The following is a 57,671-nucleotide window of genomic DNA, read 5'->3' as shown; positions in this document are numbered from 1 at the left end:
GATTCCGTCAGACCAGCCGTACAGCTGGGCCGATGCTCAAGAGTATTGCAAATCTTTAGAACTGGCAGGAAGTGGTCAATGGCGGACACCTACCCTGAAAGAACTTTTTTCCATCAGCGATTTTATCACCGGATGGCCTTACCTCAACACTGAGTATTTTCAGTTAGCTTCCGCACCTGACCTGAAACAGCAACAGTACTGGTCAAGCAATTATTACCACCTCGGCACGACTCACGACGGTGCACCTTCCACCTTCGGGGTAAACCATGGAACCGGCCATATCAAGGCCTACCCGGACGGCAGTGACGGCGCCTCGGTGGCAGCAAAATACGTACGCTGCGTTCAAGGTAAAGAATATGGCCTCAATATATTTCATGATAACCGGGACGGTACCGTAACCGATAAAGCGACAGGCCTGATGTGGATGCAGGAAGACAGCCTTATCGATCTCAATTGGCAGGAGGCTCTGGCCTATGCGGATTTGAAGAACACAGAAAAATTTTCAGGCTATGGAGACTGGCGTGTTCCAAATGTCAAAGAGCTGCAAAGCATCGTTGATTATACAGGTGTTTATCCTGCAATCGATGTACGTTTTTTTAGTATGACTGATCCGGATGCATATTTCTGGACGAGTACTTCCGCTTATTTTAGCCCGCAGAATCCTGGATATGTTTATGCCTGGTATGTAGCCTTTGGATATGCCGTTGATGCTTCCGGTGCAGACATCCACGGAGCGGGTGCCGTTCGTTTTGCCACCAAGGTCATGGGTGGTCCGGCAAGTGAGGAATCAGAACGTATCTATAATTACGTTCGCCTGGTTCGCGATACTGCCGAACCTAAAAGATAAGCTGCAAAACCACGTCAACAAAAACGCCAGGTTTCCCGGTTCCCCCCCTCTCCTCCCCCACGCAAGGGTACCGGGAGGCCTGGTTTTTTTTGAGGCCAGAGAAGCACGGGCGATAATACCCCCTTTAACCGGACCTTATTGCAATGCACCAAACGTAACTTCCATATTTCTTCCATATTTCGTCCTCAATTCAATATTAATTATACCGGTAACCCCACGTACCGCAGACCAAGAACTGAGGCTGGCTGCGGTATATTACTACTATTAAACGGTCACCTGACCACAATGGAGATAACACATGAAGAGATTTCACCCACTGAAGGCTGCTTTACTCATGGCAATACTGGTCCTGTTCCCGATCGCCGGTTGTGCGGCGGGCGACGATGCCAACAATAACCGACGCCAGGGCCCGCCGCCCGAGGCAATTTCCGCGTGTGCAGGCAAGCAGGCAGGAGACAGTGTTGAATTCACCGGGCGCCGCGGGGAAACAGTCAAGGCAACCTGCAGGGAAATGAACGGCCAACTGGCTGCAGTTCCTGCGGGAGGACCGCCTGAAGGTAATTGCAACTAGCCGGACACCTGTCAGCGTAGCTTTGTCCTATCACTAATCTCCCGTCGTTGGCGGGAGTACAGGGTGTAAAAGTATATGAAAATATGGAAACGATATGGATATCAAGATTGCAAGCCAACAAAAACAGCCGGAACAGAAGCCGTGCCAACAGCCATTGACCGGTGCCAATGACATGCCATGTGGACTAGCGGAAAACATCACCATGCGGCAAAGGCATGGTGAAAATCCCAAACAGGGATCACCTCGACCTTCAAGCGGCAAAATTCTTGTTGTTGATGACAGTAACGAAAACAGGGATATCCTGGAGATTTTTCTGGGTGTATACGGTTACGACGTTATCTCGACATGTAATGGCGACGAAGCCTGGTATTTATTTCTAAAAGAAAAATTTGATCTGGTTTTGACTGACATCTGTATGCCGGGACTGGATGGCAATGCATTGGCCAGCCGCATAAAAAACCGAAGCAAGGGATTACCGATTATTGCAATCACCGGATCAACCTGGCTGGCAGAAGAATGTTTCGACGAAATCATGACCAAACCTGTCTGGCTGCATGCTCTTCTGAATTCGATCACATTTCATCTCAACAAAGCATCTACCCGCGCCGGAACTGAAGCAGTAGTTCGATAATGACATTGAGGCAATCTCCCAATATTTATAATATTTATAATTGAGAAGTGGTATGACGATAAAACTTATAAGCGGCTGCATCGGTTGCGGGACATGCGTAGCAAGCTGTCCTACCGATGTTTTGCGTCTGGATCCTAAGACCAAAAAGGCGATAATCAAATACCCTGCGGATTGCCAGATATGTCATTTATGTCGAATGTATTGTCCGGTTGATGCCATCACCATAACCCCGGATAAATCTATTCCGGTCATTGTATCCTGGGGGTAATGATGCATAGCCAGACAAACAGACGAGGTCTCTTGCCGGCGATCTTGCTTTTTACAGGTCTGCCGATCTTCATCTATGCAACAGGTGATTTTCCGAGACGCACCTTACTAAAAGAATCCATTTCGCTCCTCACCATCATTGGCTTCTGCATGATGCTGGCCCAGTTTTTTCTGACTCGCAGCGGCAATTCCCTGCTGCTTGGGTCAAACATGGCCAAGGTCATCAAAATTCACAAGATTATTGGCTATGTATTCGTATGTATCATACTGGTTCACCCGTTTTTAATTGTCCTTCCGCGATATTTTGAGGCAGGCCTCGACCCCGCAGCGTGTCTCATTACAATTTTGCGTACATACAGTAATTCTGGAATTTTGATCGGTATTTTTGCCTGGTGCCTGATGTCCATTCTTCTGGTCACCGCGATTTTTCGCAAAAAAATTCCACTTCCATATAAAACGTGGGTGCAATTCCACAAGTGGCTGTCGATTGCCTGCATGATTTTTGCCTGCTGGCATGCCCTAGACCTTGGGCGTCATACGGATCGGGTTTTGTCCGCTTATATCATCTTGTTAGCTTTTTGCGGCATACTTTTGCCCTTAAAAAATTCTAAATCACCAACTGTTTTACAATCAGAGATCTCACGCCCCGGGAAAGGCGAAATAAGCCGGGACTCTTTTTAGTTCTCGCTTGACGGGTATGCTTTACAATCCCCCTCGAGGGGGATAAGTGCCTTGGTGGTCAAGTTTAAGCGTATAATTGCAAAGGAATCTCCTGATTCCCGGTTATTGACGAAATACTATGAGGAATAAGACACGAAATGACATCTTTATCGAAAGACCCGACGCTTCTTTCTCGGCGCCATTTTATGGCGTTAGCCGGTGGCATTGCCGGCATGGCAACGCTCTCTGCCCTGGGAGTTCCATCCGGCTGGGCTGCCAATACAGCAAAAGTTGATGTCGATACGGTAAACCGCAAAGAACATACAAGCGATGTTTTAGTCATCGGCGGAGGAATGGCCGGACTCTTTGCCACCGTCAAGGCACACGATGCAGGTTCTAAAGTAATACTTGTCTCGAAAGGACGTCTGGGCTCCTCGGGTCAGACACCCTTTGCCAAAGGCATTTTCACCTACGATGCAGCGACTGCCCCCATCAGCCTCGATGCGTTTGTCGACAAGGTTTCCCGTTCGGCAATGGGCACCAATAATCCAGTCTATACCCGACAAATGGCCGAACATTCAAGGGCCCGTGTCGATGAGTTGCGCCAGTGGGGATTCTTTGACTCGCCGCTTTATAACACATGTTTCAGCAAGCCAATCAAAGAACGAAATATTCCGGTGCTGGAGCGAATCGTTATCACCCACCTGATTAAGGAGAACGGACACATCGCAGGGGCAGCGGGTTTTAGTATGGATTCCGAAAAAATCCAGATATTCAGGGCAAAAAGTGTCATTCTCTGTACCGGCGCCGGAGGATTTAAACCAAATGGGTTTCCAATCTGCGACCTCACCCACGACGGCACGATCATGGCCTATACTATTGGCGCAAAGGTGACCGGCAAGGAGTGGAATGACGGGCATCCCGGTCAGGCGACAAATGCCGCAGCCTGTTTTGATGGCTGGCATGGGATGTTCGAGAGAAAACCGGATACGGTAGGGGTTGAAGTACATCACGATTTAGGGGTGGATTTGAATTATATCGCCTACGTCAATGGAGGACCGGTTGCAATGGGGCCTCCGGGGAGTGGGAACACTACAAGTAAAGGAGGACCGCTCACGCCTGCCGAATTTGCCCGCCCCCCCGGTGGCCCACCGCCTGGCGGTGGAAAAGCGCCGGGCAATGGTGGACCACCTTCTGGAAAGGGCGGAGGGCCTCCGGGAATGGCCGGGATACCTGTCGGCGGCTCCTCTGCCGGGATGTCTATTCATAAATCGGAAGGACTGGTGCCAATTAACGACAGATGTGCCTCAAACATCCCTGGTCTATACGCCGCAGGCGATGCTCTGGGGTCGTATATGGCGGGGGCTATTTACACCCAGATCGGATCCTCATTGGCCGGCTCGGCCGTACAGGGTGCTGTAGCCGGTACGGCAGCAGCCGATTACTGCAAGGCGGTTGATTTCCAGGACGTTTCGACAGCGAAACTAGACGATATACACCAGGAGATACTTGCTCCCCTGCAAAGAAAAGCAGGCTATAGCCCTGCCTGGGTAACGCAAACCCTGCAAGGCATCATGATCCCCAATTTTGTTCTGTACATCAAAAAGGAAAAGTTACTCCAGGCAGCTCTGGCATACGTGGAAGAGCTGAGAGATCATCATATGCCGATGTTGCGAGCTGCAGACTTTCATGAGCTCAGACTGGCCCACGAGACCGCCAACATGATCATCAGTGCGGAAATGAAACTGAAGGCCTCGATCATGCGTAAAGAGAGTCGTTGCAGCCATTATCGACTTGATTATCCGGAGATGGATACGACAAACTGGCAGGCGTGGATAAATATCTACAAAGGTGCAGACGGCTCCATGCAGTTTGAGAAACAGCCCTTTGCCGCCTGGCCGGCATGATTTCGGCGGATAAAGATTTCTTTTAGCAGCGCCCGGGTCGAAAACAGCTACGCAATATCATTGTTGAAAAGGAAATTGACGATCACTCGGAGTTGATTACAATATGTCTGGATGTAAAGAAAGAATCATAGAGAAGGAGGAAGCAATGCAAAAAAAGGTTCTGGTACCACTCGCCGATGGCTTTGAAATGCTTGAAGCACTCAGTATCGTAGATGTTTTTCGCCGGGCCGGGGCACATGTCGACTTGGCCGCTATCGGCGACACACTGCAGGTTACGTCATCGCATAGCGTACCGGTCATCGCCGACAGGAAACTTTTTGATTGTGCCAAGGAAGCATATGACCTGATTGTCCTTCCCGGTGGGATTCCAGGTGCGGAAAACTTGAAAAATTCATCCGTTCTGGCAGAGCTCTTAAAAAAACAGAACAGCGAGAATAAACTGTACGGAGCTATCTGCGCCTCTCCGGCCGTTGTCCTTGAACACCATGGGCTGCTCGACGGCAAGAAAGCCACGTGTCATCCCTCTTTTATCGAGCAACTGAAAACCCGGACGAACGTCGGGGAACGTGTCGTTTTCGACAAAAACTGCGTAACCAGCAGAGGCGCCGGAACCTCCATTGAATTTGGCCTCGAACTCGTCGGTATCTTGCTGGGAGAAGATAAAAAGAAAGAGGTGGCCAAAGGTATGGCCATTGATTGTCCGTGAACGGTTGAACGGATCCACCTGCGTGGGGAGTTGTCGGAACCCATCCCCCCGGTGGAACCGAGCATAAACCGGAATTTTTGACCATACCCTTTGCGGGGGCGCAGGACTCTGCCCTTTCAACAATCTTTTATTTTCTGCAAATGCTGCAGGAGCTCAATCGTTTTAATCTGCAGGTTCTTGACGGCCAGGTGGAAGTTTTGGAGAAACTGCGTTTCAGTTGGCGCACCCTCGTCTACCAGATCGGTGATTGCTTTAACGGCAATCATCGGCACCGAAAGACTGCGACAGACCCAGGCGATCGCCGCGGCCTCCATATCCTTGATAACCGCCTGGTTTTCCAGAATGAGCTGCAGATCTTTGCCCTGCAGGTCCAGGGAGTTGCCGGTTGAAATAATCCCGGTTTTCAGATGCAGCTCGGCGGCAAGAGAAGACGTATCATAACACGAATAGCGCCCGATTCCGTAGCGGTCAAAGCCCGGCAGAGGAATGCGCCTGTCATGAAAACAGAAGGTGCCGGAGCCAAGATAGACATCACCAATCTCGCATCCCCGGCCACCGAATCCACCTGCCGTGCCGGCATTAAGCACCAGGTCCGGATTGCATTTTTCAATGGCCAGATAGGTCATCAGGGCTGCCGGAACCGTCGCCACATTGTCGACGTGGAACTCCGGGTCGGTGCCGCTTACTACGACTGAAAGCTGGGCTTTTGCGAACCTGCCTTGAAATAGTTCAAACGGGACACCAGAACGAAACGGTTGCTTTTGTTGCCGTAAATCAAGAGATTGCAGCAATGTCCTTGCTTCATTTTTCATGGCCATTAAAATCGCAATTCGTACCATATGCCAAATTCCCATAAAATGGATAATGCAGCCGGGTAATTGATCCAGCCCAGAGATTACGTCCACTCTATTTACCGGGATGTACCGCAATGATCAACTGCCAACGGGAATTTTTTCCTTCTGCAGGCCGGTGTTGCACTTTCATGTTGCCAAAAAATACATTACAACTACAGTTGGTTACAAAATCATTAAAGGCAACGATGAGGTTATGGCGGAAAATTTTTACAGTACACGCAACAATTGCTATCCTGGACATTCTCTTTTTCCTGTTACGGCACAAATGGTACTGATGGTACTCATGGTCACTCTCCTGTGCGGCTGCACCCCCAGGGAAAAGCGAATTCTTGCGCCAATGGATCTTCCGGCACATTTTTCCAGGCCGGGGAAAGTCCCTTTCCAGGCCAGCTGGTGGCTTGATTTTCACGACGCGAACCTGGTTCTTCTTATCGACCAGGCATTGGCGGAAAATTTTTCTCTGCATCTTGCCCGCGAGAAAATACAAGAGGCCCGGGCCGTCGCCAGACAGGCAGGGGCATCACTTTTTCCGACTCTTGACGGGCAGGGGGCAATTACATCGACCAGAAATATTACGGAGAATTCAAGCAGTGATAATTTCTTACTGGGCCTCGCCGCCTCGTATGAAATAGATCTCTGGGGCAGACTACGCAACCAGAGAGATGCGGCAAGCCTTGATGCACAGGCGACAGAAGCCGATTACCACACTGCTGCCGTATCCCTTGCAGCAGAGGTTGCAATCATCTGGTATCAACTGGTGGAATCGGACCTGCAGCAGGATTTGCTCGTTCAGCAGATAGAAACAAACGCGAAGATTCTAGAGCTGATCTCCGTACAGTTCCGGGCAGGGCAGAACGGTATTGCCGATGTTTTGCAGCAGCGCCAGCTGGTAGAGAGCAATCTCGGGGATATGGCCATACTTCGTGCCGACATACAGGTGTTAAAGCATCAACTGGCTATCCTGACCGGTGTCCCGCCGGGAACCCTCAAGCTGCCGGAGCGGGTCCCATTGCCCACCGTGCCGCCGCTGCCCGAGACGGGTATCCCTGTCGATGTTTTGCGCGAAAGGCCCGACATTGAGAGCAGTTTTCTCAGGCTGCACGCCGCAGACAGCCGGGTGGCCGCAGCTGTTGCCAACCAGCTGCCGAAGCTTTCCATCTCCGCCGAGCTGTCTACCTCGGGGGATCGATCCAGAGACCTTTTCAACAACTGGTTCTCTTCTCTAGGCGCCAATCTTTTCGGACCGATTTTCGACGGAGGACTGCTGCAGGCGGAGGTTGACAGAAACGAAGCCGTCGCCAGACAATTATTTTACGCGCATGGTCAACTGCTTCTCGAAGCAATCGGCGAAGTGGAAAACAGCCTGGCCCGGGAAAAAGAACAACAGATCAACCTGCGCAGCCTTGAGACACAGCTGCAGTATGCCAGCCAAACCATCGATCATGTGGCAAACCGCTACCGACAGGGAGCTGAAGACTATCAACGGGTGTTGCTGGCCCTGCTGTCGCAACAGGGTCTACAGCGCAATATTCTCACCGGCAGACGCCAGTTGATTAATTACCGCATCTCGCTCTACCGCGCACTCAGTGGCCGCCTTCCTCTTCTTGAACCAACAAAAGCGCCCTCATCCAACGCCAAACCAGCAAGAGGCAGTAATCAATGAAATCAGCTGAATTTTCTGATCCGGAAGAAACCCCAGGAAAGAAAAGGGGTGTCTCCGTGTACCTGCAAATAGTCCTGTCCATCCTCATTCTCGGCTGCGGAGTGGCGCTGGCTGCCTACTATCTGAAAACCGGGCCCGAAGCAAAACCGAAGAAACGCCAGGCCAGCCCGCCGCTCGTCAAGGTCACAGGAATTCATTTTGGCCGCCATCAACTGACGGTGACTGGCATGGGCGCAGTCCTTGCTGCCAAAGAGATCAATCTCACCCCCGGCGTCGGCGGCGAGATCATCGCCATGAGCGACAACATGGTTCCGGGCGGTTTTTTTAAAGAAAATGAAACGCTGGTGCGCATTGACCCGGTCGATTACCAATTGACCATCAAACGCCTGCAAAGTGAAATTGCCAAGGCGCAGAACGATATCGAGCTGGAAATGGGCAATCAGCGCATTGCCAGAAAAGAATTCGAAATCCTCGGCGAGGCAGTCACCCCGACTGAAAAAAAACTCATGCTCCGAGATCCGCAGCTCGGTATAAAAAAAGCAACTCTGCAGGGAATACGAGCAACGCTTGCCCAGGCTGAGCTAGATCTCAAGCGCACCAGAGTCCATGCCCCATTTAATGGGGTCGTTCTGTCCAGATCAGTCAACCTCGGCAGCAGAATCAGTCAGTCAACCGTTCTGGCCAGGTTGGCCGGGACCGATCAATTCTGGCTGAAACTGGCTGTTCCGGCCGACCAATTGGCATGGATCAACTTCCCGGCTGACGACAGGAAGGGCTCCGAGGTACGAATTTTTCTTCAGGAAAAAAAACGCGGCGGTCCTTTTCGCACCGGCCGGGTCTTACGGCCGACGGCCGATGTCGAAGAGCAAGGACGAATGGCCACTGTTTATGTGGCAATCGAAGATCCACTGTGCCTTCAGCCCGGAAACCAACAAAAGCCGAGACTTCTTCTCGGTTCTTTTGTCCAGGCGGAAATCGCGGGAGTTGAACTGCCCTCCGTCGTTGCCATAGATCGGAATCATCTTCGCGAAGATGACACTATCTGGCTGCTCAGGGGTGACAACACCCTGGAAATCAGAAAGGTACGAATTGTCGCCAGAACCCTGGACCAGGTTTTTGTCGCATCAGGCCTCACAGAAGATGAACAGCTGATCGTCTCCGCCCTTTCGTCTCCAATGCCCGGCACTCCACTGCAACGCATGCCGGATGACAACGAGCAGCCGACCGAGGCCGGCAAGGGAGCAATAAGCCAGTGAATCACTCTCCACAAACAGGACAAACCGGTGTTATTGCCTGGATGATCAGCAACCGCGTCACCCCGAACCTGCTGATGATCCTGCTTATCCTTGGCGGGCTGTTCATGAGTACCAAGATTAAGCGGGAAGTGTTTCCGGAATTCGAGTTGAACACCGTGAGCATCAGTGTCGCGTACCCGGGTTCGAGTCCTGAGGAGGTTGAACAGGGCATCGTCCTGGCGGTTGAGGAAAGTATTCGCGGCATTGACGGCATCAAGGAAATTTACGCGACCGCCGACGAAGGCAGCGCCCAGGTCCGCGCCGAGCTCCGTGACGACGCCGACTCGCAAAAGGTATTCCAGGATATTAAGCAGGAAGTTGACAGAATAACGACCTTCCCCGTTGACGCCGAAGATCCGGTCATCTCTTTAGATGTAATAAAACGTCAGGTCCTGCAACTCATCCTCTATGGCAATGTTTCCGAACGAAGCTTGCGGGAAGTGGTGGAACAGGTGCGGGACAGACTCCTGCAGGCCAAAGGCATCACCCAGGTTGAGCTGAATAATGGCCGGGACTATGAAATCGAAGTGGCGGTGCCACTGGAGAATCTGCGGAGATACCAGCTGACCCTTGCCGGGATTGCCAGGATAATCGACGATGCCTCCCTCGAACTTCCCGGCGGAAAGCTGGAAACCGCTGCCGGAGAAATTCTGCTGCGGGTGAAAGACCGGCGCAGCTGGGCAAAAGAATTTTCTCAGATCCCGATAATCACTACCGAAAGCGGCGCCATTGTGCACCTGGCAGATATTGCCGAAGTGCACGAAAGCTTTGAGGACGCCACCCGTTTTGACACCTTTAACAGGAAGCCTTCCATGCAATTGCTGGTCTACCGGGTTGGCGATGAAACTCCCATCGGGATATCCGAGGCAACACGGCAGGCAATGCAGGACATTGCGGTGGATTTGCCGCCGGCAGTCAGTTGGGCTATCTCCGGGGATCGATCGGAGATTTACCAGCAGCGTCTTGAGCTCCTCCTGAAAAATGCCTTTTTCGGCCTGACCCTCGTTCTTATCCTCTTAGGTATTTTCCTGGAACTGAAGCTGGCCTTCTGGGTAACAATGGGCATTCCCATCTCCTTTCTGGGCGGCCTGCTGTTTCTGCCTTTTTTCGATGTCTCCATCAACATGATCTCGATGTTTGCCTTCATCATCGCCCTCGGCATTGTGGTTGATGACGCCATTATCGCCGGTGAAAATATTTATGAATACCGGCAGCAGGGCTTGAATCGTGTCGATGCGGCTATCCAGGGCGCAAAGGATGTAGCAACCCCGATCGCCTTCAGCATCCTGACCAACATCGTCGCTTTTTTCCCTCTGGCCCTGGTGCCGGGGGTGATGGGCAAAGTCTGGCGGGTCATCCCGGTGGTGGTGATCGTCGTATTTCTTATCTCCTGGCTCGAATCGCTGCTCATTCTGCCGTCACATCTGGCGCACAGCCGAAAAAACGGCGGCAACAGGCTCACCGCATATATCGGTGGGCTGCAGCAGGCATTTGGTGGAAAAGTACTCTATTTCATCCGTAATATCTATGGACCACAGCTCGCATTTATTTTACGCTTTCGATATCTTACCGTCGCCCTGCTGCTCGCGGTTCTGATCATTACCGCAAGCTATGTCAAAAGTGGACGAATACGCATGATCCTTTCCCCCCGGGTTGAATCGGACCGGGCGGTTGTCACCGCAACGCTGCCTTATGGCAGTCCAACCGCCGAAATGACACGGGTCCGTGATCAGTTGATCGACGGACTGGAAAAGATGGCCGAAAAGAATGGCCAGGAGCAGCTGCTGGAATCCGTGTATGCTATCGTTAACGGCAATACCGTCGAAATTAACGCCAACCTCACCCCACCAGATGTTCGGCCGCTCAGCACCGAAGCGGTCACAACCCTCTGGCGGCAGACGACCGGGCCGGTCATCGGCCTGCAGTCTCTGCGCTATGAATCGGATCGCGGCGGGCCGGGCAGTGGCGCATCCATCGCCGTGGAACTGAGCCACCGGGATATAGCCGTCCTGGACCAGGCAAGTAATGCCCTGGCTGCCAGGCTGGAAGATTTTGCGCAGGTTAAAGATGTCGATGACGGCTATACGCCGGGCAAGATCCAGGTCAATTTCAAGGTGAACCGCTGGGGAGAGAGCCTGGGTCTTACGACAATTGAGATTGGCAGGCAGTTGCGCAACGCGTATCAGGGGGCAGTTGCCCTGCGGCAGCAGCGTGGCAACAATGAAGTGACCGTCAGGGTTCGGCTGCCGGAAAACCAGCGCAGCAGCGAGTTTCATATAGAATCCCTGCTCATTACCACCCCCGCCGGAAACTTTGTCCCGCTGCAAGAAATTGCGACGGTTGAACGGGGGCGGGCTTATACCAGTATCAATAGACGAGACGGCCGCAGGACGGTCACCGTTTCGGCCAATGTTGCCCCCATCGGTGATTCGCCGATCATTTTCGCTGCGCTGAACAAATCCATACTCCCCGAGCTTGCCAAGACCTATTCCGGCCTGAGCTACAGCTACACCGGTCGACAGGCCGATCGTAAGGAGGGCGTGGCCGGCCTGCTCAGTGGATTTTTGTTTGCCTTAGGCTGCATCTATTTTCTGCTGGCCATTCCCTTTCGCAGTTACCTGCAACCCGTTGTGGTCATGATCGCCATCCCTTTCGGCATAATTGGCGCGGTATTCGGCCATATGATCATGGACTACCACCTGAGCCTGATGAGCATGATGGGCATGGTTGCCTTGTCCGGAGTCGTCGTCAACGACTCCCTGGTACTGGTCGATTACGCCAATAAGCAGAAACGAAAGGGAACACCGCCGACCCAGGCCATAAGAGATGCGGGCATCCGCCGTTTCCGGCCGGTGCTGCTCACCACCTTAACCACCTTCGGCGGGCTGGCGCCGATGATTTTCGAGACGTCCCGACAGGCCCGATTCATGATCCCCATGGCGTTGTCACTGGGGTTCGGCATAGTCTTTGCGACCGTCGTCACCCTGGTGCTGGTGCCCTGCCTGTACCTGATCATTGAGGATGTGCAGCGAGTTTGGACGCGCGCTCTTTAAGAATTGTGACTGCCTTGAAATTTACTCACCGAGAAGAGGAGCAAGACCAGTCTGATCGTCTTTTACATGCAGGGCTTCAACAAGAGCTTCAAGTCCGCTGTCAAGTTTGCTGAGCTGGCTTGGCGAGAGCTGCGATAACGCACTACTCAGTTTGCCCTGGGTCGGCTGGGGTGCCTTGACAAGATGGCGACGCCCTTCTTCGGTGACATAAAGATGAACGCTCCTTTGATCTGTTTTACTGCGGTCACGGCAGATGAGTTGCTTCTCTTCCAGTTTATCAAGCATATTACTGCAAGTCGAAGGATGGATAGAAAGCGCCGTAGCCAGCTGCGAAACTTTGACGCCCGGACTACTGTCGATTTCGTGGAGCATCCACAGCTTGGCACTGCTTAAGCCGCATATTTTTTCCACTTTTTTGGAATGCGCCTGCACTCCCTTGAAAACAATCCGCAATTTCTGGATGACGACATGTATCTGCTGATTTTTTCCACCCATCATTCCCTCCTGAAGGATAATTGTAATTCTCAGCTGAGTACTCTTTTTTTATTGTCCGATCCAGAGGTTTTTACGGCATGCATTGATATTATGGAAAAATTAAAAACCCCCGAGGACACATAAAAGATCCTCCGGGGTCTACATATCAACAACCAGTCCGGACTATTTCGCTGCCATACGCGCTGCTGACAGCCAGCCATTCCATTTTTCCTGATTTTTGGCAATCCATTCATCGGCATGGCGGGCGATATCTTTTTCACTCTTCTCCCCCCCATTCATGCGCGTGTTCTGCTCATTGATATCGGCCAGCGGCAAAGTAAACACCTCAAAAAATTTCTTTGCGGCCGGATTGTTGCCGACAAATTTTTTATTGGCGACAATCTGGATATCTGCGACAATAAAACCAAGCTTCACAGGATCTGAAACAGCACCTTGAATGCCACGTACCGTCATCCGATCCACCGCTTTGCTTTGCGCATTTGTTGGCATTATTTGAGGCACATTTATCCAGACTACGTCCTGTCCCGGCTTCACTTTAAAGATTGTCCAGTTTGGCGACCATGTGTAGAAGAAGAGTGGTTTGCCGTTTTTATACCCAGCCAACGCCGAAGCCATTCCAGCTTCATAAGAGGCTGTTATTGGATTGATGTGATCTTTAAGGTTATACACATCCATATGATGGCTAATAACCTTTTCACATCCCCAGCCTGGCGGGCAGGCTGTCAGATCGGCTTTCCCGTCATTGTTGGTATCAAATGCTTTCTTCACCTCATCTCGCTTAAAATCTTCCAGGGAGGTAATATGATATTTATCTGCCTCTCTCTTCGACACCAGATACCCCTGTAAGCCACCCGCTTTGACGACGTAGCCAAGCTTTTCAGCTTTTTTATCGAAATTCTTAGGGAGTTGATCATTATGTATGGGAAACCAGCCATTGGTCCAGTAATCAACATCTCCGAGGGTAACAGCCTTATAAAAAATAGGATTGGTAAGATCTTTAGGTTTTTTCACAACATAACCAAGTGCTTCCAACCCCCGTCTGACCAGTGCTTCCTGAAAAAATCCGGTATTCCATGTTGCCCGTGCAGGCTTTACGGTTATCCCTTTTCCCGGCAGGGCGGCATCAGCCGACGCGGTCACCGGCAACGTTGCCATCATCACGGCTAACGCTGCGCCAAGTATTACATTTTTAATCATCTGTTATTCTCCTTTGTTCTATTTATTCCCATTGATTGGGTAATTCTATCTAAAATTATTGCCAACAGGACAATTGCCAGTCCACCAACGGTGGCCAGTCCGATATCCAGTGTATTCAGACCGAGAACGACCGGGGCTCCGAGACCGCCTGCCCCGATAAGAGCGGCGATCACGACCATGGAAAGTGCCATCATGATGGTCTGGTTAAGTCCGGCCATGATGGTTGGTAGCGCAAGCGGTATCTGAACCTTGAGTAAAACCTGCCAGCCAGTTGCCCCAAAAGCCAGGGCGGCCTCGACCAATTCAGGGTGCACCTGCCTGATGCCAAGACTTGTCAGCCTGATCAGCGGCGGCAGGGCAAAGACAATGGTGGCCAATACTCCGGCAACATTGCCAATAGAAAACAGCATAACTATCGGCACCAGATAGACGAAAGCGGGGGTGGTCTGCATCGCATCCAGAACGGGACGCAGGAGTTTATCAAAACGATCGCTGCGCCCTGCCCATATGCCGAGGGGCACGCCAACAACGGCACAAAACACGACTGAAGAAAAGACCATAGCCAGCGTTATCATCGTTTCCGGCCAAAACCCAAGCAAACCGATCAGAACCAGGGAAAAGACGCTAAATCCGGCCAGTTTGAACCCTGAGACCCGCCAGGCGAGAAAAGCGAAGATCGAGATCACCAGTAATGGCGGCACTGCCAGAAGACCCTGTTCTACTCCGGACAGGGTGTACTCCACCGGCCATTTAAGGGCCTGAAAGAACCAACGATATCCTTCAACCAGCCAATCGATGAAACCGGTGATCCAGGTATCCAGCGGTATAACTTTTTCTTCAAAACTCAACATGCACCACAACTCCTTCAATTATCTATATGATTGCCATTAAAGTTCAGCTCAGATGGTCCAGAGGGATATGAGGTGACCTTTTGACGGATGTTCTGCAGCCTGGATGGCTGCGGCCAAGCCCCCAGGGATGGGTTTATGGCATTCCGTGAAAAGGTCACCTCATATCCCCATATAGCCGAACTTCAGTGGTAATCTGAATTTTATTAAACCCGGTAAACTTAGTGAAAGGCGGGACTTTTTAAACACTTACTTGTCGGATGCTCAACTGCCTGCTGCTCGAAATGTGCACCGTTTTCAGCCCGGTACAAGGTGCGTAGGAAGCGGTTTTTTGAAACAACACCGCGATAGACATTCTGGGCATCGACAACAGGAATAGGCCAGGCATGTGAGGCCACCTGCGGCAGAATATCCTGAAGACTCTCAGATTCCAGAACTGATATGGCGTCAGACAGAAAGGCATGTTCAAGTTTACTCTTACCATTTCCTTTATCGATTGCATCACGGAGCGAGTCAACGGAAACGACACCATTGAAACGACGTTCAGAATCAAGAACATAGGCAAATTCTCGATCTCGATTATTGAGCATTTCAAGTGTTGCCCGCGGACCACCTTGCTTGGTATGCCAGATCACAGTGGGCTGGGTATCACGGACAATATCGCCGGCGGAAATAACTCCGGTTGGATCCACTCCTCGAAAGAAGGCCCGGACATAATCATCAGCAGGATTCTGCAGAATCTCCTCCGGGGAACCGACTTGTACCACACGGCCTCCTTCCATAATGGCGATTCGGTCACCGATGCGCAGAGCCTCATCGAGATCATGGGAGATGAAAATAATGGTTCGCTCATGTCGATCCTGCAGTTTCAAAAGTTCATCCTGCATCTCTGTTCTGATAAGGGGATCAAGAGCCGAAAAGGCTTCATCCATCAACAGGATATCCGGATCAACGGCCAAGCCTCTGGCCAGGCCGACACGCTGCTGCATGCCGCCACTTAATTCATCAGGATAAGCATTTTCCCAGCCTTCCAGCCCAACCTGCTTCAAAGCATCCATGGCCCTTGCTTCCCGGTCTGGCCGTTCCATTCCATCAAGCTCAAGACCAAAGGCCGCATTTTCCAGCACATTCTGATGCGGCATAAGTGCAAAAGACTGAAAGACCATGCTGGTTTTACTTCTACGAAACTTCACCAACTCTGACTTGCTCATTTTGAGAACATCTGCACCATCCACCAGCACCTCGCCAGATGTTGGCTCAATCAACCTGTTCAGCATACGCACAAGAGTCGATTTTCCTGACCCGGACAGACCCATAACGACAAAAATTTCACCTTTATTGACGGTAAAACTGGCCCCCTGTACACCAACAGTAAGTCCTGTCTGTTCATAAATTTCATTTTTACTCTTTCCCTCTCGCAGTAATTCCATCCCTTTTTCAGGGTTGGAACCGAAAACCTTAAAGAGGTTTTTAATGGCTATTTTTTCCATAGTTATTACATCAGCGGCCTTTCGGCTGTTTATTTTGCATTCTTGATTAGGTCACGAAAGTTTCTTCCAATAATATTTTGGCAATATTGTTTTGTGGGAAACTATATTCTCCAAAACAATTAGTCAAGGTATTCTTTGCGGGCGAGAAAGACAACACGGTGGACTGCAGAATTAACTACTTGATTTTATATGAATAAAACCTGACAGGTTTTATTCATTTAAACGATGCGAATAAAAAGGAGAGATATTGAGAATGGCACAAAACAGACAATCAACCCTTTGCGGCAGGTCTGTTTGCTTTCCACTCTATTTTGATGTTGGCGGCAGATTCGGCTCCAGCCATTTTCTACAAACTACCATGTAGATACAAACAGAACTCAGAATAAGGTAGCCAAAGAGCTGGACACTTTTCGTCTTCAGGATAAAGGCGATAGCGATGACCATGGCTGCACTCGCCAGAATAAACAGCGGTCGGGGAATCTGCTTTAAGACAACGCGGCCGAAATGGGAAAAACGGATATGACTCACCATCAGGCCAACCGACAATGCCGCAATTACCCATAATACCTGGGGCGGAAAAACCAGGGCCGCACCAAGAACAACCAGGGCACCCGCGGGACTGGGCAGGCCGTTGAAGATGCCATCGGGCAGGTCTGTTCGTTTTTTATCCACGGTAACAAACCGGATGAGCCGATAGGCAACCCCGCTAAAGAAAATCAAGGCGAAGAACCAGCCAAACGAGCCGCCCGATCTGACGATGATATAGGCGGGCGAGAGTCCAAAACTGACAAAATCGGCAATGTCATCGAGATACGGTCCGTATTTGGTACCGCCATGTTTTTCGGCCATTCGGCCATCAAACAGGTCGAACAGCTGGCCGATGATGATAATGATAATAGCCCAGGCAAACCGCCCATTATAGGTCAAATAGAGACTGGTGACGCCGCAAAAAAAATTGAGTGTCGAAAGGATGTCGGCATACAATCTGTTGGGAATGAATTTGAAGATGAGCGAGGCTGACGAGAGGACAATGCAGGCGGTCAGCACCTCATCACCCATATTGATCACCTTGGGATTTTCTTCCAGCAATGCACAAAAGATGACCAGGGCAAAGCAGATAATTGCCTTTATTTTGCCAAAATTGTTTGCTGCCACGGAAAAACTGAGCAGAGAAAGAATTTTTCTGGCAAAAAACTGCCCGAACAATTCAACCGCCACCAGAATCCAGATCAGTTTCGTCGAGAGAATTCCCGCGTAGGCAAAGCCGATCAAGGGAGGCAGATAGGTCAACTTATCACACAACGGGTCCAGCCACTCGCCCCATTCAGTGACCATATCACAATTCCTCGCGACTATGCCGTCTACCCCGTCAAGTATTGCCGCGAAGGTAAAAATTACTATGCCAAGCTCCTGATAGCTGGAAAAGAAATAAAAGATCAGCGCGACCACTGCCATTGCTGACCGCCAATAACAAATTGCATTGGGATGCATCAACCACAGATTTGACAGGATAAAATCCTGCATGGATTTCCTGTGAATCATCGAGGAGAACCAGTAATAAAAGCCTGTCCCAATCAAGCCAGCAGACGCAATAACAAGTAATCTTTCCATATTCTTCTTTTGCTGAAGGGAATAAATTTTGGCTAATATCACGTGTTGCCTAAAAGCCTGTTCATTTCCGGCCTATTTAGTACCTTACTCCTAGAACTCTGTCAAAAAAAAACAAGAGAGCTGCAGATACTCTCAACATCAATAACTGGAATGTACCGCCAAGGAACGAACCCCGGTTATTTCACGTTTTACGGAGTTAGCATCTTCTCCGTGAAAAGTTTATTTCGAAACGATGGGAGGAAAATCCTGCAGAAGGCAGAAACAAGAAAACCGGCCGACTTTGGCGAAGGCTACCGGAGATGTTGTGCTGATCTTTTGTGGCGAGCCGCCTGGATGATGGAATAATCACGTAAAGGATGTTGAGACCGTCTGCCGTTATAAGCGTTGAGCCTGCCAGTATCTCTTCTGCCAGTACTCATTATTCAGGCTGGAAATAGTGACGCCCTTTGAGCCGGAAGCATGAATAAAAAGGTCGTCCTCCAGATATATACCGACATGTTTCTGGAAAATTCCCGTCTTAAAAAAAATCAGATCTCCTGCCTGCAATGAATCTTTTGCGATTATTTTGCCTTTTTTTACCTGCTCCCTGACTGTCCTTGGCAGATTCTTGCCGAAGAGTTCCTTATATGTAATCAATGTGAGTCCGGAACAATCCACACCGTCGTGGGAAAGTCCACCATAACGATACCGGGTCCCCTGCCAGCGGGTGAAATATTCTTTCAGGGCCTCAGCTATCTCCTCATTTTCATCCTGGTCCGTTCTCGACTGACTTATTCCGTCTCTGGAGTTGCAAGCATCATTGGGGGTATACATGACGGTACTTTTTGTCGAACATCCGCTTACACAGCAAAAAGAGAGCATTACCATCAACAAAAAGCTGAGACGAAGTGCGCGCGGCGGCCTCATTTTTACCGGTATGTCATTCATGCAGTCTGTCTCCGTTCCATGGACATTTAACGTATTGTTACGCAAATAGACGTTCCCCTAACGTTTACCTCCACCAATAATATAGAAAAGATGCTATAAATTCAAGCAAACAGAACATTTTATCCAAAAATAGATTGCACGGTTAGCCGAACATTCTATTTTGTGACTACCACTAAACTTCAGCTACATGGGGAGATGAGGTGCCCTTTGCACGGGTGTTCCGCAGCCTGGATGGCTGCGGTCAAGCCCCCAGGGATTGGTTTATGGCGTCCCGTGAAAAGGGCGCCTCATATCCCTCTGGACCTTCGAAGCTGATGTTTAGTGGTAATCGCATTCTATTTTGTTCCGCTGCACTCTGGAAAATTTTTCAGGGGGCGGCCCCATGTTGCCGACAACCAAACAACAATCGGAGACGATATTATGAAAGCAGTTTTTCTGGATGCGGAAGGCCTTCATACCTTTAGCCTCACCAAACTCGAGCAGGAATGCAGCTCTCTGCAGATTTTTCGCGCCACCAGTCCGGAACAGATAGCAGAGCGCATTATCGGAGCTGATATTATCATCCTCAATAAAATTAACATAACCCGTCAACATCTTGAAGCGGCACCATCTGTACGGCTCATCTGTATAGTTGCCACCGGCACTGATGTCGTGGATGTCAACGGAGCGGCCGAGCTGGGAGTTACCGTGTGCAACTGCCAGGCCTATGGCACCGACTCGGTCGTGCAGCATGTTTTTGCACTCATGCTCGCCCTGCATACCAACCTGCTTTCCTATCACACTGCGGTTCTGGCCGGACGCTGGCAGACAGCGCCCCAGTTCTGTTTTCTCGATTACCCGATCGTTGAATTAAAAGGCAGAACACTGGGAATCGTCGGTTATGGAACCCTTGGTCGCGGGATCGCTGCAATCGCCCGGGCTTTTGGTATGACGGTGGTAATTGCCCGGAGACCGGGAAATCCCCCGGACGATCGGCCTCCGCTGGCAGAGATGCTCACTGACATCGATGTCCTGAGCCTGCATTGCCCGCTTACCGAGCAGACGAGGAACCTGATAGATGAGCAGGCCCTCGGACTGATGAAGCCGACGTCATTTTTGATCAACTGTGCCCGCGGCGGCATTGTCGATGAGCGAGCACTGGTTCAAGCCCTGCAGACCAAAACAATCGCCGGCGCGGCGGTCGATGTCCTGAGCGTTGAACCGCCCAGAGCCTCCAATCCGCTCCTTGAGGCAAAACTCCCCAACCTGATCATCACGCCCCATATTGCCTGGGCCAGTAAACAGGCTCGTCAGAATATTATCGATCAGACCGTGGAAAATATCCGGGCCTTCAAGGCCGGTACACCAATGCGGAAGGTGTAGTTCACTGCCGTCCTGACAGGTTATGCCAAATCTTCACAACTGTCGGATGCACTGCAGTTGGTGGTGAGGACGATCTTTTTCAGGCAGCAAGAGTCTCTTTGATCGCTACACCAATTTGACTTATGGTATACGGTTTTTTAACGAAGCGGCCAGCTCCGAGCCTTTGAGCCTCTTTTACTTCAGTGTCCGCAGAGAAGCCACTGACGATTATTGCTTTCAGGTCGGGAAGCGTTTTCTTTACTCTGGCATAGGTTTGCCGACCGTTCATTCCCTTTCCCAAAATCATATCGAGTATCAATAAATCAGCAGTATGCATCTTGAGATATTCGAGCGCTTCCTCTCCTGAAGCGACAACATTGACGTCATAGCCAAGGGATTTCAGTATCTGACTGCAGATTACCTGTTGCTGGGCATCATCGTCAACCACGAGAAGCCGTTCTCCATTGCCATAAAGATCTTTCAGCTGCCCGGTCACTGGCTGCATCTCAATATTTGCGCGCGTTGCAGGGAAATAAAGACAAAAGGTTGTCCCGGTTGTGTTGTTTTCGACGAAGACAGCACCTTCATGATCCTGGACAGTGTTCCAGACAATGGTGAGCCCCAGACCGGAACCGCTGGTTGGGCCCATTTTCTTCCTGCTGAAAAATGGGTCAAAGATATGCTGCAGGTCTTCATCAGAGATACCGGGACCTGAATCAGATACACGCACCACCACATATTCGCCCGCTTTAAGGTTCTGCTTCCCATTACCGGGAGTATCAATGTGTTCATTACTGGTGGCAACGACGATTTTGCCAACATCCCCAATCGCCTCTGCAGCGTTGGAGATTAAATTCATCATACTTTTCCTCGCGTGGATTGGCGAGCAGTGCATATTCCACAAATCGGCCTGAAGTTCTGTTTCTATTGTTACCCCTGGATGCTTTTGCGCAATTCTCAGGTGCTCCGGTGAACAAATATATTCCTGGATAAGATGGTTGAGATTGACAAGCTCCCGCACACTGGCTGCACCTCTGGCTATCGTCAACACATCGGAGACCACCTCTGATGCCCGTATCCCGGAATTTTTTATCATCTCGAGCGGTGCCCGCAGCGGACTTTCCTGCGGAAGATCTACCAGTAATAATTCGGGATACCCAACGATCCCGGTGAGAATATTATTCAGATCATGGGCAACTCCGCCGGCGATCAAACCGATTGACTCCATTTTCTGTGCCTGCTGCAGCCGGGTTTCGAGTAATTTACGATCATTTATATTGCGAACAGACGTCACCAGGAGCTGGCTGTCATGGTCTTCCAGAACCCGACTGCGCATTTCAATATGTATTTGTATGCCATCCTTTCGCACCCCGACGGTTTCTATAAAGTTATTGCTGACAATATCGGTATCTTTGGGAAGGCGAAGTGTATCGGCGAGAGTTTTTCCTCGCAGATCTTCAGCCAGATAACCGAATATCTTGCTGAAAGTTTCGTTTACATCGATGATGCCATGCTGATTGTGGAAAACAATTCCATCAATAGTGACCTCCGAAAACCGCTTGTAGCGCTCGTCACTCTCCCGCAGGGCATTTTCTGTTTCCTGATGTTCTTCGATCTCTTCCAAAAGTCTGATATTGGTCCTTCTCAGCTCCGTTGTACGCGCCCATACGGTTTTTTCCAGGTGTGCTTTGTGCTCCTGTAAATCCTTTTCTATCTCCTTTCGTGCGGATAACTCCTGTTCCAGAGTATGGGCCATTAAATTGAAAGATGTCGACAACTTTCCAATTTCATCTACCGATGTAGCAGCAATTCTATGCGAAAGATTCCCTCGGGCAATTTCGTTGGTACCCTGCACCAGATTGTCCAGTGGTCGCGTCAGCAATCCGGCAAGGATTCCACCAAGAATGGTCGACACAACAACCATTATCGCGCCGATCCCCATCGCCTCACGAATGCGCGAGGCGGCTTCCTGTTCGATGCTCTTCAGCGAAATCTCGATCTTTAAGAGATATACAACCTTTCCTAAAGCGGTAATGGGAGTGACAAGTTCTAAAAATTTATGGCCACTTACCTCAACCTGACGATAATCCAAAACCTTATTGTTGATAATATTCTGGTAAAAGGGGGTATTCGTCGATATCTTGGCCTGCTCCTTCTGCGTGGTCAGCCAGGGTTTGCCATCCACATCGAGAATGGTGACCTGGCGGATGTCACTATTGTTGATTAATTCATCGGTATTATCGATGATAGTGACATAATCCCAGTCGAAGATATAGGGAGTGACCATCTGACTGAAAGTTTTGGACACTTCGATGCCCCGCTTTTCTATTTCGTGGTGCATTGTCTTGATGATACGAAGATAGGAAGTGACCGCAAAGACGCTGCCCATCAGAATTATCAGCACCAGAAATGAAAAAATGATCTTTTTTCGTATACTCAGAAAGGGTATCAAGAGAGCCTCAAGTTTGTTATGCAGAAAGAGAATGTTGCTACAGATTTGTCATCGACTTGATTCCCCGCAGCCGTTTAATGACATCACGAACATTATCGTAGTCACTGTCTTTCCCCACCTTAAAGCCTTTGGTTGACAGTTCCTTAAAGATCTCATCACTTTTTGGCGATGCACTGATCTGCAACATTGCCTGCTGGATCTTAGTGAACTGTTCTTCAGGGAGATCCTTTCGGGCGACCCACAAGCCGCGATAAATCGGTTCTGATTGCCAGAGAATCCGCATCTCCGCCATATTGACATCTATTTTATTAAAGGACGTGATAGAGGTCGCTCCGGCATCGACATGTCCTTTATATACAGCCAGCAAGGAGTTTACATGCCGCTTCAAAAACCTGACTTCCGAGAAATCTTCTTGAGAAATCCCCGATGCGATCAACCGGGCCAGAGGAAAGAGATAGCCTGACGTTGAGTCAGGGTCAGTAAATGAAAAACTCTTCCCTTTCAGATCCTGCAGGCGCTGTATGCCGGAATCTTTTCGAGTGACGATTATGCTGTGATAAAACTCCTCCTTACCTTCACTTATGGTCCGGCAAAGGATTTTAACGCCGAAACTATCCTGAGCCGTCACATAGGAAAACGGACCAACATAGCCAATATCCACCTCCCCGGTATGCAGTTTATTGATGACATCATCATAGGTTTTGCTTCCAAGCCATGTGAACCTTATCCCGGTTTCTTTCACCAGTTCACTAAAAAATGCACTGTACGCCTGTTCATTCCCCAGATTGGAACGATGTGGAATAATGGCTATTTTCAATACGGTTTGCGGGGATTGGCAATATCCAGCCACAGGGGATGCGCAAAGCGGCAGGATGAGGGACAAGATGAAAAGACAGATGTTTTTCATTACTGACTGGTGATAAAGCATGATGGCCCCCATTTTAGACTCACTGACATCGGTATGTAAGTTGACCGAAAGGCGAAACGAAATGTGATTACCACTAAAGTTCAGCCTGGAAGGTCCAGCGGGTTATGAGGTGCCCTTTGCACGGGTGTTCCGCAGCCTGGATGGCTGCGGTCAAGCCCCCAGGGATGGGTTTATGGCGTCCCGTGAAAAGGGCACCTCATATCCCCATATAGCTGAGGTTTAGTGGTAATCACAAAACGAGAATTTTATTACTCTATTATTGCAGAAAATGAAAGCGGCGCCTCTTCCCAGGCTCTGATTTACGCAGATATAACGATGTGAACAGGTTTTGTTTACTAAACGGAAGAACAACCAGGCAACCTCATTTTACGCAGCAGCTTTTGAAAAATTACCACCCGATTATCCTTGACCTCGAATCACAGGGTGACCACATTGTAATCGTTGTGATGAAATGGCGGAGAACGGATGAAATACACAGCCGAACATAGAGTGCAATTCACTCAGCTACCACCGCCAAGCCCTTCACAACACCGGCCAAGCAACAATAATCCAGTTATTTCAAGGAGCGAACCATGACCAAGATTCTGATAGTATATTACAGCATGTACACGCATATCCACAAGATGGCGGAATCTATTGCAGAAGGTGTTCGCAGCGTTTCAGGTTGCGAAGCTCTCCTCAAAAGAGTTCCTGAGACTTTATCGGAAGATGTCCTGCGCGCGATGGGGGCACTCGATGCACAAAAAAGCATGGCGAACGTTCCGGTTGCAACTGTTGATGATTTGGCGGCGGCCGATGCAATTATTTTTGGTACACCGACACGGTTCGGTAATATGTGCGGACAGATGCGTCAGTTCCTCGACGCAACGGGACAACTCTGGATGCAGGGAGCCCTGGTCGGAAAGGCGGGAAGTGTTTTCACCAGCACCGGAACGCAGCACGGCGGGCAGGAATCGACCATTCTCAGCTTCCACACTACCCTTCTTCACCAGGGCATGGTTATTGTCGGTCTCCCTTATGCCTTTGCCGGCCAGATGGATAACAGCGAAATTACCGGAGGATCCCCCTATGGTGCCTCAACAATCGCCGGTACGAAAGGAGAACGGGTGCCAACGGCTAATGACCTGGCAGGAGCACGTTTCCAGGGGGCCCATGTTGCCGATATCGCGAAACGACTCTGCAGACAGAGCTGAGCAGCGAAAAACGAACTGGCGGCAGATGACCGATAACGCGCAATAGTGCCAAGCCAAGGCCGTACGCTCTATTTGCCCGCAACTTTCGATGGCGTTCTCTCTTTTTTATTGACAGATAAGGAATGCGGGCTATATTAATCGTTAAATGGCGATATGTGAATAAACGAGATTTGCAAATGAAAACATTTATTCGAGTTATGAAAGCTCTGTCCGACCCGAACAGGGTGCGAGTGGTAAAACTCCTCCAGGCAAAGGAACTCTGTGTCTGTGAAATCCAGGAGGTTCTGGGACTTGCGCAGTCTACGGTTTCCAAGCATCTGAAAATCCTGGAAGATGCCGGGTTGGTGGAAAGGCAGCGCCAGGGCACCTGGATTATTTACAGCCTGGCAGACGGCAGCGAGTCGATATTTGCCAAAACGATGCTGGATGCGCTGGGTGGTTGGCTGGATGATGATGGCGAACTGGCTGGAATGCGGAAGGCTCTTCCAGTGGCAGCCATGAAACGTTATTGCGCACCAAAGAATTAAAGGACAGATTCATGAAAGCAATCCAACCTGTTGACAACGATTGTGGGTGTGACAGTCCAAAGACAACCGTCGAACAAACACCAGCAACACCAAAGAGCAGCATGATCAAGGCGATTCTCATTGGATTGCTTGGGTTTGCCTTCTGGTATGCAGTGTACAAGCAACTTGAACCGTTTTCCTACTTTTTCACCTACTCTCTGGTCGGCCTGGAAAAAGGAAGTCATATTGGGGACGCCATCCAGTTTTTTATCTATGACACCCCGAAAGTTATGATGCTGCTGACGCTCATTGTTTTTGTAATTGGCATGATTCGATCCTTTTTTACCCAGGAGCGAACCCGTAAGTATCTCGCGGGAAAACGTGAGACAGCCGGCAACGTGATGGCCGCTCTGCTCGGTATCGTCACTCCATTCTGTTCCTGCTCCGCGGTGCCGCTCTTTATCGGTTTTGTTCAGGCCGGGGTACCACTAGGGGTAACCTTCTCCTTTCTCATTGCCGCGCCAATGGTCAACGAGATCGCCGTGGTTCTGCTCTATGGGTTGCTGGGCTGGAAGGTCGCTGCCATCTATCTCGTGACGGGTCTCCTGATCGCTATAATTTCCGGCTGGGTCATTGGCCGCTTCAAGCTGGAACACTGGATTGAAGACTGGGTACAGGCACTGCGGGCCGGCGAAGCGGTGGTCGTAGACGAAAAGTTAAGCTGGGCCGACCGCATTGGTCGAGGTAAAGAAGCGGTGCGAGATATCGTTGGCAAGGTCTGGATCTATGTCATCGCTGGAATTGGTGTCGGTGCAGCCATTCATGGCTATGTGCCCGAGACCTTTATGGCCTCGATCATGGGCAAGGATGCCTGGTGGTCAGTGCCCGCTGCGGTATTAGTTGGCATCCCGATGTACTCCAATGCCGCCGGTATTGTCCCGGTGGTGGAAGCGCTTCTTGGCAAAGGGGCCGCCCTGGGCACCGTCCTGGCTTTTATGATGAGTGTCATCGCCTTGTCCCTGCCGGAAATGGTCATCCTTCGCAAGGTCCTCAAACCAAAATTGATAGCCGTCTTTATCGGGGTTGTCGGCTGCGGGATTTTATTTACCGGTTTTTTATTTAACATGATTATCTGATTACGCCTAATGTTCAGCTACTGAACCAGGATGTGAGCTGTTCGTTTCCCGGGACGCCGTAAACCCATCCCTGGGGGCTTCGCTGCAGCCGTCCATGGCTGCAGAGACCCGAAAAACGACCAGCTCACACCCTTCCATTCGAGCAGGCTGCGCTTCAGGGGCCATCAGATATGATTATCTGATTCTCTTCTTTTTTGTAAATGTTTACAACGGAACTGAATTGCAACACGAGAACTGAGGAACAATATGGAAATCAAGGTATGTGGTCCGGGATGCGCTTCCTGCGAAAAGGCCCAGAAAACAGTTGAGGCTGCAGTAGCTGCAAAAGGCATTGAGGCTGTCATTGTGAAGGTAACTGATTTTCAGGAAATAGCCCAACTGGGTATTTTTTCCACCCCGGCCGTAGTCATTGACGGCCAGGTTAAATGTGTTGGCCGTGCCCCAAAGCAAAGTGAAGTTGAAGAGTGGATAAGTTAATTGCAATATAGATTCCCGAGATCCGGACAGTCATTCCGGATCTCATCCCTCGCCCACCGGGAATTGCACAAGCTGGAGTCGCATGAATTTTTCGCATGACCCCGATTGCTCACCCGTTTACAACAAACACTGCATCGTAGCTTGTTTGCCGTAGTCGCCTGTGATATGATTATTTTGTGCAGTTCGAAAAGTCATATTGCCAAAAAGGTCCTTTCCCTGAAAAGAGAGTCTCTCTGCTTCATTTTACGCAGGCCATTCACTTACAAGCCAATTGTTTACCCATGCCCCATAGCTCACCCTCCCGCCTGGAAGAACGCCCCCTGAGCCCATCGAAGCTGAAGGACTGTCATGACATCCTGATGAATGCTCCGATCGGCATCTTTGTCTCCTCACGTGAGGGACGCTTCATTGACGCCAACCTCGCCCTGGCCCGTTTATATGGCTACGATTCAACCACTGAGTTGATTGAATCAATCACCAACATTGCCACCCAGACGTATGTTGATCCGCTCGACAGAGAAACATTTAAGCAGCAGCTCGAAGAACATGGCGAACTGATCAGCCATGAATGCCGCCAGCGCCGCAAGGATGGATCCATATTCTGGGCCTCCGAGTCGGCACGGGCAATTCGTGATCACAATGGCACTATCACCCATTACAATGGGTTCACCGCAGATATCACCGACCGGAAGCAGGCGGAGAAAAAAGTTCGCGAGAACGAAAGCCAGATCAAAAGTATATTCCGAAGCGCACCCATTGGCATTGGAGTGGTGGTGAATCGCGACATCAAGCAGGTCAACCTGCGATTGAGCCAGATCACCGGATACTCTACTGAAGAGCTGTTGGGCCAGAGCGCCAGGATGTTTTATCAAAGTGATGCAGACTACTCTTTCGTTGGGCAGGAAAAATACAACCAGATACACGACCACCTCACCGGCACGGTTGAGACCCAGTGGCTACGCAAAGACGGAGCAGTCATCGACGTGCTGCTCAGCTCGACGCCCATTAACCCCACCGACTTGTCCAAGGGGGTTACCTTCACCGCACTGGATATCACCGACCGGAAGCGATCCGAGAGAGCGCTGCAGAAAAGCGAAGAAAAACTTGCCAATTACGCCAACCAGATGGAGCAGTTCAGCCTCTCCGCAGCATCAATGATCTCCCTCAAAGACGACAATCGCATTTTCGCCAGGATCAGTAAAGCCATCGTCGATTATTCTGATTTCAAACGGGTGCTTATTTCCCTCTTTAAAGACGAAGCCCCCTACCGCGACCTCATTGGCTATGCCGGCATCCCTACGGATATTGTCGACAGGCTCCGTCAGATTTCCCTGCCAAAGAGCTGGTATGATAAAGTTTTCTCTCAAGGCCTCCACCTGGGCCAGTGCAGTTATTATATCCCGCACACAATGAAGGATATTCTCAACCAGGAGGCCACGGTTTACGGGGAAAGCGCTCTTCCCGAGGTTGAGTCGGCCTGGCATCCGGAGGATAATCTCTTTGTCCGGCTCAACGGTGAAAATGGCGAGTTCATCGGAGTCATTTCCGTAGACGATGCAAAATCCGGCCAGAAACCGACTCTCGAAACTGTTAGACCTTTGGAAATATACGCCGGCATGATCGCCCAGATCATTATCCTCAAAAGGGAACAGGCCAAACGAGAGAAACTGGAAAGCCAGCTCCGCCAGGCCATGAAAATGGAATCTGTCGGGCGCCTGGCAGGTGGCGTGGCCCACGATTTCAACAATATGCTGGCAGTGATCCTGGGGCATGCGGAGATGGCTATCGACCAGATAGACCCAACCCAGCCAATCTGGGCCGACTTACAACAAATCCGACAGGCAGCGACTCATTCTGCGGATATCACCCGCCAGCTGCTTGCCTTTGCCCGTAAACAAACCATCGTGCCCAAGGTGCTGGACCTGAGTGAAACCGTGGCGGGCATGCTTAAAATGCTGCACCGCCTTATCGGTGAAAATATCGATCTTGCCTGGCTTCCGGGATATGGTCTGTGGCCGACCAAAATAGATCCGTCACAAATCGACCAGATCCTGGTCAATCTGTGCATTAACGCCCGGGACGCCATTGCAAACAATGGCAAAATCACCGTCGAGATGGGAAACTCCATCCTCGACAGGAAGTATTGTGACAATCACCCTGGGTCGGTCCCAGGAGAATACGTGCGAATCACCGTGAACGATAACGGCTCCGGTATGGAAAAAGAGGCGATAGCACACATCTTTGAACCCTTTTTTACCACGAAGGACGTCGGGGAAGGCACCGGCCTCGGCCTGGCCACAGTTTACGGAATTGTTAAGCAAAACAAAGGTTTTATCAATGTCGACAGTACAGCGGGCCAGGGTACAACTTTTACCATCTACCTCCCCAGGTACCTGGGCACAACCGAACAAAAGGGGCCGAAAACGTCGGTGGAACCCGACCTGCGTGGTGATGAAACGCTTTTGCTGGTGGAGAACGAACCGACCATCCTTAATATGACCAGGACTATGCTGCAAAACCTGGGCTACACCGTGCTGGCGGCAGGCACCCCCGACGAGGCGAGCCAAATCGCGGAAAAATATCCCAGCAACATCGACCTCCTCCTCACTGATGTAATCATGCCTAAAATGGACGGACGGACCCTGGCGGAAAAACTCGAAAAATATCGGCCGGACATGAAATGTCTCTATATGTCCGGCTACACTTCCGACGTAATATCCCACCATGCGGTGTTGGATGATGGCGTTTCTTTCATCCAGAAGCCCTTCACAAAAAAGCAATTGGCCGACAAAATCCGTGAGGTGCTCAAGTAGAAATACCGTTTTCTCACGACTCGCTTACCCCGGCAATCTCAATGCCATCTGGATCAATTACGACAAGCCTTTGCTTGTAGAGAGCACCGACTGCCTTTTTGAAGACCTTTTTACTTACTCCGAACAAAGCGTAGACATCTTCAGGAGGGCTTTTATCGGTGACGGCAACTCTACCGCCGCGATCTTTGATGATATCCAGAATTACCTGGGAAATATCATCCACCCTCCCATACCCTGTCTGCTGCAAGCGTAAATCGATTTTGCCGTCTTCCCGTACCTTTTTCACGAAGCCGCGCAGCCGCTGACCAATGACAATAGCCTGAAAAACTTCATTCTTATAGATCATGCCCGCATGCGCACTATTGACGACCGCACTGTAGCCCAAGGCTGTCTCAGCATAGACAAGAAGATCAACTTCTTCTCCCTCCGGGTATTTGGGGGGGGCGGGATCAAAAAATTTATCGAGCTTAGAAGAAGCGGTGATGCGATTGTTTTTATCATACAGAAAAATAAACACCACGTAAGATGTCCCTTCCCTCATGGCCTCCTGCTGTTCACTTCTCGGGACAAACAGATCGCTGTCGAGACCCCAGTTCATAAAGGAGCCGGCCGCACTGTTCGCCACTACCTGCAGGGTGGCGAATTCGCCAACCATACCATAAGGTTTCTGGGAAGTTGCCAGCAGTCGCTGCTCTCTATCGACATAAACAAAAACCTCAATTTCATCACCCGGCTGGTACTTTTCAGCAGAACATTTCCCTTTCAGAAGAATATCTCCCGACCTGCCGCCATCCAGATGGATGATATTGCCCCATTTTTGTTTTACAAAAAGCCTGTTTATTTTGCCAATCCGGATCATTTTCATTTACCAAACAGACCTTTGAGCAACCCTTTGGCCTGTTCGAGATCTTCCTTTAATTTTTCTTTGCGCTCGGTAGGAATTTTTCCTGTCTTGATAATTTCACCAAGTTCCTCTTGCGTGGGCAACTGATCTTTAACGAGCGATTCAAGATCGGGAGTAAATTTTGGCGCTTTGAATGTGCCGCCGACAAGAACCGGAACAGAAAGACCGGCCCGTTTCTCTTCATCACCCTGGCCTTTTATGGTACCGACGAGCGTCGGCTTGATTTTCATATCGAGCGCCTCGCTGACCAGGTTGGCGTCACCCGCAGCGGATACTCTGATAAAAGGTGACCGCAGGGTCGTTTCCGGGGTGCTAATCAGGCCGTTGGTTACGGTAAACGGGGCGTGCAGTTCGGCAAAATCGGTTTTCGGCTTTTCTCCCTGTTGCTGTTCCAGGGTAAAACCTGCTTTAATGGTTCGCGCCATTTGCGCAAGATCGAGACCAATCAGCGCACCATCCTGAAAGCGCAGATCTCCTTTGCCGTTAAGGGATTTCTTGATGCGTTCACCATTGTCACCCTGCATGCTGACGGCGATCTGTGCCTTAAGCATGCCTTCAAGGATCTCCTTACTGGCAAAATCCTTCAGCAGCGGGCCAACCTGAACACCGTCCACAGTGAGATTAAGCTCGGTGGCCGGAATATTTCTCTGGACATTAATGTTCCCGGTTGCGCCAATCTTGCCCTCGTAGAGGTCCATTGCCAGAGAATGAATCGTAAAAAGGCCGTTTTGGCCTGTGATACTGAGCGCCAGATTACTGAGATTTCCGCCATGCACTTTCACCTTGGCCAGCTTCAAGCTTGCCTGCAGCACCAGTTTTCGCAAGGGCCCGTAATCAATGGCGCTGCCTTTATCCGTCTGCCCCGAAGAATTCTTGCCTGACGCTGCCGGCACCGGCACTTGTGCTTGAACCGGCTCAACCTTACCAGGTCCTGAAGGCGCCTTGCTCTCTGCCTTCGCAGGCGGCAGGTAACGGTCGAGATCAATGGAGTCGACGGCCATGTTGAGCGATAGATCAGGCCGCGAAAAATCCTTAGCAGTCGTCTCCAGGGTAATCGAAGAATCGTCAAAGAGAATATCGCCATCAGACAAAACAACCTGGCGTGGATCACCGATGAGCTTGGCTTTGAACCCAAAATTCCCCAAAACCTGCGGATCGGCGGTAATTACTGGAAAACCTACCCCAAGAGCTGCAAACAATTTTCTCGGACTGAATGGTTCTACATTAACGGTCAGATTGTAGCTCTGTTTCCGCGTGATGTCTTCAAGATACCCGCTGGCCTGAATATGTAAAATTTCAAGAAGCTGCGCGGAAAGGTCCAGATTAATTTTTCCCGATCCGGGATCCGGCCCAACAGGTCCAACCGCCCCTTCCAGTTTTAACGGTTTCCCGTCAAGCACCGCTGCCATGGTCATTTTGATCGGTTTATCGAGCGAAACATCAACCAGTTGCAGGGTAAAATCAGATAGTTCACGTTGCTGTTTGTCTTTCAGGTCATTTATCCGGACCCGGCCATCGCTTATAGAAAACTCGCCGACCATAAGAGATTGCAGGACAAATTTTTCCCGGCCCTGCAGATCCGGGGAAGACAATTGTTTGTTTGTGTCCGTGCCTGGCGCTGCAGCTTGTTTGCCCGCAGCCGTCGTGGAGGGGGTATCTCTTTGCGTGAGTTTTTCCCAGTTCCAGACACCCTTCGGGTTCCTTTCCAGAAATATCTCCGGCCGCTTCACGACAAAACTGCTTATTTCCACTTTTCGTGACAGCAAGGGGAGCACCTTCAACCGGGCCTGAAAGCTGTCGACGGTAACAAATGTCTTTGCGGTGAATCCTTGTGGGTTATCGAGCTTGAGATCGGTAAACCCAAGGCCCACCCAGGGAAAAAGCGAGAGGCTGATTTTACCGCCCAGGGTTAATGGATAGCCGTATTTCTCGGTAACCAATTGCTCAATTCTCGGTTTATAGCTCTGGACATCAACAAGAGTAGTGAGCGTTATCACCCCAGCGGTGATAAGTACGCCAAGAGCTGCGACAAATATCAGGCAATACTTCAGCGGCTTCCTCATTTTTTACCTGTCTCCAATGTATTAGTTGCGGCTTTGTTCACGTTTACCGGGACTTGAAGGGATATTGACACGAACTCTCCTAACACGTATAAGACAAATCATCAAGAAGGCAATAAGGAGTCCTCCTTCGATGCGAAAAAGAGCTCTCTTCAGCCGGACGAAGACTTACAAGGGGACACGCCATATCTCATGGACAAAGCCAGATTCTATAATTATGATAGAAAAGAAACATCAAAACGCCTCGAACCAGCATACGGTATTTCACTCAACCAAATATAATAATGGAGTTTACGCATGAAAAGAAAACTGTCTCACTTTGTTGTATGTTCAGCCCTGGTCGCATCCCTTACTTCCTGTGCCGCTCTAGACACCAACCAGAAACAGGGGACCGCAGTTGGCGCTGGTGTTGGTGCCGGGGTGGGAGCAGTATTAGGCCAGGCGATCGGCCGGGACACCAAAGGTACTCTTATCGGGGCAGGCATTGGTGCGGCCCTGGGAGGATTGGCCGGAAACCAGATTGGCCGGTATATGGATAACCAGGAGCAAGCCCTTCGCAATGCCATGGCCAGCTCGGAAGCAGCCAGCATTCAACGAAGTGAGGACGTTTTGACCGCCACCTTCAAGGGAGAGACCTTCTTTGCCCATGACTCCGCTACGCTTTTGCCCGGGGGTTATACAGAAATAGCCAGGATTGCCAGAGTTCTGAACCAGTACAACCAAACCCAGATTGAGGTAGGTGGTCATACTGATTCCACCGGATCGGAACAATATAACCTGCAACTGTCCATGCGCCGGGCGGAAGCGGTTAAGAACGCCCTGGCACAACAAGGTGTCAACCCGGCAAGGATACGGGCGGTCGGTTACGGTGAGAGCAGACCCATCTCCTCCAATCCTGCCATGAACAGAAGGGTTGAAATCACCATTATTCCGTTAACCAATTGATACGATCAAGAACATAGCGTGTACATAACATCCAGTTTTTTATCAACATCTGGATGTGTTATCACATCTACCGGCAATCATATAAGCGTTACGCCGCGTATATGATTGCCGGGCACGTAGCAACGCAGTTGTTGCGGTACGTGCAACCTCCGCGGCAAAACGTTACCTCAGCACCCTATAATTGCTTGCTTTTTCGCAAACGCAACCAAACTGTTGCACTGTCTCTCCATTTTTCTCCTCGGTCGAAATTCCGCAATCGGCATATACATCATGCAACAGGCACCTCTTCTGTGCTGCACTGAACCATCATATGCAACTTTTTTGTGGCGGCTCATAAACAGACGGTGAACCAATTTTACCGGAAAATTACTTTTTCAGCACAAAAGGCAAATCCAACCCATCGATAATATTATTTTTATTTATTTTATTGCCATGTTCCATCAGGCGTCGGCATAAAAGGTGCATCTGATGAGCCGGGAACTGCAAATGAATAAATATATTATCATATACAGCATAGGCTTAACCCCGCTGCTGCTGCTCGGTCAAACCGAAACCGCATGGGCGCTTCAGTCGCATAGTGCGCCGGAGGGGCTCTATGTCCATCAGATGGCTCACCTCCTTTTCATGGGGGCTTTAGCCTATCTCTATTGGCATACCCGCTATTCCCCGGTTCTGATCAGCAAGGGTTGGAAATATCTACGACTCTTTTGCATCCTGCTGTTCTGCTGGAATCTGCTGGCCTTTGCCGGACACCAGGCTTTCGAACATCTCACTTCATCCGACTTCATCAATAAAAACAACTTGACGGAACAGATAGCTCCGCCGCTTTCTTTTGTCAAAGTGCTCTATTCTGTCACCAAAATGGATCACTTCCTCAATGTCCCGGCCCTGTTGACTTTAACGATCAGCCTGCGGACCTTCTACCTTGAAGTACTGAAGGAGGACAGCCTGTGACGGCTCTTCCGCTCTTGCCGGCTGTTGCTGTCGAGTTTTTTGGCTCGGGGCTGGCGATACTCTTTAGTTTCACCGCCCTCTGGTATGCCTGGGCGCTGGTCAGACTGCGGCCGGATAATTTTATCTGGGGATTTCTCTTTTATTTCTGTATCGCCATGGCTGCATTTTCACTCTCCCGGGGAGTTGGCCATATGGTCCGAATCTTTCTGGTTTACAGCGATCATGAACCAATATGGAAAAAGCTCTCCCCGTATTCAGGTGGGTTCAATACCATGCTGATGATTTCCGTTGCCGCGGTGACCATCTATTACCATAAGGGACTTGAGGCATATAAAGCCATCAGGGCCAAAGCCGAAAAATTGACCGAAGCAAATACTAACCTGGCCACAAGCGCCGAACAGCTGCGGCAGCTCAACAGCCATCTCGAAGAGATGGTCGAGGAAAGGACCCGCAACCTGTCGGAATCTGAAAAAAAATTTCGCAATTTTTTTCAAAACTCAAAAGATATTATATACTTTTGCGATATAAATGGCATAATAACCAACATCAACCCCAGCGGCATTCGTCTTTTGGGCTTTGACGCGCAACAGACAAGTGTCAACTTTCACCATTTATTCAATAATGCCAATGTTCTCGAACGATATTTAGCCGAACTGCACGACAACGGTTCTGTCAGTGATCTGGAAATGCAGTGTACCGGGAAAGACGGCACCACCCGTCACATTCTCCTCTCCGCCAACGCACTCTACGACCAGCATGGCAAAATTATCGGCTGTGAAGGGATCGGTAAGGATATGACGCGTATCAAAACTATCACCGAACAACTCATCAACCAGGAAAAAATGGCTTCGATCGGCCAGATTGCCGCTGGCGTCGCTCATGAAATCAACACCCCGCTCGGTATAATCCTTGGCTACACCCAATTGATGATGGACGATTTCACGCAGGATTCGGAAATGGCCGACAATCTCAAGGTAGTCGAACGCCAGACTACGGCCTGCCGTCGTATTGTCGCCGATCTGTTGAAATTTTCTCGTCAGTCGGAGAGCGAGAAATCCCGCATTGACATAAATAGAATCATCGAAGAAGTACTGTCCGTCACCGAACACACCTTAAACCTTCATCAAATCAGCGTGATTCGCCGATTCGACGCTAACCTGCCGGCGATATTCGGCGATGCAGAAAAGCTCCACCAGGTTTTTATCAACCTTTTCAACAATGCACAGCATGCCATGCAGGATGGTGGCAAAATAATACTACAAACCGGCAAAACCGTGCAGGACGTACGGGTCTCGGTAGAAGATACCGGTACAGGCATTGCGGATAGCATCAGAAATAAGGTATTTGACCCTTTCTTCACCACCAAAGAGGTCGGCAAAGGTACCGGTCTTGGTTTATCAGTCACCTACGGCATAGTCCAGGAACATGGCGGAACCATTCAAGTGGAGAGCCCGAGAATTGATCCGACGACCCATTTACCATCGCCGGGAACAGCTTTTCATCTCCGCTTCCCGGCAATAGCAAAGAACAACACCAATGACAAGGAGCACCAGTAAAATGGCGGAAATACTTGTACTAGACGACGTACTTGATGCAGTGATTCTCGTCAAAAAAATACTGACGAAACAAGGACATACGGTTCACACCTTCACGGAAGAAGAGCAGGCGATTGGTTTTGCCGGCAAAAATCATATCGACCTGGCCATTCTCGATATCAAGCTGAAAAAAATGAGTGGCATTCAGGTGCTGGAACAATTAAAAAAACTCAACTCGACAATAAAAGTCATCATGTTAACCGGTTACCCGACCATCGAAACGGCACGGGAAGCAATAGAACTGGGTGCCGGAGAGTATTGCGTCAAACCGATTGATAAAAAAGAACTGGAAGCAAAAGTAGCAGAAGTACTCGCTCGCTGATATCAGCAGGAAAATTCAGAAAACAGAAACCGAGGAGATTTGCATGAAAAAATCAGTCTACTCCATTTGTGGCATGTGCACGGTCCGTTGCCCCATCCGCGTGGAGTCCGAGGATAACAAGATCACCTGGATTGAAGGGAACCCGCATTTACTCGGCGGCGCCCTGTGTGCCAAAGGTACGGCAGGACAGGCATTACTCGAAGACCATGAGCGGCCGCAGCAGCCGTTGATCAGGGTCGGTGCCCGCGGCGCCGGACGCTGGCGGGAAGCCAGTTGGGAGGAAGCTCTCGATTATGTTGCCGACAAGTTAAAAGACATCAAAAAGAATTATGGTCCGGAATCAGCGGTGCTCTCCTCTCGCGGTGGTCCATGGCAACAGATGTACAAGGCCTTCATCCATGCCTTCGGCTCGCCGAACTACACCAACCATGACTGCACCTGCGGCCGGAACACCCACCATGCCAGTCTGTCAATCAATGGAGTCGGCCGCAAGGGTTTTGCCTACGATGTAAAAAACGCCAAACATCTGGTTCTTTTCGGCCGTGACATGTTCTCGGCGCTGCGTATTGCCGAAAACCACCAGACCCTCGATATGCTCGACAAGGGCGGCCGCCTTACCTACGTCGATGTCCGTCAGACCATGACCGGGGCAAAAGCCACCCGCTTTTTCCAGGTCCGTCCGGGTACCGATTACGCCCTCGCCCTCGGCGTCATTCATCAGGTCATCAAACAAGGCTACTACGACAAGGACTTCCTCGCGCGCTACGTCACAGGTTTTGAGGAGCTCTGCACTTTTGTTGAAGAGTACACTCCCGCCTGGGCTGCCAAGGAATGCGGAGTTAAGGAAAAGGACATCCTCGCCTTTGTCGAAGAGATCGGCGCCGACCGGCCCAATGTCATTTTTCATCCGGGCTGGAACCTGGCCCGCTACAGTGATTCCTTTTATGCCAGCCGCGCCATGCACATCCTCAATGTGTTGATGGGCAACATCGAATTAAAAGGCGGTCTGTTCATCCCAAAAGGTGCCGGAGACTGCGGCAAAAAAGGCATCCGCTCCATCGACTGTCCTAAACCGGATATCAAGAGAGGTGACGGCGTGGGCTGGCAATACACCCATTTCGAAAAAGGCCCCGGCCTGGCCCATCTGTTCTTCAATCATATGCTGTCCGAAGATCCGTATCCGATCAAGGCCTGGATTGCCATGCGTCATGATCCGTTCTCCGGCATGCCCGACCCCGAGAAGCAGAAACTGGCTATGGACAAATGTGACCTGCTCGTGTCCATCGACACCAATTACAGTGAATTCGGCTGGTATAGCGATGTCATCCTGCCGGAGTCGACCTATCTCGAGCGGGATAATTTCATTGTCCAGCAAAAAGGCCTCAAGCCGCGCCTTACCCTCAGAAGAAAAGCCGTTGAACCCAAATACAATACCAAGTCCTCCTGGGAAATATTCACCGAACTGGCGAATCGCCTGGGCCTTCACGACACCTTTCCCTTTAAGACCATCGAGGAACTGTGGGCCTGGCAGCTTGAGCCGACCGGTTACACCATGGCTGATTTTGATGCAAAAGGTTTTATTGAGCTGTCAGACAGCCCGGTCTTCTATGACCGCGACAAGCTCGACGGCCAGTTCAAAACACCAAGCGGCAAGATCGAGATTATCAGCGAGCTGCTCACCAAGACCGGTCTGCCTTCTTTAAAGCCGTTTGTAAGCCCGGAAGCCCCGGAAAAAGACATGCTTCGCCTCATCTACGGCAAGGTGGCGGTTCACACCCAGGGGCATACCACGAACAACCCGATGCTGTCCGAACTGATGCCGACCAATACCGCCTGGATCCATACGAAAAAGGCCAAAAAACTTGGCATACAGAGCGGGGATCTGTTGGAACTCTCGTCAGCGGATAAATCCTACTGCGCCACGGTCGCCGCCCATGTGACCGACCATGTCCATCCCGAAGCGGTCTTCACCGTCCACGGTTTCGGCAAGGAAATCCCCCGCCAGACCCGCAGTTTCATGGCCGGAGTCAGTGACCAGAAACTGATGATCGGCGCCCTCGATAACTGGGACCAGGCAGGTGGCGGCGTCAACCTCTGTGAGATTTTCGTCCATGTGAAAAAGAGTATCCGTAACACCAAGAGGAGAGTTGAACTGTGAAAAAATATATGCTCCATCTCAACACGCGCCGCTGCATCGCCTGTTTCGGCTGCATGGTGCACTGCAAAGTGAACAAAAGTCTGCCGGTCGGCCCTTTTCTCTGCGACATCAGCTGTACCCCGCTGAAAATGATCGGCGGCGTACCGAAAACAGAAATCACCTTTTCTGCCTGTCGCCACTGCGAGGAGCCACTTTGCGTGCCAGTCTGTCCAACCGACGCAATGGTTAAACGGGAGGATGGCATCGTCTACATCGACCAGGAAAAATGTATCGGCTGTATGGCCTGCAAAACAGCATGTCCCTGGGATATCCCGGTAAAAAATCCCGATGACGGCAAAGCGGTGAAGTGCGATCTCTGCATGGACCGTATCGATGCCGGGCTGAAACCGGCCTGCGTTGCCAAATGCACCACCCATGCCCTCCAGCTGGTCACGCTGGAAACGGTTTAGCAATCAGAATCCCGGCTGAAGAGATTCATGCATATTGATGACAGCCATAAAGAGGGTGACTTCCTGAAGGTGTTTCAGGAAGTCACCCGTCTTATCAGCATGGTCCACGACCCGCAGCAGGTCATGGACCTGGTCGTCAGGCGTCTGCCGGGACTCCTGGAGGTCGATGCCGCCACCATCCGGCTGCTCGACAGCGGCACCAACACCTTTGTGCTCGGTGCCGCCTGGGGAGTTTCCGATGAGTACCTGTCGCGCAGCACCATCGACTCAAAAGAGGTCATGGCGGCATTGCTGCAGGGACAACCGACCGCCAGAACCGGTATCGATGTCATCTGCGACCACGACAGTTGCGCCTACATGTCCCGGGAAGGAGTAAAAAGCGCCATGTCGCTGCCTATTCTCTACAAAGGGCAGGTGATTGGTCTGCTGCGGCTACTGACCAAAGACACCCGGCAATTTACCGAGGCGGAAATTGCCTTTGCCATGTCTCTTGCCGAACAGGTTGGTATGACCATCGCCAACGGGCGCATGTTTCAGGAGATGGAAAATCAGGTGCAATTTTTTCGCGAACTGCGCGTGATTTCCAGGCTGGTCAATTCGACTCTTGATCTGGACCTGATCTTAAAAACTGTCGTCGACAAACTTCCAGGCATCATGGGAGTAAAAGGCTGCACCATTCGCCTGCTCCATCCGGCGACAAACCGCCTCGAGCTGGTTGCGGCTTCCGGGGTGTCCCGTGAGTACCTTGACCGCGGCAGCATCAGCCGGGAAGATTCGATCTTCAAGGTATTGAAAGGTGAACCGGTAGCCATTTACGATGCCCCCAACGATCCACGGGTCGACTACCACGAGGCGATAGAAAAAGAGGGTATTAAATCGATACTGGCCATTCCGATCAGCAATGAGCAGGAGATTATCGGGGTGCTGCGGCTGCTTACCGGGGAACATCACTGCTTTACCCCCATGGAGATAAATTTTGCAGTCACTGTCGCCGAAGAAGGCGGCAACGCTATCGAGAAAGCACGGACATACCGGAAAATAACCCTGCTCTTCAATCAGATCGAAGAACATGAACGCTTTCTGCAGACCATTCTCGACTCATTATGGATGCAGCTTCTGGTTGTCGATCCGGATAAACGGGTCATTATGGTCAATAAACATTTTCTGGAGACAAAGAACTGCACCGAGGCGGAAACTCTCGGTCGTCACTACCGGACAATCTCCCCCTGGAGCAGTGACGACACAACGGAATGCCCGGTCAGTACCGTGCTCGTCAGCCGCAAACCGATAACCGTTCTCCATCGGCTTGATGAAGACGGATCCGACTCGAAATGGTTTGAGCACCATCTGGCACCGATCCTCGACAACGACGGGAAGGTCAGTTTTGTCGTTGAGGCAGTTCGGGATATAACCGACCAAAGGTTGCTGGAACAGGAAAAGATGGAACGGATGAAGCTCCAGGGAGTGATCGAAATGGCCGGAACCGCGGCCCATGAGTTGAACAGCCCACTTTTTGCCGCGCTCGGTACGGCGCAACTGCTGCGGGACGATCTGGAGTCTGAAGAGATGATTGCCGAAATGGACACGATCATCCGCAACCTGCAGAAGATGTCCACACTCACCCGGCAAATGACATCAGTGACCGGCTTTGAGAGCCGGGAATATGTCGGTGAGACAAAGATTGTCCAGTTAAAATAAAAAACCGAATTTCTCAGAAAAACTGAGATGTAACAAGGGCAGTATATTATTTTATTTAACGGAGGAAAAAAAATGAGAAGAGTTAGTTTGTTACTCAGCGTGGTGGCACTTTTTGTGTTCGCCATGGCATCCAAATCCTGGGCCATTGACGCACAGCTGTCTGGTGACAAGGTCAAGGCGGGCGACGCGATCACCGTCACCGGCACGATCGATCCAGGCCAGGAATTGTTTGTTGTTGTCGCCACCGAAAAAATGTTCAAACCAAGTGATGCAGATGGCCCCAAAGAGCGCAAGGAATTAAAAGGTGGCAAAGGCGGCAAGAATGCCTTCGGTGATACCGCCATCCCGCCAGTCTACTATGTGGTTACCAGTGATCCAACCAAACTCGCCACCCCAAAATCCTCCACCAAAGGCCAGACCAGTGGCATCTTCGCCTTCCCGCCTTTCAAGTATGAGGTACGGGTCAACAAGCTCAAGGCCTGGGCTGATATCCCTGAAGAAACAAAAAGTTATCTTGGGCCGATTAAAGATGAAGCCCAGTGGAAATTTATCGCCTTCACCCACGAAAACAAGTTCGGCATCAATACCATCTCCAAAGAAGCACCCATTGGCGGCGGCAACGCCCGCTGCATCATGACCGACTACAACACCGAGAAAGAGGCCTGGAATAAAGGGGCAACCCTCTCTCTCGATAAAGCCACCGGCAAGTTCACCATGACCATGGCGCCCTACAAAAACCTGGCCCCGGACACCAGGATGAAGGTCTATGTCAATGGTCAGGATATCGGTAATTTCACCATTGAGAAATCCACCTACTTTTTCAAGACCGCCAATATCTACATGAATCCGCTGGTGGTCTTCTTCGGGGCCTTTATCATCGGTTGCCTCTTTGTTATCATGGGTGCTGCCGGGGGACTTTTCACTGCTGCCTTCCAGGTAACCGTGCTCGGAACCAAAGGCCCGATCGGTATCAACGCCGCGAACACCATTAAACCGACCAACCTCTTTTTGACCCTCTGTTCCCCGATAACCGGGTTGATGAACTATTTTAAAGAGAAGCGTTTCGCCTGGCCGGTCGCTATTTTCTTTGCCGCGGGTATTGTTATCGGAGCCTTTTTCCTCGGACCCAACTTCTCGGCCAAATATCTGCCGTTGAAGGCCTATAAATTCTACCTTGGTATTATCTGCCTGATCATCGGCATCAAGCTTTTCATGGAGAGTCTGCCGAGCTCCATTGAGAAAAAGAAAGCGATGAAAGCCATTATCCAGAAGTTCAATGCCGCCGTCAAAGAAGCCAAATCTTCCGGCAAAGCCATGGAACTCGGTAAAGTTGAATTCGAAAAGTTCAATATCATCAAGTTTGACATGAAATTCTGGGGTGAAACCTTTGTCGCCCGGCCCCTGATCATGCTTCTCTCCGGTATTCTGATGGGAATGATCGCCGCCTCCTTTGGTGTCGGCGGCGGCTTTATGTTCATGCCGTTTATGACCACCGCCATGGGTTACCCGATGTACCTTGCCGTACCAATTGCCCTCGCCGGCACCTTTGCCACCTCCGTCGGCGGAATTGCCAAATTCTCTCTGATGGGTTACCAACCAGACTGGATCATGGCCGCAGCAATAGCCGCAGGCGCTATCGCCGGCGGTATGGTCGGACCAAAAATCCAGAAACACCTGCCGGAAATTTTCCTCAAGAGAATGCTCGCTCTGGCCCTGGTGATAGTCTTTCTGAACTATACGGATGCGCTCTTTTTCCTCCGTTAATTATCTTCACCCCGGGGCTGATACCAAATGGCACACTTGTTAAAAATCATTTCGAGCGCATTGGATTTTCTTTACTTTGAGCTTATCAGCCCCGGTTTCGTCATTGTTGCCAAGGGGTTGGATATGCTGTTTATCCAACCCCTGCAATTTCTGCAGATCCCACCGGTACTGCAGATAATGTTCGTCGCATTTCTGACCGGCATGCTGTCCATGGCCATTCGCCGTCTTGTGCGAGTCGAAGAAAAAGAGGCGGCGTTTAAGAAAACTTTTACCCAGAAAAAAGATGCCCAGGACGACCTGAAGCTGATCAGTGACTGGAAAAGCAGGGAAACATTTGCCAAAACCATCGATAACGACATCGATAACGATTTCAACGGCTATCTGGCGGAACGGTTTGCCCGGCACGGCATGGTCTATCTGCTGCCGATATTTCTCAGCCTGTTCTGGCTGGAAAATGTGCTTGGCTCAACCATTCTGTTTTCTTTGCCGGAAAACCGTTTCGGCATCCAGGGGATCTATCCGCAATTCGTTTTCCTGCTGACATATTGCCTTGTACTGGTTATCTTTTTCAGGGTGCGCCGGAGAAAACGAAAGGCAGCGAGCTGATCGACGGCGAATCGCCGGGGACGAATGAATTATGTTGGATATTCTCAAACAATTCTCAGAGCAACTCATCTCCCCGGATCTCTTTATCAGAAAGAGGTATGCAACTTTTCAGCAACTGCTCGACTGCGACAGGAGATGTCACCGCCTGCTTGCCGACCTCGAAGATATTTACTACAACACCCGGCCGGTCGATATAAACCAGATACGTAGTCTCTACCGCGATTTTTCCGCCGATGTTCTGGCGATGCTCAACTGCCTCACAAAGCTTGCTCCCGGCCGGTATAAAAACCTGATCGATTACTATAAGAAAATCGATTTCTACGCCCGATTTGCCCTTGCTCCACCACCATGCGACATCAACCGACCCTACACCCTGCCAGTTGCAGCATCCCATGCAGATGACCGCCGGACAGGCGGCAAAGGTTTGCATTTATCACATCTGGCCGGCAATCTAGGTCTGCCGGTTCCCGATGGTTTTATTATTTCCACATCGGCCTTCAACGCATTGCTCGAATCGAATAATCTCCGGGCGAAAATCAACCGGGAACTTGCCCGAACGGATATACATTCTCTCACCTCGCTGCAGGAAACGGCGAATGCGCTCACTGCACTTGTCGGGGCTGCGAAAATTCCTGCCGATCTGGAACAGGAAATTAATACAGCGGTCTCTACCCTGGCCGCACAATATCCCGGGCAAAAATTTGCTGTTCGCTCCAGCGCGGTCGGCGAAGACTCATCACTGAGTTTTGCCGGACAGTATTGCTCTCTATTAAATATCGAAAAAGATTCACTCCTTACCGCTTACCGCCAGGTCCTGGTCGGGAAATATACCCCCGAGGCTATCCTCTACAGAATAATCAATGGCCTAGATGACGAAGAAACCCCCATGGCGGTTATCGTGCTCGTTATGGTAGAGGCTCGTCTAAGCGGTGTTGTGGCCACCGGCAATCCGGCGACCGCCGACGACACGACCATACTTGTGCACTCGGTTCGCGGTCTTGGTGATACCCTCATGGCGGGACAGGAGAGTGCGACCACCCAGGAGCTTCACCAGGTAGACGGGAGTACAGTCATCACCCGCCATTCTCCGGGCCGAGTGGCCGAAGAACTCTCCGATGAACAGATCCATGCGCTTGCCGGCTGGGCACAACAGATTACCGCATACTATGGAATACCTCAGGAAATTGAATGGAGCTGCGACACCGGCGACACCATGTATCTTTTGCAGGCCCGTCGCCTCTTGCTGGAGCGGAGCAAAACGGAAACAAAAGAGCCTGACCTGTCACAGCTTTCCCTGCTCTTTCAAAGCGGTGCCACCGCGGCACCGGGTATTGGCTGTGGGCCCGTCTGTCATCTGCCGGCACCTGACCAGTTGCAGACCATTGCCAACGGATCAATTCTGGTTTGTGACGTCACCCCGCCATCGCTGGTGACCCTGCTGCCCCGTCTTGCGGGGGTGATTGCCCGGTACGGCAGCACCGCCGATCATTTTTCCTCTGTGGCCAGGGAGTTCAGAATTCCTGTGCTGGTCCAGGCGGGAGAACACTGTCTGCACCTTACCAACGGCGAGCCGCTGACACTGTGGGCCGAAAAGCAGTCAGTATTTCGTGGCACCGTGAAACTTGCCGACGACACCTCAGGCCCAAACCAGCGAACCGGCAAGAGCCCCCTCTTTAACACCTTAAAGATGGTGATCGACTTTACATCACCTCTGGCCCTTATCGATCCAGCGAGTTCCGATTTTCGACCGGAAAACTGCCGCTCCCTGCACGATATTATCCGGTTTAGTCATGAAAAAGCGGTGCAGGCCATGTTTATCCACTCAACGGACAGTTTGTTGCGCAAACCAAAAGGCGTGCAGCTGCAGTCAGATATCCCTCTGCAGATGCATATCATTGACGTTGGCGGAGGACTGATGCGGGACACGGTTGACAGAGAGAAAATTACGATGGCCGACATCCGTTGCCTCCCCCTGAAGGCACTTTGGCAGGGATTATCTCATTCACAGGTACACTGGCGTGACCGGGCCCATTTTGACTGGCAAAGTTATGACTCTATTGCTTTAGCCGGCGGAGTTGCCACCAAAGGCGACGCATCCCTGGCCAGCTTTTGCCTCATTTCGACAGAATACCTCAATGTCAATATGCGTTTTGGCTATCATTTCACCCTGCTGGACAGCCTCTGCGGCGAGACTTCGGATGAAAATTATATCCTGCTCCGCTTTGCCGGTGGCGGTGGCAACAGCCTGGGCAAAGACCTCCGCCTCCTCTTTATCGCCAAGGTCCTGACCAAGCTCAATTTCACCTGTGAGCAAACTGGCGAGTTGCTCGATGCCCGTCTTATGCGGTATGATAAGAATATAACCGCCGCCCGTCTGGATCAGGTGGGTCGACTGCTCGGGGCCGTGCGGCTGCTGGACATGGTGCTGACGCATGAACACATGATAGAGCCAATGGTTGATGCATTTTTTCAGGGGAAATATGACTTTTCAAACGAATAGGAAGAACTGATGGGCGCTTATCTTCTCACCTGGGTGACCAAGAACCTGGCGGTCGGCGCCGCGCCGATGTCTTATGATGAACTGGCAAACCTCAAGGAGCAGGGCATCGGGGCCATCGTCAATCTCTGCGGCGAATTCAGCGACCTGCACACGATCGAAAAAGATGCTGGATTCGAGGTTTTCTGGCTGCCCATTCCGGACGAAACCGCGCCCAAGATGGAGGCCATGGAAAAGGGGCTCGAATGGCTCGATGAGGCAATCTATCTCGGCAAAAAAGTTCTCGTCCACTGTCACCACGGCATCGGCAGAACCGGCACCTTCGTCACCGCGTATCTGTTGCGCCGCGGTTTAGGGATGAAAAAAGCCGGTAAGGTGCTGAAACCCACCAGAGCCAACCCAACCAATTTCTCTCAATGGTGGCTCCTGCGAAAATTTGGTAAAAAAGAAGGTCAGCTGACCCTCAGTGAGCCGACTCCGGAAAACAGAAACAGCGTTGATCTCAGCGAATTCTATACCCGGTATGAACGACTCCTGGAGAAAATAGACGCACTCACCGCCCCGCCATCTCCGGAATGCTGTGCCAAGACCGGTTCTGAACCGTGCACCAGGACTTTTTCGCTTGAGCTCATTGAAGCGCTCTACTTAAACAATAAGGTGAACATCACTCTCTCGGCCGAACAGAGAAAAGAGGTTATCAACCTGGCAAAAGGCATTGCGACGAATTCACCGGGAGAAGATTCGGCATCAGACAATGACGACGCCATTGCCCTAGATGATGATTTCGTCAAAGAAACTGCACCGGATAAACGGAGCTCTGGCTGTCCTTTGAATCAGAATAATACCTGTCTGCTCCATAAATCCAGACCCGTTCATTGTCGACTCAAAGGGTTTTCCCCAGACACCGAGAGTCTTGCCGCAATCGATTTGGAACTGGCCCAACTCTCCCGAGAGGTGTACCAGGCTCTTTTTGGTCAGGAAGCCGACCAGCCCCCCCCGGCAGTGAGTTTTTCCGACAGTGTCTCCGGGAAATTTATCCAGCAGTATTTTCAATATCTGACCACCAGGAAAGCCCCCGATGAAAAGCCCTGAAACCCTTAACAATGGGGACGGTCGCAAACTGGTGATGATCGTTGATGACGAACCCGACATGCTGTCCATGCTGCGGCTGGTCATCGAAAAGAAATGCAGCTGCGATGTTATTTCCGCAAGGTCCGGACTCGCGGCCCTGGAGCAACTGCAGAAATACCGGCCAGAGGTTGTTTTAAGCGACATCAAGATGCCGGACCTGGACGGATTGGAACTGCTTAAAAGAATCCAGCACCATGATGCGACAATCTCTGTCGTGATCATGACCGGCTACGGTACCATCGACATGGCTGTCCAGGCCTTAAAAGATGGCGCCTATGACTTTCTGCAAAAGCCCTTTGACAAGGACCATATCGTCAGGGTGATCCGCAACGGTCTTGAACGGACTGCCTTAATGCGGGTCAACGATCAACTCCGCGAGAGACTGAACGACCTGGCGCAGCCGGAGGGGTTTATCGGCCAGAGCCCGGCCCTCAAACGAGTACTGGACCTCCTGTCTCGAGTTGCCGATACCGATGCCACGGTGTTGATCCGCGGAGAAAGCGGTACCGGTAAAGAGCTTGCCGCACGGGCCCTGCATAACCTGAGCAACCGCAAAAAACGGCAGATGATCACCGTCAACTGCCCAGCTCTGCCGGAAAACGTTCTCGAGAGTGAACTGTTCGGCTACAGCAAGGGAGCTTTTACCGGGGCAATGCAGGATAAAAAGGGCCTTTTTCTCGAGGCCAACTCCTCAACCATACTTCTTGACGAGATTGCCGATATCCCGGTTTCCATTCAGACCAAATTGCTTCGGGTCCTGCAGGAAAAGGAAATTCAGCCCCTGGGGCAGAATAAGACGATGAAGGTCGATGTCCGGGTTGTCGCCTCCACCAATCAGGATCTGGAGGCTAAAATTCGCATCGGGGAATTCCGGGAAGATCTGTTCTATCGCCTCAATGTCGTCAGCGCGTTCATGCCGAGCCTTGAGGAGATAAGAGAAGATATCCCGCTGCTCGTACACCATTTCCTGGCCCAGTTCAAACGCCAATACGACCGGGAGAACCTTGTCCTCTCCCCCGATGTACTTCAGCATCTCTGTCAGCGGAAATGGCCGGGGAATGTGCGGGAACTGCAGAACAATATTAAAAGAATCGTCCTGCTTGCCGTCGGGGATCGTGTCAACCTTGCCGATATCAGCGCTCCGGACAACAAGAACAAACTGGCCGCAACCAATAATTTTGACAGTCTCTTCACCGCTGACTACAACGATGCCAAGGCGGAAATTGTCAGTCGGTTTTCAATTGACTATCTGCACAATCTGCTCACCAGGCACGAGGGTAATGTGACCAATGCGGCGGCCGGATGCGGACTGGAACGGCAGGCACTGCAGCGGATCATGCGCCGCTACGGCGTTGTTTCCACCGATTTCAAGGCGAAGTAACCTCAACAGTATATGTGAGGCAACTTTCAGGAATGGCGACGCCAGCCGTGCAGACCCCAGACCAGAGACAGCAGCCCAAGCACGGTAAAACCGGCCGATGTCCAGGCAACTGCGGTGATGCCGCCAAATTGCCAGAGAGCGCCGCCGATGAGCACACCGGTCATCCGGCCGATACCGGAAGTGGCGTAGAAACCGGACATCATCGTCGCCCGGGCCCTGGGCATCAACTCGGTACTGAGGGAAAAGCTGGTGACCATGGTAAATTCGAACGCCAGAAAGACACAGAACACGCCCGTCATCGCCAGAGGCAAGGTCCGACCGATAAAGGGCAGAAGCAGATACGCACAAATTGCCAGGCTCAGTCCGGAAATAATCGCCCTTTTCAAGCCCAGCCGATCGCCAAACATCGCGGTCAATGACTCACCTGTCAGTTCGGCAGCGCCGATTGCCACGGTACTGAATCCAAGCGCGACGAGACTGACGTGAAACTCCTGTTCAAACCATGCGCCATAGATAACGAATAAACTGTCATTGGCAATGGAGATCCAAAAACCGAAAGCTAGCATGCCTGCGGCCGGACGGACCCGCAGAAGTTGTTTGAGGGAGCTCAGCAGAGGCACCCGCTCTTGTTTTGATCCAGTACCTGGCTCGTCCGGGGGGATCACCCGGACGATAGATATCCAGCCGATACTTCCGAGAAATGCCAGAATAAAAAATGAGTTACTGAGCCCAACATGGCCAAGAATAAGGCCAAGGGCCGGGATGCCGACCAGAGTGCTGCCCGCCCAGGCAGTTTCCACGGCACCTATCACCCTGGCCCGATGAGTAAAAGGAACATTTCGACCGATAAAAGCCTGGATCGCAGGGTCAAATACAGTTTTGCCAAAACTCGCCACGACCAGACCGATAAACACCGGCCAGTAACTCGGCAAAAGTCCGCACAGCAGCATACCCCCGGCAAGCAGAGCAAGACCGGTCCGCATCATAAAGCGATAACCGATCCTATCCGCCAGCGGACCAGTAAACAGGCCCAGCAGGGAAGTAATCTGGCTGGTGGCGATGATCGAGGTTATTGCCGCCAGCGGTACATCAAGTCCCCTGCTGAGAGCCGGAGCAAAAGGATATATAAAGCGCCTGCCCGTATTCAGTAAGAGCCTGAAAAAGGTTACCGCAACTATCTGCCGGACAAGAGGAGATGTCATTTCGGGGCAGGCTTATCGAAAACACGCAGGTCTTCTGATGGCGGACATTTGGTCAATCTGGGCATCGAGGTCCTTTTCTAACGGGAAAATGAAGATGTATCTGTCTTGATTACAACCAGGGTTATATCATCGTTTTGCGGTGTTTCCCCTCTGAATGCATTAATTTGTTCAGTGATTTTGCTGAGTATCGCATCCGGCGGCAAGTCACTGTTGGCAGCAAGCAGCCGGCCGATACGATCTTTACCGAATTGCTCCCCGGTTTCATTTTCAACATCCCAGGCGCCATCACTGCCGATAAGGATGAGTTGCTCTTCTTCTGGAACCGACAGTTCGTTGCATGCAAAACGGTAATCGGCATCAACCCCCAAAGCTAATCCATTTCCTTTGAGCTCAGAAAATTGTCGACTGCCTGGGAAATAAACGATGGCCGGATCATGACCTCCCCGGACCCAGCGCATGGTGTTTTCCATTCGATCAATTTCCAGATAAAACAGAGTGACAAAATTCCCGGATATGCTTGTATCCCTGCACAAAAGCCTATTGACATCATTTATTTTTTCGTTGAGGCGGCCCGGCTGAAAAACCCGGCAACGAAGAAGCGCGCGCACCGTGGTCATCAGCAAAGCTGCACCAATCCCGTGGCCAACCACATCTCCCACAGCCACCCCGACTTTTTGGTCGTTACCGGGAAAGGTCATTATATCGAAATAGTCCCCTCCCGTTTCATCACAATACAGACTTACGCCTCCTGCGACAATACCATCTGCCGAAAATCCCTCGCTGGGCAAAAGATTCTGCTGCACTTCTCTGGCCACATTTATGGCAGCTTTCATGGTCAGGCGCTGTTTGAGCTGACTCGTCATTTTGTTAAAACTGCGGGTCAACTCTCCGACTTCATCCTTGCCGGTCATCGTCAGAGGGGGACCAAATTTGCCCCTGGCCAGATCATCGGCTGCGGCAGAAATTTTTTGTATGCGGATTGTTAAACGATTTGTCGTCTGCCGGATAAATATCAAAATAAGCAGAATTCCGACGGTCACTGTAAGGAAATAAACAATTTTAAACCGGATGACAGGCTGGAGTACTTTTGCACCAGGGGCCATGATCACTATTGTCCATGGAGCTTCAGTCAGATGATAGAAGCCGCTGATCTCTTCAGGCGGAGATCCCGGGCCGAAAACTGTACCGGAGTTATTCAGCCGAATCGCCGCCAGGGTTTTTTTTTCGAGTTCGTTGACCGTACCGAAAATACGCATGGGGTAATAATCTTCGAGTTCCAACCGGGTCGCAGTGCTGGTCAGCACATTCCCTTCGCTGTCGAGTAAATACGCCTTATTGCTTTTCCACCAGGACGCATTGACAATCTGGTCAATTAATTGATCAAAGGAAATAATTACCTCCACCCGCCCGACAACCAAGTCATCTTTGTCATTAATCGCGGAAATCAGCGACACGGTTCGGTTGTGCGATTGGCTGTTATATCTGGGCGTACCAATTTCAAAGCGCTCCAGGCGATATCCGTGCATCATCCCCATTGCCGATTGTGTTCTCATAGGGGATATATTTTTTTTCACGATATCGTTGGTCGGCCAGTCGACCTTTACCCCGACGACTCCCTTGAGTTCCTTTATTTGCCCGATGATATGATTAAATATTGTTCGATTGACATCCCCCGCTTCAACACTCTGCAGTAAGAAAAGAAGATCCTTCGGCCTTCTGAGTTCCATATCGATGAAATGAGCCGTTCGCTGCAATTTTGCCACGGCAGTCTCTCCCCACTGGTTCAGGAGGATATTCCGGACAAATAAAAATCCACCGACCGAAAGCGTCATCAACAGCAGGAGGGTCGGGGTCAGAATATAGAGTAAGGTCCTCTGCTGCAGACTTCTGGGTTGAAATAGCATCATATCTAGGACAACCGGTTCTTGAAATCTTCATAGCCAAAGGATCGGACACACTCGTAGCGGTCCTCCTCCGGCTCGTAGAGATAAATGGATGGCAAGCCCACCCCGTTGAACGTGTTATTCTTGACCATGGTATAAATGGCCATATCACTGAAAACCAGGCGGTCTCCCACCGCCAGAGGTCGATCAAAAGAATAGCTTCCCGCCACGTCCCCGGCCAGGCAGGAAAGTCCGCCGATCCGGTAGGAATATTTTTTTTCACCTTCCCCGCCGGAATCAATGATATGCGGACGATAGGGCATTTCCAGGACATCCGGCATATGGGCCGGCACCGAGCTGTCCATGATGGCAATGGCCATATCCGCCTTGGTCAGATCGAGAACCGTGCTCACCAGATAACCGCAGTTGAGTGCTACCGCCTCCCCCGGTTCCAGATAAACCTGCACGCCCCATCTTTCTTTAAAAGAATTGATGACCCGAACCAGCCGGGCAAGGTCATAACCGGGCCTGGTGATATGATGCCCTCCGCCGAAATTAACATAGCGCATCCGGGGTATCAGATCGCCAAACCGCTCCTCCACTGCGCGCACGGTCCGTTCGAGGCAATCCGCATCCTGTTCGCACAGGTTATGCCAGTGCAGGCCGCGCACTTGAGCCAGAAGTTCCTCCTGGAGCTGTTCCCGCCTGATGCCCAGACGTGAGCCCGGAGCACAGGGATCATACATTGCCACCGCCCCCTCGCTGTGTTCTGGGTTGATGCGGATACCAAGTTCAATTTTTTTACCCGATCCGGCTGCGTGTGCCATGATCATCGGCACAAACCTTTCAAGCTGCGCACAGGAATTGAACAGAATATGATCGGAAGTGCGGCAGATATCTTCCATATCCGCCTGAGAATAGGCTGCCCCAAAGGTATGCACTTCTTTGCCGAATTCCTCAAACCCGAGCCGGGCCTCATGGGGAGAGCTGGCGCAGACCCCGTCCAGCGTTTCTGCAAGAAGCGGAAACAGGCGGTGCATGGCAAAGCATTTCAGGGCCAGTAGAATCTTGCAGCCCGTTTGCGCCTTGACATCGGCCAGAATCTGCAAATTGCCGCGCAGCAGGCCGACATCGACCACATAGCAGGGGGTCCTCAGCCGAGTTGGATCAAAACGGTACTGGGAATAGCCGTCCATCACAGTTCAATCGCGGTCCAGGGCAGACCGTAACGGTTGAGTGCATCCATAAACGGATCGGGATCAAGCTGTTCCATATGCCAGACTCCAGGTTGGTGCCAGGTTTTTTCCAGCATCAGTTTGGCACCGATCATCGCCGGCACCCCCGTTGTATAGCTGATCGCCTGGGAGCCGACTTCCCGGTATGCCTCTTCGTGGCTGCAGATATTATAAATGTAGAGCTTTTTCACCTTGCCGTCTTTTATGCCTTTCAGCACACAGCCGATACAGGTTTTCCCTTTGGTGAGTGGCCCGAGCGATGACGGTTCCGGCAAAACCTTTTTCAGAAACTGGATGGGAACAATCTGCTGTCCGCCAAAATCAACCGGATCAATCCGGGTCATCCCGACATTTTCCAGGACCCGCAGATGGGTGAGATACTGCTCGCCAAAGGTCATCCAGAACCGGGCCCGTTTCAGTCCCCGCAGGTGTATGACCAGGGATTCCAGTTCTTCATGGTACATCAGATAACATTTTTTTGGCCCGATCCCTTCCGGGAAAGTATAGTTCATCGACCAGGAGAGCGGATCGGTCTCCACCCACTCCCCATGTTCCCAGTAGCGGCCACGCTGGGTGATCTCGCGAATATTTATTTCCGGGTTGAAATTGGTGGCGAAATGCTGGCCGTGGTCCCCGGCATTACAGTCGATGATATCCAGTTCGTGGATCTCATCAAAATGGTGCTTCTGCGCCCAGGCGCAGAAGACATTGGTCACCCCCGGATCAAACCCGGATCCGAGAAGCGCCATGAGTCCGGCCTTTGCAAAGCGGTCCCGGTACGCCCACTGCCACTTATACTCAAACTTAGCCTCATCAGGCGGCTCGTAGTTGGCCGTATCCAGATAGTCTGTACCGGTTGCCAGACAGGCATCCATCAACGCCAGATCCTGATACGGCAGGGCCAGATTAATCAGCAGATCGGGCTGCACTTCCTGCAGCAGGGAAACCGTCTCAGGTACATTATCTGCATCGAGTTGCCGGACCTCGATTGATCTGCCGGTCCGCTCTTTGATGCTTGCGGCGATCGCCTTGCATTTCGCGAGGGTTCTACTGGCGATCACTATTTCAGAAAAACTGTCCGCAAGAAAAGCACATTTATGTGCTGTAACGCCGGCAACTCCGCCCGCGCCGACAATTAACACCTTCGACATCGTAACCTCCTTAAAATATTACAAAATACAGTCACCAGCAACTCTCCTGCGATAACAGGACTGAACCGTGCTGAATCGTTTGGCAGATTTAAAAAACTTTTTTTACCTTGAGATTAGTAAATAATCACCATGCCATATATAATCTACTGAACAACTCATGGTCCAAGAAAATCTGGACAATTATTCTCCTCATCCGGCTAAGGACCATGTGGAATGAAAGAGTTGTTGGAGAATATCAGTGCCTTGCTGATTTGTTGGGCCCGGTTATGCATGCGCAGCGTCGCTGGCCTCTGTTATATAGTTAAAAAGAGCATTCATGTTGCCTGCCAGCGTAATTCGGTCTATTTTTTTTGGTACTACCCTTTCTTCATTTAGAAGACTTGCGCTGTTCTTTTCTCTGTCTGTCTGTCTCTTTGGCATAGGCGAGGGCAGAAATTTATTCACCCTGCCGGATGAACTTCTCAAATCAGTAGAATCACAATACGGGGAATTTGCAAAGCGTCGCTTGTTGTCATGGCAAGCTCTTATCCGCGATGATTCCAGTACTTCCGACATAGAAAAACTTAACAAAGTAAATCAGTTCTTTAACCAGGTACAATTCATTGCTGATACTATCCACTGGGGAAAAGTTGATTACTGGGCTACACCTGTTGAATTTTTATCCACAGGCGGGGGAGACTGTGAAGATTTTTCCCTGGCCAAATACTTTACTCTCAAGGCTCTGGGAGTCGCAGAGAGCAAGCTAAACATGACCTACGTCAAGGCCTTACAATTAAACCAGGCGCATATGGTCGTCACCTATTATGCTACACCCGGTGCTGTGCCATTGGTCCTTGATAATCTTGTCGCTGACATCCAACCAGCAACAAACAGAAAAGATCTCATACCCGTTTACAGTTTTAACGGTTCAGGGCTCTGGCTTGCCAAATCTCGTGGCAAGGGACAAAAGGTAGGCAGCAGCGACCGACTCAAACGATGGCAGGATCTTCTTGCCAGAATGCCGGATGGAATGAACTGATTCGAAGGATATTTCCCTATGACACTCTTCAGACAGCTACTCATATTTACCCTGATTCTTTTTGTGATGCTTTTTGCCGGTATCTGGATTGAAAAATTACAGAGTACCCGCTCATTTCTGACCACCCAATTAGAATCCCACGCCCAGGATACGGCGACTTCACTTGGACTGTCACTGTCCCCATTCATGGCGAAAAATGATATCGCAACAGTAGATACCATGATCAATGCCCTCTTTGACAGAGGGTATTACAACGTCATCAGGTTGCGCGACATGCAGGGTAAAATAATTACCGAACGAGTCCTGAATATCGAAATCGCAGGCGTACCTGATTGGTTTGTCAATCTTGTCTCGATAAAATCCCCAAGCGCCGAATCTCTGGTAATGGCCGGATGGAATCAGGCGGGAAAATTGTATGTGGAGAGTCATCCTGGGTATGCCTACCTCTCTATGTGGGAGACGATGTTACAAACAAGTATCTCTTTCATATTGGCCGGCTCAACCGTTCTTATTCTAGGCGGTCTTGGTCTACGTCTGTTGCTCAAACCGCTCAAACGTGTTGAACTCCAGGCAGAAGCCATCTGCCGCAAGGAGTATCAGATACAGGATACATTGCCTAAAACCCGGGAACTACGCCAGGTTGTTGATTCAATGAATCGAATGACAACGCAGGTACGGGATATGTTCTCGAGACAGGCAAAAACGGCTGAACGTCTGCGCCGCAAGGCCTACAGTGATCAATTAACCGGGCTCGGAAATCGACGACATATGACAGTTCAGGTTGAAACACGCCTGGAAGCGGTAAAAGGGGCAGTACACGGAGCGCTTTTAATGCTTCAGGTTGACAACCTGCAGAAAGTCAATGAACTCGGAGGGTTTGCTGCAGGCGATGCCCTCCTGAAAAAAATCGCCGATATTCTCAAGCAGGAAACAAACCGTTTCGGAGATGTTACTCTGGCCAGGCTAACGGGAGGCGATTTTGCAATATTTATCTCAGATATAAGCTCTGCCGAAGCCTATAATATTGCCGAAAACCTCAGTCAGAAAGTGACCCGCTTAGCGGTGGAAAATATAAGCCACTCAGATAACCTTGCGCATATTGGTGGGGTCATCTATAAGCATGTCCCAACGCTGCCCAAACTCCTCTCTGAGGCCGACAATGCACTCCAGGCAGCCCGCCAGAAAGGGCCGAACAAATGGACTGTCAACATCCTTCCTTCTGGAGAAGATAGTATCGTAAAAGGCAAGACATGGTGGAAGGACACCCTCGAAAGAGTATTAGAAAAAGGCGACATCATCATCTTTAGTCAGCCTGTCATGAACAGTGAAGACCGTACACTGGTACTGCATCAGGAATTACTTTCACGTATCGCCCTGGAACCAGGAGAAATTGTCAATGCCGATATTTTCGTGCCACTGGCTGAGCGATTACAGCTGATTGCAAAACTTGATAAGGTGGTGCTCGACAAAGTCTTTGAGCAAAAACAGACGATGACAAATTTAAAGACTGTGGCGGTAAATGTTTCTCCTTCATCACTCAAAGACCCTGTTTTTGTCGAGTGGATACTTACTGAGTTACGGAAATTTCCTCAGAATTTACCGCATATCATTTTCGAATTTCCAGAGTTTGGTGCTGTTCAGTATCTCAATGAAGTGAAAGCATTCTCAGGTAAAGTCCAGAGCCTGGGACATGCCATTGGACTTGACCACTTTGGTCAGAGTTTCGCCAATTTTGGCTATCTAAAATCTCTCCGACCGGAATATGTGAAGATAGACCGGGCCTTTACCAGAGAGTTGGAGCATGATCAGGGTGACAGTGAGTTTTTTATCGGAGCGCTCTGTGGAGTCGCTCACAGTCTCGGCATTCGGGTAATTGCCGAGGGCGTTGAGAGAGATGAGCAAATCGACATGCTTTTGGAGCTGAACGTTGATGCACTGCAAGGCTATATATTTGGTCTACCGAAGCAGATATAAACTGACCAACCAACCTTCTTTCCCTCTTTCAGGTTAAAATTGTACCTTAGTACAATTCATTTATTATAAAATTAATTATAGAATGGTCTTTAGAAGTGATGAAAAGACCGATTTTTACGTATGTTTTTATCTCGAAGATCTTCTAGCAGAGAGCAATACTGACAGTACGCAGGTTGCAATATAATAAGGTATAAATTCAAGGATATATCATGGCTCAATCCGGGAAAATCCAAGCAATAACTGGTCTTGTAACTGCACGTACTCAAGAGGGTCAGGTTCGAGAACTCCATGTCGGCGATATTGTCTACGATAATGAAATTATTGCAACATCGACTGGGGCCAGTGTCTCAATCATCCAAGAAGATGGACAAATTATTACGTTGGCAGAAAGCGACCAGATCCTGCTTGATGAATCAGTAAATGGCACCATTGCCCCAACTGATGCAGTTATTCAGGAAGTAGCTGAGCTGCAGGCAGCAATTGTTCAAGCTGTTGAAAACAATACCGACATTGACGACCTGCTGGATGACCCTGCCGCAGGTGGGCTGATTGATTCTTATGATTTCAGAAGTGGGTACCATGAAGGCGATACAACCAAAGGTGATGTTGGAACATACTTACTTGATCCCGACAACAACAGAAACACACAAGAGTACGAACAGTTTGTTGGCGATCTGGTGGATAAGGCCGGTAATATCTCCGAGCCGGCAAGTGATTCCGCCATCATGGGCGATACAACTCCTACTTCCGCACCTACTGTACTTATTTCCGAAGATACCAATAATGACGGCACGATCGCACATTCCGAGATTGACGGAACGGTTGGCGTAAAAATAACTGCGCCTGCGGATGCGGTGATCGATGATATCCTGCGCG

The 57,671-nt window shown here is 50.6% G+C and carries 45 protein-coding genes and 1 pseudogene (1 of these 46 running past the window's edge); 31 read left to right on the top strand and 15 right to left on the bottom strand.

The window, feature by feature from the left end; translation table 11 throughout:
- The 7 genes from FCL47_RS16330 to FCL47_RS16300 form a co-directional block, all read left to right on the top strand.
- A protein-coding gene (locus FCL47_RS16330; protein ID WP_136814601.1) for a DUF1566 domain-containing protein crosses the window boundary here: on the top strand, positions 1 to 847 show its 3' portion. 332 nt of this gene lie to the left of the window's left edge; only the last 847 of its 1,179 coding nucleotides appear in the window; its start codon lies beyond the left edge, outside the window; its stop codon occupies positions 845 to 847.
- A gap of 298 nt (positions 848 to 1,145) precedes the next feature.
- A complete protein-coding gene (locus FCL47_RS16325) occupies positions 1,146 to 1,418 on the top strand; it encodes a hypothetical protein (RefSeq protein ID WP_136814600.1) in 273 nt (90 codons plus the stop codon).
- A gap of 94 nt (positions 1,419 to 1,512) precedes the next feature.
- Entirely contained in the window at positions 1,513 to 2,049 is a 537-nt protein-coding gene (locus FCL47_RS16320) for a response regulator (RefSeq protein WP_136814599.1), read from the top strand.
- Positions 2,050 to 2,101: 52 nt separating this feature from the next.
- Positions 2,102 to 2,317, top strand: a complete 216-nt coding sequence (locus FCL47_RS16315; protein ID WP_136814598.1) for a ferredoxin family protein — start codon at positions 2,102 to 2,104, stop codon at positions 2,315 to 2,317.
- On the top strand, positions 2,317 to 2,997 hold the full coding sequence (locus FCL47_RS16310) for a ferric reductase-like transmembrane domain-containing protein (RefSeq protein ID WP_136814597.1): 681 nt from the start codon (positions 2,317 to 2,319) through the stop codon (positions 2,995 to 2,997). Before FCL47_RS16315 ends, FCL47_RS16310 begins: the two co-directional genes overlap by 1 nt.
- Positions 2,998 to 3,134: 137 nt before the next feature.
- Complete coding sequence (locus FCL47_RS16305) at positions 3,135 to 4,883, top strand: FAD-binding protein (RefSeq protein WP_136814596.1); 1,749 nt, start codon at positions 3,135 to 3,137, stop codon at positions 4,881 to 4,883.
- Positions 4,884 to 5,028: 145 nt separating this feature from the next.
- A complete protein-coding gene (locus tag FCL47_RS16300) occupies positions 5,029 to 5,589 on the top strand; it encodes a DJ-1 family glyoxalase III (RefSeq protein WP_136814595.1) in 561 nt (186 codons plus the stop codon).
- A 116-nt stretch (positions 5,590 to 5,705) separates the two neighbouring features.
- On the opposite strand, the gene FCL47_RS16295 is transcribed toward FCL47_RS16300, so the two are convergent.
- A complete protein-coding gene (locus tag FCL47_RS16295) occupies positions 5,706 to 6,428 on the bottom strand; it encodes a 5'-methylthioadenosine nucleosidase (protein ID WP_167496530.1) in 723 nt (240 codons plus the stop codon).
- Positions 6,429 to 6,636: 208 nt separating this feature from the next.
- Between FCL47_RS16295 and FCL47_RS16290 the strand changes: the two genes are divergently transcribed.
- From FCL47_RS16290 to FCL47_RS16280, 3 genes are read left to right on the top strand one after another with little or no spacing between them, the layout of a single operon-like run.
- Complete coding sequence (locus tag FCL47_RS16290; protein ID WP_167496529.1) at positions 6,637 to 8,106, top strand: efflux transporter outer membrane subunit; 1,470 nt, start codon at positions 6,637 to 6,639, stop codon at positions 8,104 to 8,106.
- Entirely contained in the window at positions 8,103 to 9,362 is a 1,260-nt protein-coding gene (locus FCL47_RS16285; protein ID WP_136814592.1) for an efflux RND transporter periplasmic adaptor subunit, read from the top strand. The genes FCL47_RS16290 and FCL47_RS16285 overlap by 4 nt, the downstream gene beginning before the upstream one ends.
- A complete protein-coding gene (locus tag FCL47_RS16280) occupies positions 9,359 to 12,454 on the top strand; it encodes an efflux RND transporter permease subunit (RefSeq protein ID WP_136814591.1) in 3,096 nt (1,031 codons plus the stop codon). Before FCL47_RS16285 ends, FCL47_RS16280 begins: the two co-directional genes overlap by 4 nt.
- Before the next feature lie 21 nt (positions 12,455 to 12,475).
- Here the strand turns inward: FCL47_RS16280 and FCL47_RS16275 are convergent, their stop codons facing one another.
- The 6 genes from FCL47_RS16275 to FCL47_RS16250 all read right to left on the bottom strand — a co-directional run bounded on the left by FCL47_RS16275 (position 12,476) and on the right by FCL47_RS16250 (position 19,022).
- The gene (locus FCL47_RS16275) at positions 12,476 to 12,952 is read right to left on the bottom strand and encodes a MarR family winged helix-turn-helix transcriptional regulator (protein ID WP_240744266.1); all 477 of its coding nucleotides are present in this window, start codon (positions 12,950 to 12,952) and stop codon (positions 12,476 to 12,478) included.
- Positions 12,953 to 13,111: 159 nt separating this feature from the next.
- Positions 13,112 to 14,146 carry a glycine betaine/L-proline ABC transporter substrate-binding protein ProX gene (gene proX, locus FCL47_RS16270; RefSeq protein WP_136814590.1) on the bottom strand — a complete coding sequence of 345 codons (1,035 nt, stop codon included), beginning with the start codon at positions 14,144 to 14,146 and terminating at the stop codon, positions 13,112 to 13,114.
- Positions 14,143 to 14,997, bottom strand: a complete 855-nt coding sequence (locus FCL47_RS16265) for a proline/glycine betaine ABC transporter permease (protein WP_136814589.1) — start codon at positions 14,995 to 14,997, stop codon at positions 14,143 to 14,145. Before FCL47_RS16265 ends, proX begins: the two co-directional genes overlap by 4 nt.
- A gap of 218 nt (positions 14,998 to 15,215) precedes the next feature.
- Entirely contained in the window at positions 15,216 to 16,484 is a 1,269-nt protein-coding gene (gene proV / locus FCL47_RS16260) for a glycine betaine/L-proline ABC transporter ATP-binding protein ProV (protein ID WP_136814588.1), read from the bottom strand.
- A gap of 306 nt (positions 16,485 to 16,790) precedes the next feature.
- The gene (locus FCL47_RS16255) at positions 16,791 to 18,008 is read right to left on the bottom strand and encodes a CDP-alcohol phosphatidyltransferase family protein (protein WP_240744265.1); all 1,218 of its coding nucleotides are present in this window, start codon (positions 18,006 to 18,008) and stop codon (positions 16,791 to 16,793) included.
- Between the two features lie 462 nt (positions 18,009 to 18,470).
- The gene (locus FCL47_RS16250; RefSeq protein ID WP_136814586.1) at positions 18,471 to 19,022 is read right to left on the bottom strand and encodes a C40 family peptidase; all 552 of its coding nucleotides are present in this window, start codon (positions 19,020 to 19,022) and stop codon (positions 18,471 to 18,473) included.
- Between the two features lie 420 nt (positions 19,023 to 19,442).
- Here FCL47_RS16250 and FCL47_RS16245 point away from each other — a divergent pair, with 420 nt between their 5' ends.
- The gene (locus FCL47_RS16245; protein WP_136814585.1) at positions 19,443 to 20,384 is read left to right on the top strand and encodes a D-2-hydroxyacid dehydrogenase; all 942 of its coding nucleotides are present in this window, start codon (positions 19,443 to 19,445) and stop codon (positions 20,382 to 20,384) included.
- A 79-nt stretch (positions 20,385 to 20,463) separates the two neighbouring features.
- On the opposite strand, the gene FCL47_RS16240 is transcribed toward FCL47_RS16245, so the two are convergent.
- Positions 20,464 to 22,815, bottom strand: a complete 2,352-nt coding sequence (locus tag FCL47_RS16240) for a response regulator (RefSeq protein WP_136814584.1) — start codon at positions 22,813 to 22,815, stop codon at positions 20,464 to 20,466.
- 37 nt (positions 22,816 to 22,852) lie between these two features.
- Positions 22,853 to 23,722, bottom strand: coding sequence for a phosphate/phosphite/phosphonate ABC transporter substrate-binding protein (locus FCL47_RS16235; RefSeq protein ID WP_167496528.1), 870 nt, complete (start codon positions 23,720 to 23,722; stop codon positions 22,853 to 22,855).
- A gap of 593 nt (positions 23,723 to 24,315) precedes the next feature.
- Between FCL47_RS16235 and wrbA the strand changes: the two genes are divergently transcribed.
- From wrbA to FCL47_RS16210, 5 genes are all read left to right on the top strand, one after another.
- Positions 24,316 to 24,936, top strand: a complete 621-nt coding sequence (gene wrbA / locus FCL47_RS16230; protein WP_136814582.1) for an NAD(P)H:quinone oxidoreductase — start codon at positions 24,316 to 24,318, stop codon at positions 24,934 to 24,936.
- Between the two features lie 176 nt (positions 24,937 to 25,112).
- Positions 25,113 to 25,463, top strand: a complete 351-nt coding sequence (locus FCL47_RS16225; protein WP_136814581.1) for a metalloregulator ArsR/SmtB family transcription factor — start codon at positions 25,113 to 25,115, stop codon at positions 25,461 to 25,463.
- A 101-nt stretch (positions 25,464 to 25,564) separates the two neighbouring features.
- Positions 25,565 to 26,578 (top strand): permease, encoded by a 1,014-nt coding sequence (locus FCL47_RS16220; RefSeq protein ID WP_136814742.1) that lies wholly within the window; start codon positions 25,565 to 25,567, stop codon positions 26,576 to 26,578.
- 246 nt (positions 26,579 to 26,824) lie between these two features.
- On the top strand, positions 26,825 to 27,055 hold the full coding sequence (locus FCL47_RS16215) for a thioredoxin family protein (protein WP_136814580.1): 231 nt from the start codon (positions 26,825 to 26,827) through the stop codon (positions 27,053 to 27,055).
- A 359-nt stretch (positions 27,056 to 27,414) separates the two neighbouring features.
- A complete protein-coding gene (locus FCL47_RS16210; protein ID WP_167496527.1) occupies positions 27,415 to 29,868 on the top strand; it encodes a PAS domain-containing sensor histidine kinase in 2,454 nt (817 codons plus the stop codon).
- Positions 29,869 to 29,881: 13 nt separating this feature from the next.
- Here the strand turns inward: FCL47_RS16210 and FCL47_RS16205 are convergent, their stop codons facing one another.
- Both FCL47_RS16205 and FCL47_RS16200 read right to left on the bottom strand, forming a co-directional pair.
- On the bottom strand, positions 29,882 to 30,727 hold the full coding sequence (locus tag FCL47_RS16205) for a S1 RNA-binding domain-containing protein (RefSeq protein ID WP_136814578.1): 846 nt from the start codon (positions 30,725 to 30,727) through the stop codon (positions 29,882 to 29,884).
- 2 nt (positions 30,728 to 30,729) lie between these two features.
- A complete protein-coding gene (locus tag FCL47_RS16200) occupies positions 30,730 to 32,835 on the bottom strand; it encodes an AsmA family protein (RefSeq protein WP_136814577.1) in 2,106 nt (701 codons plus the stop codon).
- Positions 32,836 to 33,129: 294 nt separating this feature from the next.
- Here FCL47_RS16200 and FCL47_RS16195 point away from each other — a divergent pair, with 294 nt between their 5' ends.
- The 12 genes from FCL47_RS16195 (at position 33,130) to FCL47_RS16140 (ending at position 48,332) form a co-directional block, all read left to right on the top strand.
- Positions 33,130 to 33,777 carry an OmpA family protein gene (locus FCL47_RS16195; protein ID WP_136814576.1) on the top strand — a complete coding sequence of 216 codons (648 nt, stop codon included), beginning with the start codon at positions 33,130 to 33,132 and terminating at the stop codon, positions 33,775 to 33,777.
- Between the two features lie 486 nt (positions 33,778 to 34,263).
- Positions 34,264 to 34,731, top strand: coding sequence for a hypothetical protein (locus tag FCL47_RS16190; RefSeq protein WP_136814575.1), 468 nt, complete (start codon positions 34,264 to 34,266; stop codon positions 34,729 to 34,731).
- A complete protein-coding gene (locus tag FCL47_RS16185; RefSeq protein WP_136814574.1) occupies positions 34,728 to 36,287 on the top strand; it encodes a nitrogen regulation protein NR(II) in 1,560 nt (519 codons plus the stop codon). Before FCL47_RS16190 ends, FCL47_RS16185 begins: the two co-directional genes overlap by 4 nt.
- Before the next feature lies 1 nt (position 36,288).
- Positions 36,289 to 36,648, top strand: coding sequence for a response regulator (locus FCL47_RS16180; protein ID WP_136814573.1), 360 nt, complete (start codon positions 36,289 to 36,291; stop codon positions 36,646 to 36,648).
- A gap of 43 nt (positions 36,649 to 36,691) precedes the next feature.
- A complete protein-coding gene (locus tag FCL47_RS16175) occupies positions 36,692 to 38,806 on the top strand; it encodes a molybdopterin-dependent oxidoreductase (RefSeq protein WP_136814572.1) in 2,115 nt (704 codons plus the stop codon).
- On the top strand, positions 38,803 to 39,255 hold the full coding sequence (locus tag FCL47_RS25460; protein WP_136814571.1) for a 4Fe-4S dicluster domain-containing protein: 453 nt from the start codon (positions 38,803 to 38,805) through the stop codon (positions 39,253 to 39,255). Before FCL47_RS16175 ends, FCL47_RS25460 begins: the two co-directional genes overlap by 4 nt.
- Positions 39,256 to 39,282: 27 nt before the next feature.
- Complete coding sequence (locus tag FCL47_RS16165; RefSeq protein WP_136814570.1) at positions 39,283 to 40,953, top strand: GAF domain-containing protein; 1,671 nt, start codon at positions 39,283 to 39,285, stop codon at positions 40,951 to 40,953.
- Between the two features lie 72 nt (positions 40,954 to 41,025).
- Positions 41,026 to 42,717 carry a sulfite exporter TauE/SafE family protein gene (locus FCL47_RS16160; RefSeq protein WP_136814569.1) on the top strand — a complete coding sequence of 564 codons (1,692 nt, stop codon included), beginning with the start codon at positions 41,026 to 41,028 and terminating at the stop codon, positions 42,715 to 42,717.
- 27 nt (positions 42,718 to 42,744) lie between these two features.
- A complete protein-coding gene (locus FCL47_RS16155; protein WP_136814568.1) occupies positions 42,745 to 43,323 on the top strand; it encodes a hypothetical protein in 579 nt (192 codons plus the stop codon).
- Between the two features lie 31 nt (positions 43,324 to 43,354).
- Positions 43,355 to 45,823, top strand: coding sequence for a PEP/pyruvate-binding domain-containing protein (locus FCL47_RS16150; RefSeq protein WP_136814567.1), 2,469 nt, complete (start codon positions 43,355 to 43,357; stop codon positions 45,821 to 45,823).
- Positions 45,824 to 45,832: 9 nt separating this feature from the next.
- The gene (locus FCL47_RS16145; protein ID WP_136814566.1) at positions 45,833 to 46,912 is read left to right on the top strand and encodes a dual specificity protein phosphatase family protein; all 1,080 of its coding nucleotides are present in this window, start codon (positions 45,833 to 45,835) and stop codon (positions 46,910 to 46,912) included.
- On the top strand, positions 46,899 to 48,332 hold the full coding sequence (locus FCL47_RS16140; RefSeq protein ID WP_136814565.1) for a sigma-54 dependent transcriptional regulator: 1,434 nt from the start codon (positions 46,899 to 46,901) through the stop codon (positions 48,330 to 48,332). The genes FCL47_RS16145 and FCL47_RS16140 overlap by 14 nt, the downstream gene beginning before the upstream one ends.
- A gap of 26 nt (positions 48,333 to 48,358) precedes the next feature.
- Here the strand turns inward: FCL47_RS16140 and FCL47_RS16135 are convergent, their stop codons facing one another.
- From FCL47_RS16135 to FCL47_RS16120, 4 genes and pseudogenes are all read right to left on the bottom strand, one after another.
- The gene (locus FCL47_RS16135; RefSeq protein ID WP_136814564.1) at positions 48,359 to 49,534 is read right to left on the bottom strand and encodes an MFS transporter; all 1,176 of its coding nucleotides are present in this window, start codon (positions 49,532 to 49,534) and stop codon (positions 48,359 to 48,361) included.
- A gap of 77 nt (positions 49,535 to 49,611) precedes the next feature.
- Complete coding sequence (locus FCL47_RS16130; RefSeq protein WP_136814563.1) at positions 49,612 to 51,441, bottom strand: SpoIIE family protein phosphatase; 1,830 nt, start codon at positions 51,439 to 51,441, stop codon at positions 49,612 to 49,614.
- 2 nt (positions 51,442 to 51,443) lie between these two features.
- Positions 51,444 to 52,613 carry a carboxynorspermidine decarboxylase gene (nspC, locus tag FCL47_RS16125; RefSeq protein WP_136814562.1) on the bottom strand — a complete coding sequence of 390 codons (1,170 nt, stop codon included), beginning with the start codon at positions 52,611 to 52,613 and terminating at the stop codon, positions 51,444 to 51,446.
- A pseudogene (locus FCL47_RS16120) lies at positions 52,613 to 53,806 on the bottom strand (saccharopine dehydrogenase C-terminal domain-containing protein); the annotation flags it as partial. The pseudogene FCL47_RS16120 and the gene nspC, both read right to left, overlap by 1 nt.
- Positions 53,807 to 54,119: 313 nt before the next feature.
- On the opposite strand from FCL47_RS16120, the gene FCL47_RS16115 reads away from it, so the two are divergent.
- From FCL47_RS16115 to FCL47_RS16105, 3 genes are all read left to right on the top strand, one after another.
- Complete coding sequence (locus FCL47_RS16115) at positions 54,120 to 54,821, top strand: transglutaminase-like cysteine peptidase (RefSeq protein ID WP_136814560.1); 702 nt, start codon at positions 54,120 to 54,122, stop codon at positions 54,819 to 54,821.
- Between the two features lie 18 nt (positions 54,822 to 54,839).
- Positions 54,840 to 56,795, top strand: a complete 1,956-nt coding sequence (locus FCL47_RS16110; protein ID WP_136814559.1) for an EAL domain-containing protein — start codon at positions 54,840 to 54,842, stop codon at positions 56,793 to 56,795.
- A 209-nt stretch (positions 56,796 to 57,004) separates the two neighbouring features.
- Positions 57,005 to 57,671, top strand: a 667-nt coding sequence (locus FCL47_RS16105; protein ID WP_136814558.1) for a retention module-containing protein, incomplete at its 3' end; no start/stop codon positions are given.

Origin of the sequence: Desulfopila sp. IMCC35006 (assembly GCF_005116645.1) — a bacterium.
In the GTDB taxonomy this organism is placed as follows: Bacteria; Desulfobacterota; Desulfobulbia; order Desulfobulbales; family Desulfocapsaceae; genus Desulforhopalus_A.
Note: the sequence above shows the minus strand (reverse complement) of the source record. Positions and strands in the feature narration are given on the sequence as shown.

Coding starts and splice junctions, on each gene's coding strand:
- FCL47_RS16325 (WP_136814600.1), top strand. CDS start 1,146: ATGAAGAGATTTCACCCACTGAAGGCTGCTTTACTCATGGCAATACTG.
- FCL47_RS16320 (WP_136814599.1), top strand. CDS start 1,513: ATGGATATCAAGATTGCAAGCCAACAAAAACAGCCGGAACAGAAGCCG.
- FCL47_RS16315 (WP_136814598.1), top strand. CDS start 2,102: ATGACGATAAAACTTATAAGCGGCTGCATCGGTTGCGGGACATGCGTA.
- FCL47_RS16310 (WP_136814597.1), top strand. CDS start 2,317: ATGATGCATAGCCAGACAAACAGACGAGGTCTCTTGCCGGCGATCTTG.
- FCL47_RS16305 (WP_136814596.1), top strand. CDS start 3,135: ATGACATCTTTATCGAAAGACCCGACGCTTCTTTCTCGGCGCCATTTT.
- FCL47_RS16300 (WP_136814595.1), top strand. CDS start 5,029: ATGCAAAAAAAGGTTCTGGTACCACTCGCCGATGGCTTTGAAATGCTT.
- FCL47_RS16295 (WP_167496530.1), bottom strand. CDS start 6,428: ATGGTACGAATTGCGATTTTAATGGCCATGAAAAATGAAGCAAGGACA.
- FCL47_RS16290 (WP_167496529.1), top strand. CDS start 6,637: ATGGCGGAAAATTTTTACAGTACACGCAACAATTGCTATCCTGGACAT.
- FCL47_RS16285 (WP_136814592.1), top strand. CDS start 8,103: ATGAAATCAGCTGAATTTTCTGATCCGGAAGAAACCCCAGGAAAGAAA.
- FCL47_RS16275 (WP_240744266.1), bottom strand. CDS start 12,952: ATGATGGGTGGAAAAAATCAGCAGATACATGTCGTCATCCAGAAATTG.
- proX (WP_136814590.1), bottom strand. CDS start 14,146: ATGATTAAAAATGTAATACTTGGCGCAGCGTTAGCCGTGATGATGGCA.
- FCL47_RS16265 (WP_136814589.1), bottom strand. CDS start 14,997: ATGTTGAGTTTTGAAGAAAAAGTTATACCGCTGGATACCTGGATCACC.
- proV (WP_136814588.1), bottom strand. CDS start 16,484: ATGGAAAAAATAGCCATTAAAAACCTCTTTAAGGTTTTCGGTTCCAAC.
- FCL47_RS16255 (WP_240744265.1), bottom strand. CDS start 18,008: ATGCAGGATTTTATCCTGTCAAATCTGTGGTTGATGCATCCCAATGCA.
- FCL47_RS16250 (WP_136814586.1), bottom strand. CDS start 19,022: ATGAATGACATACCGGTAAAAATGAGGCCGCCGCGCGCACTTCGTCTC.
- FCL47_RS16245 (WP_136814585.1), top strand. CDS start 19,443: ATGAAAGCAGTTTTTCTGGATGCGGAAGGCCTTCATACCTTTAGCCTC.
- FCL47_RS16235 (WP_167496528.1), bottom strand. CDS start 23,722: ATGAAAAACATCTGTCTTTTCATCTTGTCCCTCATCCTGCCGCTTTGC.
- wrbA (WP_136814582.1), top strand. CDS start 24,316: ATGACCAAGATTCTGATAGTATATTACAGCATGTACACGCATATCCAC.
- FCL47_RS16225 (WP_136814581.1), top strand. CDS start 25,113: ATGAAAACATTTATTCGAGTTATGAAAGCTCTGTCCGACCCGAACAGG.
- FCL47_RS16220 (WP_136814742.1), top strand. CDS start 25,565: ATGATCAAGGCGATTCTCATTGGATTGCTTGGGTTTGCCTTCTGGTAT.
- FCL47_RS16215 (WP_136814580.1), top strand. CDS start 26,825: ATGGAAATCAAGGTATGTGGTCCGGGATGCGCTTCCTGCGAAAAGGCC.
- FCL47_RS16210 (WP_167496527.1), top strand. CDS start 27,415: ATGAATGCTCCGATCGGCATCTTTGTCTCCTCACGTGAGGGACGCTTC.
- FCL47_RS16205 (WP_136814578.1), bottom strand. CDS start 30,727: ATGATCCGGATTGGCAAAATAAACAGGCTTTTTGTAAAACAAAAATGG.
- FCL47_RS16200 (WP_136814577.1), bottom strand. CDS start 32,835: ATGAGGAAGCCGCTGAAGTATTGCCTGATATTTGTCGCAGCTCTTGGC.
- FCL47_RS16195 (WP_136814576.1), top strand. CDS start 33,130: ATGAAAAGAAAACTGTCTCACTTTGTTGTATGTTCAGCCCTGGTCGCA.
- FCL47_RS16190 (WP_136814575.1), top strand. CDS start 34,264: ATGAATAAATATATTATCATATACAGCATAGGCTTAACCCCGCTGCTG.
- FCL47_RS16180 (WP_136814573.1), top strand. CDS start 36,289: ATGGCGGAAATACTTGTACTAGACGACGTACTTGATGCAGTGATTCTC.
- FCL47_RS16175 (WP_136814572.1), top strand. CDS start 36,692: ATGAAAAAATCAGTCTACTCCATTTGTGGCATGTGCACGGTCCGTTGC.
- FCL47_RS16165 (WP_136814570.1), top strand. CDS start 39,283: ATGCATATTGATGACAGCCATAAAGAGGGTGACTTCCTGAAGGTGTTT.
- FCL47_RS16160 (WP_136814569.1), top strand. CDS start 41,026: ATGAGAAGAGTTAGTTTGTTACTCAGCGTGGTGGCACTTTTTGTGTTC.
- FCL47_RS16155 (WP_136814568.1), top strand. CDS start 42,745: ATGGCACACTTGTTAAAAATCATTTCGAGCGCATTGGATTTTCTTTAC.
- FCL47_RS16150 (WP_136814567.1), top strand. CDS start 43,355: ATGTTGGATATTCTCAAACAATTCTCAGAGCAACTCATCTCCCCGGAT.
- FCL47_RS16145 (WP_136814566.1), top strand. CDS start 45,833: ATGGGCGCTTATCTTCTCACCTGGGTGACCAAGAACCTGGCGGTCGGC.
- FCL47_RS16140 (WP_136814565.1), top strand. CDS start 46,899: ATGAAAAGCCCTGAAACCCTTAACAATGGGGACGGTCGCAAACTGGTG.
- FCL47_RS16135 (WP_136814564.1), bottom strand. CDS start 49,534: ATGACATCTCCTCTTGTCCGGCAGATAGTTGCGGTAACCTTTTTCAGG.
- FCL47_RS16130 (WP_136814563.1), bottom strand. CDS start 51,441: ATGATGCTATTTCAACCCAGAAGTCTGCAGCAGAGGACCTTACTCTAT.
- nspC (WP_136814562.1), bottom strand. CDS start 52,613: ATGGACGGCTATTCCCAGTACCGTTTTGATCCAACTCGGCTGAGGACC.
- FCL47_RS16115 (WP_136814560.1), top strand. CDS start 54,120: ATGTTGCCTGCCAGCGTAATTCGGTCTATTTTTTTTGGTACTACCCTT.
- FCL47_RS16110 (WP_136814559.1), top strand. CDS start 54,840: ATGACACTCTTCAGACAGCTACTCATATTTACCCTGATTCTTTTTGTG.